Source organism: Proteus alimentorum (assembly GCF_002607735.1).
Classification (GTDB): Bacteria; Pseudomonadota; Gammaproteobacteria; order Enterobacterales; family Enterobacteriaceae; genus Proteus; species Proteus alimentorum.
Genome location: NZ_NBVR01000013.1, coordinates 1 through 57,671 on the forward strand (window position 1 = coordinate 1; position 57,671 = coordinate 57,671).

Here is a 57,671-nt window from a genome sequence, read left to right on the forward strand (position 1 = left end):
GCGTGGCTTGTTGTTTGCTCATCGCCGGTCAGTGGATGCGCATTATAGGGAGATCTCGGATTAGCGCAAGTGTTTATTTCATTTTTTTTTCTGTTCGCTTTTTTTTTCAACAAAATAAAGAAAAACGCTCTAATTTTATGCTGATAGCGTGAAATCCGAACAGCTTTCTCTAGCTGACTCACGTAAGATAGAAGATAAATTATGGTATAGGTAACCTTTATTATGCAATTTAGCGAACAACGTTCAGCTTCTCAAAAGAATCTTTCTTATATAGTTGCTGAAAAATTAGGTAAACAAATTCTTTCTGGTCACTATGAGCCTGAATCTTTGTTACCAGGAGAAATAGAATTAGCAGAATTACTCTCTGTCAGTAGAACTGTTATTCGAGAAGCAATAAAAATGCTTGCGGCTAAAGGAATGCTTTTACCTCGTCCAAGAATAGGTACTCGTGTTACTCCAATGCAAAATTGGAATCTATTAGATAATGATCTTCTTAATTGGTGGATAGACAGTGGTGAATTTAATAAGGTCAGCCATTATTTCCATCACGTTCGTTTAGCAATAGAACCTCAAGCCTGTTATTTAGCCGCATTTAATGCAACCGAAAGCCAAAAGCAGTCTCTTGCTTTATTTGGTAGAGAAATGCAGTTGCTTGATGAGAATTTTGATAGACAACATTGGCTAGATATCGATACTCAATTTCACTATCTCATTTATCAAGCAAGTGGCAATCCATTCTTTGCCTCTTTCGGCTCATTATTTCTTTCTGCTTATAAAAAGTATTTCGATCTTATTGTGGGTAATGAAACCGTTCAACCGGAAACACATAACCAAATTGTTCAGGCAATTATTAATAAAGATGGAAATAAGGCGCGTGATCTCTGTTTAATATTATTAACAAGTGATTGAATAGTTTTAATACAAATTTTGTAGGTTTTCTGTTTATAATGAAGCGATAATCAAAATATAGAACAAAGACGGTACATGCTTCATGTTGAAATCCGCCAAAAATATGTCTGGGTTGCCTTGGATTGCTGCAATGGCTTTTTTTATGCAGGCTCTCGATGCAACCATTCTTAATACGGCATTACCAGACATAGCAAAAAGCCTTAATCATTCTCCTCTCGCTATGCAATCGGCAGTTATCAGCTATACCTTAACTGTTGCATTATTAATTCCCGTTAGTGGATGGCTAGCTGATAGATTTGGAACGCGTAAAATTTTTATTATTGCGGTTTCTTTATTTTCAGGTGGCTCTTTATTATGTGCACTTTCTCCTAACCTTACTTTTCTTGTTATTTCACGAATTATACAAGGTATAGGTGGCGCAATGATGATGCCGGTTGCACGCCTTGCTTTACTAAGAGCTTATCCGCGCAGCGAATTACTGCCCATTCTCAATTTTGTCACAATGCCAGGATTAGTCGGTCCCATAGCAGGGCCTCTTTTAGGGGGAGTACTGGTTACTTATGCTTCTTGGCATTGGATATTTATTATAAATATTCCTATTGGCCTATTAGGTATTTTCTATGCCATAAAACATATGCCTAATTTCACTATGCCAAAACGTAAATTTGATTTACTTGGCTTTATTTTCTTTGGTTTTGGCTTAGTCATGCTTTCTGTCAGCCTTGATCTTTTTGGTGATAAAAATATCTCTCGATATATTCCTATTGCCATTATTTTAGGTGGATTTTCTTTACTGGGGTTATACATCAATCATGCAAAACACCACCAGCAACCACTAATTCCTCTCAATATATTTAAAACACGAACTTTCTCTGTCGGTATTGCGGGAAATATTGCAACAAGATTAGGAACTGGGTGTATTCCTTTCTTAATGCCACTTATGTTGCAAGTGGGTTTTGGCTACCCTGCAATTATTTCCGGTATGATGATGGCACCAATGGCTCTGGGTTCCATTTTAGCAAAATCATTTGTCACAAAGATCTTAGTGAAATTTAGCTATCGCCGAACACTCTTTGCTATCACTATTATTATTGGTTTGATGATCGCTCAGTTTTCACTTCAATCTCCTGATATGTCTATTTACTATCTTGTTATTCCACTCTTTTTATTAGGTGTGGTCATGTCTATACAATTTACATCAATGAATACAATTTCATTGGCTGACTTAACAGACAACAATGCTAGCTCAGGAAATAGTGTTTTGGCTGTCACCCAACAATTGGCAATTAGTTTTGGTATTGCAGTGAGTGCATCTATTTTAGGATATTTTGATACAGAGAATGTGGGCACTACGGTTGATAACTTCCATTATACTTTTATTACTGTTGGTATCATTACATTGCTTTCTTCCTTTGTATTTTTACTCCTTGATAAACATGATGGCGATAATCTAACTAATAAAAAGAAAAAAGCCTGATAACGTTATTCAAACTAGACAAAGAGAGCATAAGCTCTCTTTGTTTTTCTATATAATAGAAAAATACACTACAAAGACGACGCTAAAAAAGCATCTACCTCATGGCGCCATGGTACTGATGGTTGAGCGCCTGCTCGAGTAACAGCAATGGCAGCCGCAGCATGAGCAAACTTAATCGCTGGCATCATAGATTGCCCTTCTAATAAAGCAGTAATTAGCGCACCATTAAATGTATCGCCTGCTGCGATAGTATCAACAGCTTTCACTTTAAAGGCAGAAACAATGCAACCTTTACTATTTTTCTCACTCACCCAAACTCCACGGCTTCCTAATGTAATAAGAACCGTTTTAATACCTTTATGATGTAGAACATCTGCTGCTTGCTGAGCACTTTCATCATCTATTACTTTAATTCCGGTCAGATATTCAGTCTCTGTTTCGTTTGGAGTAATAATATCAACAAGTGATAATAATTCATCTGGTAATGCTTGAGCGGGTGCGGGGTTTAGTATTACTTGCACATTTTCTTGTTTAGCGATTTCAGCTGCTTTCAATACTGAATCAAGTGGTGATTCTAATTGCATTAACAGAGCATCAGCTGCTTTTATAATACTCCCATGACGCTGAACATAACTTGTATCTAATCGTCCGTTAGCACCAGCATGAATACCAATAACATTTTCACCCTGTTGATTAACGAAAATCAGTGCAACACCCGTTGCTACATCATCAATTAACTCAATGCTATTGGTATCAATGTTATCTGTCATTAATTGAGCTTTGGCTTTTTTACCTATATCGTCATTCCCTAAACAAGCAAGAAACGAAATATTAGCACCACAACGCCCAGCAGCAACCGCCTGATTAGCACCTTTACCGCCAAATACCATTTGAAATTGGTTGCCTGAAATGGTTTCACCAGGAAGCGGAAAATGGGCAACATTAAGAATATGATCAGCATTAACACTACCTAAAATCACAAGTTTCTTCGCTTCCATGATTTTTCCTTACTCTCAATAATAAATTCTAGATGCATTGCATAAATGACATTCAATATTTTAAACCGATCATCTCAGCAACATTAATGAAAAAACGTGATCACCATCGAAACGTTTCGCTAGTAAAACAAAAAAGAACCAAAAATAAGCAGTAGGAAGCTGAATCGATTTTTGTTATAAACAATTTGTGTGCTAATAGAATGTTTGACTATATGTCAGCAATCCTTTTCTGATATTTTCAGAGTGAAGACGAAAATAAGTACCCATTATTAGGAGTGTTTATGCAACTTGCAGAGCGGATTTCACAACTTAGCCAATATCTTGAAACTGGGCTTTATGAGCGACAGTCAACTATCCGTCTTTGTCTACTTGCAGCACTGAGTGGTGAGAGTGTTTTCTTACTTGGCCCTCCAGGTATTGCAAAAAGCTTAATAGCCAGAAGAATGAAAGAAGCCTTTAAAGAGGCCAAAGCTTTTGAATACCTAATGACACGTTTTTCAACACCCGAAGAAATTTTTGGTCCTTTATCTATTCAAGCCTTAAAAGATGAAGGTAAATATCAGCGTTTGGTTGAGGGATATTTACCTGATGCCGAAGTCGTCTTTCTTGATGAAATATGGAAAGCAGGACCCGCTATTCTTAATACATTATTAACAGCAATTAATGAACGTAAATTTAGAAATGGAGAAGCTGAAGTCGCTATTCCAATGCGTTTATTAGTCTCCGCCTCTAATGAACTACCAGATTCAGACAGTAGCCTTGAAGCACTATATGACCGAATGCTTATTCGTATTTGGTTAACAAAAGTTCAGGATAAGAAAAACTTTCGCGCATTACTTATAAATAAAGAAGTAGGTTCTTTTCATATTCCAGAACATATCCAGATTACCGCAGAAGAGTTCTCACGCTGGCAGTCAGAATTAGAAAAAGTCACTTTGGATGACCACTTATTTGATTTAATTTATCAACTTCGTGAGTCTTTAGATAAAAGTGATGCTGCACCTTACGTTTCAGATAGGCGTTGGAAAAAAGCGGTACGCCTTTTACAAGCCAGTGCCTTTTTTAATGGTCGTAGTGCTATTTCACCATTAGATCTTATTTTATTAAAAGATTGCCTGTGGCATGACCAAGCATCATTTGCATTATTAGATAAGTTATTACAAAGCCTTTTAACAGAACAAGCCTACCACCAGCTAGAATTGATTAGAAAAACAGAAAGTTTATGGGCTGAGTGGATGCAATCGACAAGAAGTAAGCAAGATCAACAGGCTTTTCGTTTTGAAAAACAAAGTGGAATGTTTGGACGAAATGCACATTTTAGCCTATCGGATAAAATGCATGCTGATAAATTCACCCTGTTTTTACACATCCCTCTGCATATTCATAGTATTCAAGTTAACTTTATTACTATCGAGCAAAAGGCATTAGAAAACTTTTTGGCTAAAGGGGATGAGTTATTAGCACGTTTAAATGGTATTGGTTTTCCACAATCAATTAACGCACAAATACGCCAAGATGGCATATTAGAAATTTTGGATGTGAGCCGTCGAACAACATCTCTTTATCAACAAAAAGAGACAGCGCCTACTGTTCCTATTGAAGATAACAAAGAGTGGCAAGATAAGCTAAAAGATCTGACTGAAGAAATTTATGGTGAGCAGGAAAAATTTAATCATCATCAACCCAATTTATTTATTGATAATGATTGGCTTATTTCCATCGAACAAAGTTTTGTTCAGATTAATGAGAAATTATCGCAATTAAAAAGCCAAATAAAGTAATGATATTATGCTGACACTTTCAACATTAGATATGCTTTTAGCCATAAATGAAGGGCAACTTATTGAGGAAGTTATTATTTCTATACTTGCATCACCTCAATTAGCCGTATTTTTTGAAAAGCATCCAAGACTCAAAAAAGCCTTACTTAAAGATATCCACCAATGGAAAAAGAGCTTACAACAAAGAGTTAAAGAAACATTAGTACCAACAATGATTGCTGATGAATTTGCCCTTTATCAACAAACACAGTCATTAGGTAACGCCATATTTAATCAGCAAGTAAAGCAAATACTGGCTGAATTAAATAAGCTAGATTCCTCTTTTATTGAAGAAGCATCACAACTAATTAAAACCAATAAGCCTTTTTCACCCGCTCAACAAGCTTTGTTTATCCAACATTGGCGGATAAGTTTAATTTTCCAAGTCACTGCATTACACAAAGCCTTATTTGACCAAGAACAAGAGCAACTTCTTGCTGAGCTTCAGGAACGTTTAGCGCTAAGTGGAAGCTTAAGTAATACATTTTCAGAAAATGAGCGTGCAGCAGGACGTTTATGGGATATGAGTAAAGGTGTTTTAACAAAAACCCCTTTCGATGAGAAAATTATTCAACGTTATAGCGACTTTCTCGATCAACAACCTGAATTACATAAACTCGCAAGTTTGCTAGGTCGTAGCAAAACAGCTAAATCACTTCCTGAAGAGAGTGTTATTTTTGAACCGGTCACTATTGTTGAAAAAGCACCAGATACAACACCAGAGCAAGTCAATGGAATAGGGCTCAGTGATGATATCTTACGCTTACTTCCCACAGAGCTCGCCTTATTAGGTATTAATGAAATCGAATATGAATTTTATCGAAAGCTGGTGGAAAAACAGCTCAATACTTATCGATTACAAGGGGATAATTGGCAAGAGCGTACTGTATTACGTCCAGTAACTCATCATCATGATGAAGAAAGACCAAGAGGGCCTTTTATTGTATGTATTGATACATCAGGTTCAATGGGAGGATTTAACGAACAGTGTGCTAAAGCTTTTGGGTTAGCATTGATGAAAATAGCGCTAGCCGACAATCGTTCATGCCATGTAATGTTATTTTCTACTGAAACTGTACATTATCAATTATCATCATCTAATGGTCTGCAAGATCTTATCAAGTTTTTAAATCAGTCATTTAGAGGGGGAACAGACTTAAGTGCTTGTTTAGATAATGTCGCAGAAAAACTAAATACCCCAGCATGGAAAGATGCTGATGCTGTTGTTATTTCTGACTTTGTCGCCCAAAGGTTACCCGAAAACCTAATCAACAAAATCAAAAAAAGCCAACAGCAACAGCACAATCGCTTCCATGCGGTTACCCTATCCAATTACGGTAAACCCAGTATCATGAAAATCTTTGACCATATATGGCGTTTTGATACTGGATTAAAAAGTCGTTTACTTCGACGCTGGCGCCAATAACTACAGCATATCGGCGAACGCTAAACGGGTATCTTTTTCCCATACACCGCATTGTACTTGTCCAATGTGCTCTTTTTGTAGCAGTAACATCACTAAACGAGATTGGCCAATACCGCCACCGATAGTTTGTGGCATATCACCCTGCATTAATGCTTTGTGCCAATCCAGTTCAAGACGCTTAGTATCATCTGTTAATGTTAACTGACGCATTAATGTTTCAGGATCGACACGGATACCCATTGATGACAATTCAAACGCATCTTGTAGAACAGGGTTCCAGACAAGAATGTCACCGTTTAAACCTTCAAATCCATCTTCGTTTGGTGTCGTCCAGTCATCATAATCAGGTGCTCTCACATCATGAGACTCACCACTAGAAAGCTTGCCACCAATCCCAATTAAGAAAACGGCGCCATATTCTTTTGCAATCGCTTTTTCACGGCCTTTAGCATCAAGGTCAGGATAACGTTGCAGTAACTCTTCAGTGTGGATAAATTGAATTTGATCTGGTAGGAACGGTACCAGACCAAATTCTTCGCTGACGGCTTTTTCAGTTTCTTTTATTGCCTGATAAATTTTACCCACTGTCTGCTTAAGATAAGGAACTGTACGCTCTTTATCTTCCATCACTTTTTCCCAATCCCACTGATCAACATAAACAGAGTGGATCTGGGTTAAGCGATCTTCGTCTGGTCGCAAAGCTTTCATATGAGTATAAAGACCTTGACCAGAACTAAATCCAAAACGACCTAATGTTTTACGTTTCCATTTAGCTAATGAATGGACAACCTCAAAAGTAGAATCTGGTAAAGATTTGACTTTAACTTGTACTGCCTTCTCATGACCAGATAAGTTATCTTGAGTTCCATCACCAAGGCGACTTAAGATCGGTCCTTGAACTTCAATCAGTCCTAATTCTTTTTCCAACAGTCGTGAAAAATAAGATTTAACAAAGCTAATTTGCTGTTGAGTCTGGATGAATGATTTTTCCATTTTTGTATCCCTAGTGGTGATGTCGTGTTTCGCTGATATAGATTAAGCAACAAAATGGGTACTAAATTCAATATACCTCATTAAAAATAGCCTTGTGTGTTTTAAATCGTTAAAAATAACGCTATAAAAATGTATTATCGTTAAAAACAGAGGGAAATTATGGACAATATTTATCAGATCGATAATCTCGATCGTGACATACTTCACGCATTAATGGCGAATGCGAGAACACCTTATGCTGAATTAGCCAAAAAATTCGAAGTAAGTCCGGGCACAATTCATGTTCGAGTAGAGAAAATGAAGCAAGCTGGAATAATTACAGGAACTCGAGTTGATATTAGTGAAAAGCAACTTGGTTTTGATGTCTGCTGCTTTATTGGCATTATTCTTAAGAGTGCAAAAGACTATCACACCGCATTAGATAAATTAGATAAGTTGGATGAAGTTGTAGAAGTGTACTATACAACAGGGCAATACAGTATTTTTACGAAAGTTATGTGTAAAAGTATAGAAGCCTTGCAAGACGTACTTATCAACAAAATCCAGACAATCGATGAAATTCAGTCAACAGAAACACTGATCTCACTGCAAAACCCGATAGTAAGGACGATCAAGCCATAAGGGTTAATTCTTATTTTTTTTTATAACCACATTATCCACAGGTAGATCCCAAGTGATTCACAGCGTACAATAGCGCGTCTTAAACATAAGGAGATCATTAATGAAAAAAGTCACTCTTATTAGTGGCAGTACCATGGGTAGTGCTGAGTATGTCGCAGAACACCTTGCAGAGATCTTATCTGATGAAGGATTTGAGACAGATCTGCACCATGGTCCTTCTCTTAATGATCTTCCAAATGAAGGGATCTGGCTGGTGGTCACATCAACGCATGGTGCAGGTGATCTTCCTGACAACCTACAGCCTTTTGCTGATGAAATATCTGCTGACTCTGTTGATCTGAGTAATGTCACCTTTGGTGCGATCGGTATTGGAAGTAGTGAATATGACACTTTCTGCGGTGCGATCAGAACATTGGATCAAAAATTGGTAGAAAAAGGGGCGACTCGCCTTGGCGATCGTCTCGAAATTGATATTCAAAAGTATGACATTCCAGAAGATCCAGCAGAAGAATGGATGGCTTCTTGGAAAAATTTACTTTAAATTGCACAAAAAAACAGCAAACGAATGTGGATAACTCTGCTTAAAAGCAGGGGTTAACCCGTAGTTATCCATTGTATAAGGCTATATCAAGAAATGACCTGTGCATAAGTCGTCATTTTGATCCCAGCTTATCAGCAGATAGATCACGGATCATTCACAGTATATGATCCTTTACACTTTTATGATCTTTAAATAGAAAATCCACTTATCCACAGAGGATCGCTTCCTTAATAAAAGATCTAATAAAGAGATCTTTAAATAAAAAGATCTTTAAATAATTACCTGCGGATCTGCTCGCTTGTATCTGTCAAAAAGTTGAGTAGAATTCGTTTTCCCAATGCAACACATTCAGCATTCGTAACATTTAAGGTTCACACATGTTTTATCCAGAACACTTTGACGTCATTGTCATCGGTGGTGGTCACGCCGGTACAGAAGCCGCTATGGCTGCAGCTCGTATGGGGCGTCAAACCCTATTACTGACCCACAATATTGATACGTTGGGCCAAATGTCTTGTAACCCAGCTATTGGTGGGATTGGTAAAGGGCATCTGGTAAAAGAGATCGATGCCATGGGTGGATTAATGGCAACGGCTATTGACCATGCAGGGATCCAATTCAGAACCCTTAACGCAAGTAAGGGTCCAGCTGTAAGAGCAACAAGAGCACAAGCTGACCGTGTTCTTTATCGCCAAGCTGTTCGTACTACTCTTGAAAATCAACCTAATTTAATGATCTTCCAACAACCTGTTGAAGATCTCATTGTTGAAAATGACCAAGTAACAGGGGCTGTTACTCGCATGGGCTTAAAATTCCGTGCTAAGTCTGTTGTTCTAACAGTAGGTACTTTCCTTGATGGAAAAATCCATATTGGTTTAGAAAATTACAGTGGTGGTCGTGCAGGTGATCCACCATCAGTTTCGTTATCACACAGACTACGCGAATTGCCTTTACGTGTAGGTCGTTTAAAAACGGGTACACCACCTCGTATTGATGCAAGAACGATTGATTTTAGCCAATTAGCTGTTCAGTTGGGTGATACTCCAATGCCTGTTTTCTCGTTTTTAGGTAATGTGGATCAGCATCCAGAGCAAATGCCTTGCCATATCACATACACAAACGAAAAAACGCACGATGTTATTCGTAATAACCTCGATCGTAGCCCAATGTATGCAGGTGTCATCGAAGGAATAGGCCCTCGTTATTGCCCATCTATTGAAGATAAGGTGATGAGATTTGCTGATCGTAATTCACACCAGATCTTTTTAGAGCCAGAAGGTTTAACAAGTAACGAAATTTACCCTAATGGTATTTCAACAAGCTTACCTTTTGATGTTCAAATGCAAATCGTAAATTCCATGAAAGGTATGGAAAATGCGAAGATCATTAGACCGGGTTACGCAATTGAATATGACTTCTTCGATCCTAGAGATCTAAAACAAACCCTAGAAAGCAAATTTATCAATGGATTATTCTTTGCTGGACAAATTAACGGTACAACCGGTTATGAAGAAGCTGCGGCTCAAGGCATGCTTGCTGGGCTTAATGCGGCACGTTATGCTTTCGATCAAGAAGGTTGGTTCCCACGTCGTGATCAAGCATACATTGGTGTATTAGTTGATGATCTTTGCACACTAGGTACAAAAGAACCGTACCGTATGTTTACCTCTCGTGCTGAATATCGCTTGATGTTACGTGAAGATAATGCCGATTTACGTCTGACTGAAATTGGACGTGAATTAGGCATGGTTGATGATAACCGTTGGGCACAATTTAGCGAAAAAGTTGAGTTAGTTGAAAAAGAGCGCCAACGTTTAAGAGATATCTGGGTTCATCCTAAAGCAGATAATATTTCTGAAATTAACGAGTTACTTAATACACCACTATCTAAAGAAGCTAATGGTGAAGATTTATTACGTCGCCCTGAAATGACGTATGACATTTTGAAAAAAATCCCTCGTTTTGCTCCAGGTATTGATAATTCAAAACCACAAGCTGCTGAACAAGTTGAAATCCAAGTTAAGTACGAAGGTTATATCAGTCGCCAGCAAGAAGAGATCGAAAAACAACTGCGTAATGAAAATGCAGCGTTACCGATAGATCTGGACTATAAGCAAGTTAGCGGATTATCTAACGAAGTGATTGCGAAACTTAACGATCACAAACCAACATCGATCGGTCAAGCATCACGGATCTCAGGTGTTACACCTGCGGCTATTTCCATTTTATTAGTTTGGTTGAAAAAACAAGGCCTATTACGCAGGAGCGCATCATGAGTGACTTACTTAATCGGCTAAAAAAGCTGGCTAAGCAAGCCAATATTGAGCTTACAGATATTCAAGCTGAAAAACTCACGGGTTATGTGGCTATGCTTGATAAATGGAATAAAGCATACAACCTCACATCAGTGAGAGATCCACAGCAAATGCTAATCCGTCATATTTTGGATAGCATTGTTGTGAGTCAGTATCTTGAAGGTGAAAGATTTATTGATGTGGGTACAGGCCCCGGATTACCCGGTATTCCATTGGCGATAATGCGTCCCGATCACCATTTTGTCTTATTGGATAGCTTAGGTAAACGCGTTCGCTTTATGAAGCAAGTTCAGCACGAGCTAGGACTTAATAATATCGAGCCAGTTCAATACCGAGTTGAAGAATACCAAACAGAGAAGCCTTTTGATGGTGTTATCAGTCGAGCATTTGCCTCTATGAACGATATGCTCTCTTGGTGTTCTCATTTAGTGACTGAAGAACACGGTCATTTTTATGCATTGAAAGGACAAATTCATCAAGAAGAGTTAGATGAACTTGCTGATAATGGATTAAAAATGCCTGAAAAAGTGATTAGCTTATCGATACCTGAATTGAATGAACAAAGACATTTGGTGATTATTTAATCAAATATATTGTGTCTTACTGATCCTTTTTTCATTTTTTGTGCTCTGGCGATAATATTTACAATGTTATCGCCATTTGTTTTATGGGGATTTATGAGAAGCATTAAAATTCACTAAGATAAAACAATAAATTAACAAGTTATTATCTTTTTCTTTAATCCTCTTTGTAACCTTAATTTTTCTCTTTTTATTTCCAAAATAAATTAATAATTCTGTGCATTATAAAATATTGAATTTATTTAATTGAAATTCGCTTAATTATTTTTCAATTGCCACTAAATTGTTCATAAAAGGGAGTTTATTTGTTAACCCCGTTATACAATTTATGAAATAAACTTTATTTATACTTCTATATTTGTGATGTGTATCACGCTATTTATTTTATTCAGCACTATTATTTTGACTCTTTTTGTTCTTAATCATTTTTCATAAATGGAACCTTGGTAAGAAATTTAAATTAATCTTCACTTTTTCGCTACTTATTGATTGAATTCATTGCCACGCCCCGTATAATTTGCTCGTTTTTGTCACTTGACACTTTATAGCAAAGACAGTTTGATACATCATTCAGTAATACCTTTTACGATAGCTAGTCTGGAGAATACAAACGTCATGTCTGTCTCCCTCTACAACGGGAAAGTTGCACTGAAACTGTTATTTTTGCAGTTTATGACTTTTGTTATTCTCAGTGCGGGTTTCTACTTAAAGAGTACAGACTGGAGTTTTTCGGCTTTTTTAGGCGGATTTGCGTGTTGGTTACCCAATATTGCTTTTCTTTTGTTAATGCGCTTACAAAAAGTCAATGAAGAAGAAGCTCCAGTTCGCATAAACTGGCTTTTTGCTTTCAGTGAAGGGTTGAAGGTTATATCATCAATAGCCTTGCTGATTGTTGCTTTAGGAGTGTTTAAAGCGGCATTTGCACCACTGGTCATGACCTACTTAGCGGTGCTTGTTATGCAGGTCGTTGCACCAGCCGTCATTAACGGTTAGCGTTTTTAACAACAAAAGGGTAATTGGCATCATGTCTGCATCAGGAGAAGCATTAACCACTAGAGACTACATAGGTCACCACCTGAATAACCTTCAGTTGGACCTGCGTACTTTCGAGTTGGTCAATCCCCATGCTGAAAATGCGCCATCATTCTGGGTGTTAAATATTGACTCACTTTTCTTTTCAGTACTGATGGGAGCACTATTCCTATGGCTGTTTAGAAAAGTAGCAGTAAGAGCAACCAGTGGCGTACCGGGAAAATTCCAGACTGCAGTAGAAATGATCATCGGTTTCGTTGATAGCAGCGTCCGTGATATGTATCACGGAAAGAGCAAGGTCATTGCACCTTTGGCATTGACTGTGTTCGTTTGGGTGCTGTTAATGAATGCCCTGGATTTATTACCAATCGACTTCATCCCTTATATCGGTGAACACATCTTAGGGTTACCAGCGTTACGCATCGTTCCGACTGCGGACGTGAGTATTACTCTATCGATGGCAATTGGTGTATTTATCCTGATCCTTTTCTATAGCATTAAGATGAAAGGCATAAAAGGGTTTACAAAAGAGCTGACTTTACAGCCTTTTAATCACCCAATTTTTATTCCTGTCAACTTAATCTTGGAAGGGGTAAGCCTGCTATCAAAACCTGTTTCCCTCGGTCTTCGACTGTTTGGTAACATGTATGCAGGTGAACTGATCTTTATTCTTATTGCTGGTCTGTTACCGTGGTGGTCACAGTGGTTATTAAGCCTTCCTTGGGCAATATTCCACATACTGATTATTACGTTACAAGCATTTATTTTCATGGTTCTAACGATTGTCTATCTGTCGATGGCATCTGAAGAACATTAATTATTAACTCTTTGAAGAAATAACTGAAACAAACTGGAGACTGTCATGGAAAACCTGAGTATGGATCTGCTGTACATGGCTGCCGCTATTATGATGGGTTTAGCTGCAATCGGTGCTGCAATCGGTATCGGAATCCTCGGAGGCAAATTTTTAGAAGGTGCTGCTCGTCAGCCTGATCTGATCCCTCTTCTGCGTACACAGTTCTTTATCGTTATGGGTCTGGTTGACGCCATCCCAATGATTGCTGTGGGTCTGGGCCTTTACGTGATGTTTGCTGTTGCCTAATGATGGCAATGAGCAGTAAAAGCATCAAGTTAGTTAATAACCAAGAAAGAGGTATTGTGCTGTGAATTTAAATGCAACAATCCTCGGCCAGGCCGTCGCATTTGTCCTGTTTGTTTTGTTCTGTATGAAATTCGTATGGCCACCAATTATGGCGGCCATTGAAAAACGTCAAAAAGAAATTGCTGACGGTTTATCATCTGCAGAACGTGCTAAAAAGGACTTAGATTTAGCGAAAGCCGATGCAGGCGATCAGCTAGCGAAAGCAAAAGCAGAAGCGCAAGCAATCATTGAATCAGCGAATAAACAACGCACTCAAATGATTGAAGATGCTAAAGCAGAAGCAGAGCAAGAACGTAGTAAGATCGTTGCACAAGCTCAATCCGAATTGGATGCAGAGCGTAAACGTGCTCGTGAAGAACTTCGTAAACAAGTCGCAATGCTGGCTATCGCAGGTGCCGAGAAAATTATTGAACGTTCCGTGGATGAAGCTGCTAATAGCGACATCGTTGATAAACTGGTCGCTGAACTGTAAGGAGGGAGGGGCATGTCTGAAATAGCAACGGTAGCTCGCCCCTACGCCAAAGCAGCTTTTGACTTTGCTGTGGAAAACCAGGCTGTCGATAAATGGCAGGTTATGCTGGCGTTCACCGCTGAAGTAGCACGCAATGAGCAGGTAACCGAATTACTTTCTGGTTCTTTAGCATCAGAAAAACTGGCTGACATCTTTGTAGACCTTTGTGGCGAACAATTAGATGGTCATGCTCAGAATTTAATTCGAGTTATGGCTGATAATGGCCGTTTATCAACGTTGCCTGAAGTATTGAGCCAATTTATTCAATTGCGCGCAGTGCTAGAGTCAACGGTTGACGTTGAAGTAACTTCTGCCATTGAGCTAACTAAACAGCAGCTAGCTAACATTTCTGCAGCGATGGAAAAACGTCTATCACGCAAAGTGAAGCTGAATTGCAAAATTGATAAGTCTGTTATCGCAGGCATGATTATACGCGCCGGTGACCTCGTCATCGATGGCAGTATTCGTGGCCGTTTAGAGCGATTAACGGACGTCTTGCAGTCTTAAGGGGACTGGAGCATATGCAACTGAATTCCACTGAAATCAGCGAACTGATCAAGCAGCGCATTGCTCAGTTCAATGTAGTGAGTGAAGCTCACAATGAAGGTACGATTGTATCCGTTAGTGACGGTATCATTCGTATCCACGGTTTAGCCGAAGTTATGCAGGGTGAGATGATCGCACTGCCGGGTAACCGTTTCGCTATCGCACTGAACTTAGAGCGCGACTCTGTTGGTGCGGTTGTGATGGGTCCTTATGCTGACTTAGCAGAAGGCATGAAAGTTAAATGTACAGGTCGTATTCTGGAAGTACCTGTTGGGCGTGGTCTGCTTGGCCGTGTGGTAAACACACTGGGTGAGCCGATTGATGGTAAAGGTGCAGTAGAGCATGATGGATTCTCACCTGTTGAGATGATTGCTCCTGGTGTTATCGACCGTCAATCAGTTGATCAGCCTGTACAAACAGGTTACAAATCCGTCGATGCCATGATCCCAATTGGTCGTGGTCAGCGTGAATTGATCATCGGTGACCGTCAAACAGGTAAAACTGCTCTGGCTGTCGATGCGATCATCAATCAACGCGACTCTGGCATTAAATGTATCTATGTCGCTATCGGTCAGAAAGCCTCTACTATTTCGAACGTTGTTCGTAAATTAGAAGAACATGGCGCGTTAGAAAACACCATTGTTGTTGTTGCTTCTGCATCAGAATCAGCAGCGCTGCAATACCTAGCACCTTATTCTGGTTGCGCAATGGGTGAATACTTCCGTGACCGTGGTGAAGATGCCCTGATTATTTATGATGACCTGTCTAAACAGGCTGTCGCATACCGTCAAATTTCACTGTTACTTCGTCGTCCACCTGGACGTGAAGCATACCCTGGTGACGTTTTCTATCTGCACTCCCGTTTACTGGAGCGTGCTGCTCGCGTTAATGCTGAGTACGTAGAAGCTTTCACTAATGGTGAAGTTAAAGGTAAAACCGGCTCTCTGACTGCGTTACCTATTATCGAAACGCAAGCAGGGGACGTTTCTGCATTCGTTCCTACGAACGTAATCTCTATTACCGATGGTCAGATCTTCTTAGAATCTAACCTGTTTAACGCAGGTATCCGTCCAGCTGTTAACCCAGGGATCTCCGTATCTCGTGTTGGTGGTGCAGCTCAGACTAAGATCATGAAGAAACTTTCTGGTGGTATCCGTACTGCACTTGCGCAGTATCGTGAGCTGGCAGCATTCTCACAGTTCGCTTCCGATCTGGACGATGCTACCCGTAAACAATTGAACCACGGTCAGAAAGTGACTGAATTGCTGAAACAGAAACAGTACGAACCAATGTCTGTCGCACAACAGTCTTTATCACTGTTTGCAGCAGAACGTGGTTATCTGGAAGATGTTGAAATTTCAAAAGTTGTGCCATTTGAAGCGGCTTTATTAGCTTATGCCTCTCGTGAACATGCTGATTTATTGAAAGAAATCAACCAGACTGGTACTTATAACGAAGAAATCGAAGCGAAGCTGAAAGGTGTGCTAGAAAACTTCAAAGCGACTCAGTCCTGGTAATAACTATTCGGCCTAATAGTTAAATATTAGGCCGTCTGGTTCATGAGGAGAAGCAGAAATGGCCGGCGCAAAAGAGATACGTTCGAAGATCGCCAGTGTGCAAAACACACAGAAGATCACTAAAGCGATGGAGATGGTCGCCGCGTCGAAAATGCGTAAAACGCAGGAACGCATGGCAGCCAGCCGTCCTTATGCAGAAACCATGCGCAGTGTGATTGGTCACCTTGCGTTAGGGAATCTGGAATACAAACATCCATACCTCGAAGAGCGTGAAGTTAAACGTGTCGGGTACCTGGTTGTTTCGACCGACCGTGGTTTGTGTGGTGGTTTGAACATTAACTTGTTCAAAAAACTGCTGGCAGACATGAAAGAGTGGTCTGAAAAAGGTGTACAGGTAGATTTAGCACTAATCGGTTCTAAAGCCGCTTCATTCTTTGGCTCAGTAGGCGGGAATGTGGTTGGTCAAGTAACGGGTATGGGTGATGATCCAAAACTGTCAGACCTTATCGGTCCAGTCAATATCATGTTGCAGGCTTATGACGAAGGTCGTTTAGATAAACTGTATGTGGTGGCAAATAAGTTCATCAATACCATGGCTCAAGAGCCTAAAATTCTTCAGGTTTTACCATTACCACCAGGTGATGATGAAGAGCTGAAAGAAAAATCTTGGGATTATCTGTACGAACCTGATCCTAAGGCGTTACTGGATACTTTACTGCGTCGTTATATCGAATCGCAAGTTTACCAGAGCGTCGTAGAGAACTTAGCGAGTGAGCAGGCCGCCCGAATGGTCGCGATGAAAGCCGCTACAGATAACGGTGGTAACCTGATTAAAGAACTGCAATTGGTGTACAACAAAGCACGCCAAGCAAGTATTACTCAGGAACTTACAGAAATTGTGTCTGGTGCAGCCGCGGTATAACAGCTAGGTTTACGAATTACGTAGAGGATTCAAGATGGCTACTGGAAAGATTGTCCAGGTAATCGGCGCCGTAGTGGACGCCGAATTCCCTCAGGATAGCGTCCCTAAAGTATACGACGCTCTTGAGGTTATGAATGGTAAAGAAAAACTGGTGCTGGAAGTTCAGCAACAGTTAGGCGGTGGTATCGTTCGTTGTATCGCAATGGGTACATCAGACGGTTTAAGCCGTGGCTTAAAAGTTGAAAACTTAGGCCACCCAATTGAAGTACCAGTAGGTAAAGCAACACTGGGACGTATCATGAACGTTCTGGGTACACCTATCGATATGAAAGGTGATATTGCAACCGAAGAACGTTGGTCTATCCACCGTGAAGCGCCAACCTACGAAGAGTTGTCAAACTCACAAGAACTGCTTGAAACCGGTATCAAAGTAATGGACTTAATCTGTCCATTTGCTAAAGGTGGTAAAGTCGGTCTGTTCGGTGGTGCGGGTGTTGGTAAAACAGTTAACATGATGGAATTGATCCGTAACATCGCGATCGAGCACTCAGGTTACTCTGTATTTGCCGGTGTTGGTGAACGTACTCGTGAGGGTAACGACTTCTATCATGAAATGACAGATTCTAACGTTCTTGACAAAGTATCGTTAGTTTATGGTCAGATGAATGAGCCACCAGGAAACCGTCTGCGCGTAGCACTGACGGGTCTGACTATGGCTGAAAAATTCCGTGATGAAGGCCGTGACGTACTGTTATTCGTTGATAACATCTATCGTTACACCTTAGCAGGTACTGAAGTATCAGCTCTGTTAGGTCGTATGCCATCAGCGGTAGGTTACCAGCCAACATTGGCTGAAGAGATGGGTGTTCTGCAAGAACGTATCACTTCAACCAAAACAGGTTCAATCACCTCTGTACAGGCTGTATACGTACCTGCGGATGACTTAACTGACCCATCACCAGCAACAACGTTTGCTCACTTAGATGCGACAGTTGTACTGAGCCGTCAAATTGCTTCATTAGGTATCTACCCTGCGGTTGACCCACTGGATTCAACCAGTCGTCAGTTAGACCCACTGGTAGTTGGCCAAGAGCACTATGATGTCGCTCGTGGTGTTCAGTCTATCCTGCAACGTTATCAGGAACTGAAAGACATCATCGCTATCTTAGGTATGGATGAACTGTCAGAAGAAGATAAACTGGTTGTTGCGCGTGCGCGTAAGATCCAGCGCTTCCTATCTCAGCCATTCTTCGTTGCTGAAGTATTTACCGGTTCACCAGGTAAGTTCGTTTCCCTGAAAGACACTATCCGTGGCTTTAAAGGTATTCTGAACGGTGATTATGACCACCTGCCAGAGCAGGCGTTCTACATGGTTGGTACTATCGAAGAAGCAGTAGAAAAAGCTAAGAAGCTTTAATACGGCTGACGGGAGGTTGATATGGCCGATACATCGTTCCACCTGAAAGTTGTCAGCGCTGAAAAGCAGTTATATGACGGCGAAGTCAAACGAATTCAGGTAACTGGTAGCGAAGGTGAGCTCGGTATTTATCCGCAGCATACCCCGTTATTAACTGCCATAAAACCGGGCATGGTACGTGTCGTAAAAACATCGGGCGAAGAAGAGGTTATCTACCTTTCTGGTGGTATTCTCGAAGTTCAGCCGACGGGCGTCATTGTACTAGCAGATACAGCTATCCGTGGTCGTGATTTGGATGAAGCGAAAGCGTTGGAATCTAAGCGTAAAGCTGAAGAACACATTCAATCCTCTCATGGTGATGTTGATTATGCTCAAGCATCAGCAGAATTAGCCAAAGCGATTGCAAAACTACGTGTAATCGAATTGACTCGACGTTGATGTAAATAGGCAGTCTATGAATAAAAAAGCCAGTTGGTTCTTCGCTAACTGGCTTTTTTGCGTCATGAAATATTTTGTGTGACGAAATATGTAGTATTATTTGGCATAAACAGGTTTACTTGCCATTCTTTACGGGAGTTATCGGGTTAATTATGTCTAATTCAGCTAAAAGCGTTGTTATTCTTGCTGCGGGAAAAGGCACCCGCATGTATTCACAGTTACCTAAAGTTCTTCATAAACTTGCGGGTAAATCCATGGTTCAACATGTGATTGATACTGCCAAGTCATTAGGTGCTCAACAAACACACCTTGTCTATGGGCATGGTGGTGATCTAATGAAAGAAAAATTAGGTTCACAACCTGTTAATTGGGTACTACAAGCAGAGCAACTAGGAACAGGTCATGCAATGCAACAAGCTGCGCCTTTCTTTGCTGATGATGAAGATATCCTGATGCTTTATGGTGATGTTCCACTTATCACCAAAGAAACGTTAGAGCGTTTAATTGAAGTCAAACCAGAAGGCGGTATTGGTTTATTAACAGTTATTTTAGATAACCCAACTGGCTATGGTCGTATTGTTCGTGAAAATGGCGAAGTGACTGGCATTATCGAACAAAAAGATGCTTCTGAAGAACAACTCAAAATTACTGAAATCAACACCGGTATTTTAGTGGCAAACGGTGGTGATTTAAAACGTTGGTTAGGTAAGCTCAATAATAACAATGCACAAAAAGAGTATTACATTACTGACATTATCGCGTTAGCGTATAAAGAAGGTCGTAAAATTGAAACGGCTCATCCTCGCCATCATAGTGAAATGGAAGGCGTGAATAACCGTTTACAACTGGCTGCATTAGAACGTATTTACCAAACAGAACAGGCTGAACGCTTATTATTAGAAGGCGTTATGTTGCTTGATCCTGCACGTTTTGATTTACGTGGTACATTAACTCACGGTAAAGATGTTGTAATTGATACTAACGTTATTATTGAAGGCGATGTAACTTTAGGAAATAACGTTGAAATTGGTACGGGATGTGTCCTGAAAAACTGTGTGATTGGTGATAATTCTATTATTAGCCCATATACGGTGATCGAGGATGCAAACTTAGCTCAAGCGTGTACTGTTGGGCCATTTGCACGTCTTCGTCCAGGTAGTGAATTAGCAGATAAAGCTCACGTTGGTAACTTTGTTGAGATGAAAAAAGCAAGCTTAGGTGTTGGCTCTAAAGCAGGTCATCTGACTTACTTAGGCGATACTGAAGTCGGTGCTAACGTTAATATCGGCGCTGGTACTATTACTTGTAACTACGATGGTGCGAATAAATTCAAAACAGTTATTGGTGATGATGTCTTTATTGGCTCAGATACCCAGTTAGTGGCGCCAGTTACTGTTGCTAATGGTGCAACAATTGGTGCAGGAACAACACTTACTAAAAACGTGAATGAAAACGAATTAGTGATCAGTCGAGTGAAGCAAACTCATATCAGTGGATGGAAACGTCCAGTGAAGAAAAAACAATAATTTTAAGAAAAGGGCGTATATTTCATTAGCGCCCTTTTCTTGTACGCTATTATTCTAAAAACAAAAAATATCCCCGCTTTCTACAATGGCTTGGGGAACAAACCAATCAGGTATAAGACATCCAAGTGCGAATAAACGCACAGTTTTAGGAATAACACAATGTGTGGAATAGTAGGTGCAGTTGCACAACGCGATATCGCTGAAATCTTAATTGAAGGTTTACGTCGTTTAGAATACCGCGGTTATGATTCTGCGGGTTTAGCGGTTGTGGATAATGACTGTAAAATGACTCGCCTGCGTGAAGCTGGCAAAGTACAAATGCTGGCAGAAGAAGCAGAAAAAACACAAGTGATTGGTGGTACAGGTATTGCTCATACACGTTGGGCAACACATGGTGAACCTTGTGAAGATAATGCGCATCCTCATGTATCAGGTACGATTGCGGTTGTACATAATGGCATTATCGAAAACTACCAAGAACTGAAAGCTGAATTAATTAAAAAAGGGTATCAGTTTGCTTCTCAAACTGATACTGAAGTCATTGCTCACCTTGTTAACTGGGAACAGCGTCAGGGTGGGACATTACGTGAAGTTGTACAACGCGTTATTCCTCAATTACGCGGTGCTTACGGTACCGTTATTATGGATAGCCGAACACCCGAGTTATTAGTCGCTGCTCGTTCTGGTAGCCCGCTGGTGGTAGGTCTTGGCGTGGGTGAAAACTTCCTTGCTTCTGACCAATTAGCGCTATTACCTGTTACTCGCCGCTTTATCTACCTTGAAGAAGGGGATATTGTTGAAATTACTCGTCGTCATGTTCATGTTTTTGATGTGAATGGCAATGAAGTTAATCGTGATACGATTGAATCAAATGTTCAATACGATGCGGGTGATAAAGGTATTTACCGTCACTACATGCAAAAAGAGATCTACGAACAGCCTCTAGCGATTAAAAACACGCTTGAAGGTCGTTTAAAATCAGAAACGATTGATCTCTGTGAGCTAGGGCCTAAAGCTGAAGAGATCTTATCTAAAGTTGAACATATTCAAATTGTCGCTTGCGGGACTTCTTATAATGCCGGTATGGTTTCGCGTTATTGGTTTGAATCATTAGCGGGTATTCCTTGTGATGTTGAAATTGCATCAGAATATCGTTATCGCAAACCCGCGACTCGCCGTAACAGCTTATTGATTACATTATCTCAATCAGGTGAAACAGCAGATACATTAGCTGCATTGCGTTTATCTAAAGAGCTCGGTTATTTATCTTCTTTAGCGATTTGTAACGTTGCTGGTTCTTCTTTGGTTCGTGAGTCTGAATTTGTTTTAATGACGAAAGCAGGTGCTGAAATTGGTGTTGCATCAACCAAAGCATTTACAACACAGTTAGCCGTTCTATTAATGCTGGTGGCATATATGGGACGTATTAAAGGTGTCGCAACATTAGAGCACGAAGTTTCAACGGCATTACACGCATTACCAAGCCGCATTGAAAGCATGTTATCGAAAGATAAAGTGATTGAAGCGTTAGCTGAAGATTTCTCAGAAAAAAGCCATGCTTTATTCTTAGGTCGTGGCGACCAATACCCGATTGCGGTAGAAGGTGCATTAAAGCTAAAAGAGATCTCTTATATTCATGCTGAAGCTTATGCCGCTGGTGAATTAAAACATGGCCCATTAGCATTAATTGACGCAGATATGCCAGTTATCATTATTGCGCCAAACAATGAATTATTAGAAAAACTAAAATCTAATATTGAAGAAGTCCGTGCGCGAGGTGGATTGCTGTATGTGTTTGCAGATCAAGATGCAGGCTTTGAAGAAAACGAAACCATGAAGCTGATTTCTTTACCTCATGTTGAAGAGCTTATCGCGCCTATTTTCTATACTGTACCATTACAGTTGTTGTCTTATCATGTGGCGTTAATTAAAGGCACAGATGTAGACCAACCGCGTAACTTGGCAAAATCGGTTACGGTTGAATAAATAAAGCCAAAGTGAGCTTTATCCTAAAAAAAACCAGTCACGCTGTAAAAAGCAGACTGGTTTTTTTTATACCCGAAAATAAAACGCTACCCGCAAATCGATAACAGGCAGAGGAAAATAGCACTCTCGGAGAGAGATATCGCTATTAAAACAACACAACGGTAAGAACAAAACTAGTTGTAAGACTTAAATAGGGATTGGTTACCTGACTTATCAAAGGCGATAACTTGGTAAGGCTCTTTGTAATCACCGGCATACATACCTAAACTACCCGCAGGCATTCCTGCAACCGCAATGCCTGATTTAGATTTATCCACTAATTCGATATTTTTTAAGCTATCAACAGGGATGTGTCCGACTAAATCTTTACCTTGATAAGTTGCAAAGTGGCAACTTAATAAATTATTGGGTACACCGGCTTGTTGATATTTTTCCATTAATTGTGTTTCTGAAACAAAATTCACTTTGACATTAAAGCCTGCTTCTTTCATACCGTCTGCCCATAACGCACAGCACCCACAACTCTCTGTTTTATAAACCTCAACAATATTATTAGAAGCATAAGCTGTACTTGTGAAAGCAGAGATTGCAATGATAGAAAGCAGTAATAATTTTTTCATTGTTCATTCCTTTCATTAAATTGATAGACGAAACAATAATCTTTCCCCCTACTGGAAGGTCAATTTAATTAAGGTATAAACGCGTAGAGTTTTGTAAAAAAATATTTATATAAAACAAAGATATAAAAATAAAAGCTAATATGTTTCAATATATTAGCTTTTATGATAATCAGATGGTGTTTAATTTAAAGGCAAATTATTTGATGGTAATTATTTGATAATGGTAATTTGTTTTACATCGATCTCAGTACTTGTCCATTCTTTATCAACTTTACCTTCAATTCTGACCGTATTGTCGGGTGTCACTGTTTGTCCACGCCATCTTTTATTGTCGATATCTACATTGATACCACCTGTGCTATCTTCAAAAACGTACAGCTCATCACCAATTTTTTTCGTAATTTTGCCCGTTAAGATAACCCAAGTGTCATCAGAAAGATCTTTTGCTTTAGCAACCGTGGTTTCACTAATAGAAGGGCCTTTAAATCCCCCTTGATCCGCACTTGATTGGATAGTGCCTTGAGGAGAAACAAAACCACCATTATTATGAGATGTTGTATTGGCTTGAGATGCAAAAGCCAACGTACTACCAATTAATAATACCAGTATTTTTTTCATATCAAGCTCGCTTATAGATTAATAATTCAACTAATTAATATGTTAGATTTTATTTCATTTCTATGTATAAAACCGCACGTTAAGGTAAATTTGCGTATTAATATATCAACTGATTGATATTGTCTTTTCAATTATAGACCTTTATTTTGCTTTGTTCTTTTTGTTGATATAAGCATCTATCACTAAAGACCTCTTTTCTTTAAGTTAAATCCTCTAGTTATTTCCCCTTGGGATCAGTGTAGACCGTTATTCAAAAATATACCCTGTCGGATCATTGTTTTTAGATGTATTACCTCTTATCATCCAGCGCTTTCAAATTTTTTTTAATTTTCCCCTATTATTTTTAGAGGTTTTAGGTTTTATGACTAACGAACGCATTGCCAATCCGGGTCCATTAGGTTTAATGGGTTTTGGTATGACAACGATTTTGTTGAACATACATAATGCCGGTTTTTTCCCAGTAGTCTCAGTCATTATGAGTATGGGAATTTTTTATGGTGGGATCGCTCAAGTTATTGCTGGAATTTTTGAGTTCAAAAAAGGCAATACTTTTGGGGCCACTGCATTTACCTCTTACGGCTTCTTTTGGGTGACATTGGTTGGAATTTGGTTATTACCCGTGATGGGGTTAAGCGAGCCAACAACACCTCTCTTTTTGGGTGTATTTTTAGCGTTATGGGGAATTTTTACCTTTTTCATGTTTATTGGCACGTTAAAAGCCAATAGAGCACTCCAGTTTATCTTTTTAAGTCTGATCATTTTATTTGCTTTGCTGGCGATAGGAAATATCACTGGTAATGCACTGATTTTAAAAATTGCAGGTTTTGAAGGTATTATTTGTGGTGCCAGCGCTTTTTATCTTGCAATGGCTGAAGTATTAAATGAGATGTATGGCAGAACAATACTGCCGATTGGTCATAAATAACCGCTTTATAAAGAAGTGGCTATTTAGCCACTTCTATTACTTGGCTTTTACGGCGTATTAATTTTCTTGCACACCATGTATAAAGTAATCCTGCAACGACACCTGAAATATGTGATTCTGTTGATACACCTAATTGTCCCGGAATTAATCCGTAGGCCATTGATCCATAATAAAATAGAACAAAGAGTGCAATTACAATATCGATAATTTTACGTCGAGTAAAAGCGTGAGCAATAAGTAAAGACCATAATCCAAAAATCCACCCACTTGCACCAACGTGAATGGCACTTCGTCCAAAAATCCAAACTAATAAACCGCTTACGATAATAATAAATATACTGGATAACACATATTCTCGTAGAGATTGTGTCATGGATAAAAAGCTAAGAATAAGAAGCGGGAGTAGATTACTAAATAGATGAGACCAAGATCCATGAATGAAAGGCGCGATAAAAATACCCATTAAACCTTCACCCGTTCTTGGAATAATCCCCCATTGAAAAAGAGATATGGGAAATAGTGAGTCAATAAGTTGAAGTAAGACTAATATGACAGTTAATCCACCAAGAAAGGTGAGTCTTTTTTTAAACCAAACTTTATCCATAACAGTAGCCTTAATAATGTGATGACGTTGATAAAACACTATAAATAGAAGAGCCTTTAATAAAAGAAGAAAGGCTCTTTTTTATTTATCAGTCTAATAAATTAAGGCAAGCAGCTCCACGAGCGCCACCTGCATCACCATGACGTGCTTTTTCTATTAATGGTATTTGTGCATTTCCGTAAACACAGTGTGAGAGATATTCAGGTAATAGCTCATACAGTGCGTTAAATTGTGATAATCCACCACCAATAACAATTAAATGAGGGTCAAGTACAGTAAGAATATTGCTAAGGTAAATCGCAAGTACTTTCATATAGCGATCAACGTGCTCCAAAGTCTTTTCATCGCCTGCATAATATTGCTCAACAATATCAACGGCTCTTTGCGGTGCATCATTGAAGGCTTTATACATACGTTCAAAACCACGGCCTGATAAATAGGTTTCAAAGCATGCTTTTTTACCACAACCACAAATAATTTTTGGCATTGTTTCGCCGATCACGTTATCTGCATCCACATTCAGATTCATATGACCGATTTCACCGGCAATTCCATTCTTGCCAGACAAGACTTTGCCATCAATAACAAAACCGCCACCCACGCCTGTTCCTAATATAAGACCTAGAACAGAAGGGTGATGACGAAATTCAGGATCCCAAGCTTCCGATAAGGCAAAGCAATTAGCATCATTTTCAACTTTAACGGGTCTATTGAGTATATGTGCGAGATCGTGAACCATCGGCTTGTATTTAGCTGCTGGAACATTAGTGGTAAATACGGTTCCTTCTTTAGCATTTACAATACCAGGAACACCAACACCAACTTTTCCTTTATAACCTAGTTCATTGTCAGCTTCTAACGTCAGTTCCTTAAAAACATTCAATAATGCTTGATAGTCATTTTTAGGTGTAGGAACACGTTTTTGCCATACTTGAGTTAGATCTTTATCAAAAACGGCAAGCTCAATTTTAGTGCCGCCCATATCAAAACCATAATACATATCAGTCTCTTAATTATTCTGTAAATATTATTTATAGCAACGACAAGGTTGTCGTTACGTGGCCATTTCTATTTCAGTCAATACTTAAGCTATCTCTACTGCTTATATACACTAGGTTAAAGAAGAACAGTGATTGGTGACAGTTGAGTTTTCTTTATCTATTGATTACTACCTTCAATTAAAACACTACGTACTTTCATTAGAGCAAAGCCTAATAAATTTAATCCATTCCAGAGAAGAGGGTTGTTAATCTCGTTATCTTGCTCACTTAAACCGACCCCCCATATTTTATCAACGGGGCTTGCCTCAACAAGCACACGATTGCCTGTTGAAATCAGAAATTTACCAAGTTCTTCATTTTGGGAAAACTTAGCGATATTGGCACGAATAACAATATCCATACGGTGTTGTTCCCAAATGGCTTGGTCAAATCCTTTTACTTCTCTACCTAATGCTTTAGCTGAGCCAGGATTAGAGGCAGTAATAATGCGCCTTCTGACTTCTATATCATTAAATAGCTTCGCTTTTTCAGCCATCATATAGTGCTCAGCGCTGGCATATCGTACATCATCTAATATAAAAGGTGCTGGATACCATTGGCTAAAGCAACTTTTTGCGATGTCATTACCTTTACTTTTGTGTCCCCAAAAGTAGATGTACTTTATTTTCTTCCCAGCACGAAATTCTTTTTTTAATTGTTCTAAATCCATCTTTTTTCCATTATGTTGAATACTCCTAATTCACTTAATAAAGATAGCATAGAAGTAAAGAAGGATAGAGTGCCTTTTTGCTATTCTGTGAGTAGGTGAAGCGATTCCGCTATTTTGAATTATTCTTATTAAATTAATCTTAATTTGATTTGTTTTTACTAAATGATAAAGAAAATAGAACTTAGATTACTAGGATTGCTCTTAAAAAAATAGCGCTGAAAAGCTTCTTTATTTATATAATGACATAAAAAGATAATCTTAAAACGATAACTCTCACTTAGTATAAAAGTATAGGTAATTAAGTATTTTTAATATAAAAGGGTGAAATTATTGGTATTTATACGAAGTGTTAGTGTTTATAACTAAAACAATGCTTATTATATAATTAATTTAATAACTTAGGTTAAATAACATGCTTATTTTTATTGTTACATTTATTATTTGAAATAGGTCACGCTTTTTTGTTTGTTAAGATAAATTAACAATATTATTTTATAGATAAAATATTACTTAAGTTAATTATTCTGGAATACAGGTTATTCTTAGTGGTATTTACTATAAGTAAATAATAAAACCAGTCATAGATTGATGATCTATTTTTGTCTTTTATTTTAATGTTTTTTTCTAAAACTTAACCAACTCTGATGTATTTTATTTTTTTTTCATAAAATGAAACGGTCGTAATATGATAAAAAGCAATAAACTCACCTTTTAGGTGTAAAAAAGGGGGCTATTTTGATGATGATCAAGATGAATAAATAATCCTTTCTATTTTTAATTATTATTTTTTTATCTTTTGGGGAATAAAAAAATAGAGTTTATTAAAATTGATCTCGATGGGTTCTTTGATTTTTAGAAGAAACAATATCAACAAATGATTATTTTGGAATTTTATTTTTATAAAATTTATACAAATTGTTATTAGTTAACTATAGTTATTATCTGGTTTTTAAATCTATTTTTTTAGGTAAAAAAGACGCTATTTTTGATGGTGATAATAAATATAAAATTAAGTAAAAGTACCCATTTTTATAAAGTGAAAATGAGAGTTGTTTTATTTTTTACACTTTTTTTGATGTTGTCTTTTTCATTAAAATAATTATACAATTTAATTTAAATAATCATTACTCCTAATCGGATGATGCTTATTTGTAATTAAATAGATCAGTGTTTATAAGATTATTTTACCCTACATAGTTGATGTTCATTAATTGATGATTTAATGAGAGTTTAAATATGAATTTATAAAGATATATTCTTAAATTATTGTGAAAATTATCTATAAGGTTCTCTCTTCCTTATTTGGGATGAGCATCAAATTATTGAACAAGGTTTAGAGTACTGTTATTAAAGGGGCCACACTATGTATGATGATATTAGTAACCTAAAAGATAAGTTTCAGGAAGATGCCTTTGCTTTTCAAGAGTTTTCTTCCTCTACAATACAAGATGTTGATAATAAAATAGAACCAGTAGTGATAAATAAAGAAGATAATAATAATATTAGTAATCTAAGTAATGATACGTTTTCTGAAACTTCACTTGTAGTGAAAAACGAACCAAAACAGCCTGTTACTTCATCGTCTATCCCTTCTTATCACCAGGATGCTTTAGTTGTTAAAGCAAAGAAAGACAATTTAATTAAGAGTAAGCAAAATTTGTTAGCAGATAATAAAATATTTGATAGCAAAGAAACGGATAGAGTTCATGCTCATGAGAATATATCATTAAAAGATATATTGTCATTTATTGCTTCTGTCTAATCTAAATAAGCAAAACTCTTTGTGTAAATAAATAATATTGACTGGTGTCAATCTTTAGCCATTGTTATTTTATTTTTTAAGATAAGTTTATTTCTTTTCGATATTTATTAATGTCGATGGGGTGCCTTTGTCTTAAGAAAAGATCTATGGCGATGACAAAGGTATGGGTTTATGAATAAAATAGTTAAAACATTAATTACGGCTTTTCTATTGATAACAATGTTTTCACTCATTGTTATGCCAATGAGCGCCGAGCAACAATATATATTCGGTATTATCAATATATTGCTGTTATTTGTTATCGGTTTTAAAAAATCAAAAAAACGATTATTAACAATGGTTTTTATTTCATTGTTGATGTCAACGCGTTATCTCTACTGGCGTGCCACAAATACCTTAAATTTTAATACAACTATTGAGGCTGTTTTAGGTAGTGGTTTATTCATGGCTGAGATTTATTCTTGGATAATATTAGTTCTAGGATACTTCCAAACGTCATGGCCATTAAATAGAAAGATCGCGCCTTTACCTAAAGATGTTTCTCAATGGCCTACTGTTGATATTTATATTCCAACATATAACGAAAGCTTGAATGTTGTACGTGATACCGTCCTAGCTGCACAAGCTATCGATTATCCGCAAGATAAAATGAAAGTTTATATATTGGATGATGGTAGCCGTGAAGAATTTAAACAATTCGCTGGTGATGTTGGTGTAACTTACATTGAACGTGAAGTTCATGATCACGCTAAAGCGGGTAATTTAAATCATGCTATGGGATTAACAGACGGTGAGTTAATCTGTGTTTTTGACTGTGACCACATCTCAACACGTATTTTCTTGCAAGCAACAGTCGGGAGCTTCCTTGAAGATCCAAAATTAGCGCTGATCCAAACTCCACACTATTTCTACTCAGCAGACCCATTTGAACGTAACTTAAGTGCGGCGAAAGACGCACCGCATGAAGGTGCTCTTTTCTATGGCCCTGTTCAACGTGGCAATGATAACTGGAATGCGACATTCTTCTGTGGTTCATGTGCTGTTATGCGTCGTAGTGCGCTTGAAGAAATCGGTGGTATTGCCGTTGAAACGGTAACCGAAGATGCGCACACTGCGCTTAAATTACAACGCTTAGGTTGGAACTCTGCATTTATTGATATTCCTTTAGCCGCAGGTCTTGCAACAGAACGTTTAGCATTACATGTTAACCAACGTATTCGTTGGGCTAGAGGAATGACTCAGATATTCCGCGTTGATAATCCAATGCTGGGTCGTGGTTTAACATTCCCTCAGCGTTTATGCTATCTCAATGCCATGCTCCACTTTCAGTACGGTTTGCCTCGTATCATTTTCTTGACTGCGCCGTTACTGTTTATGTTATTTAACCTTAATATTATCGCTTCCTCCGCAAGCATGATATTTGCCTATGCATTGCCACACTTAATCATGTCGGTTTATGTGAACTCGAAAAATATCGGTAAATACCGTTACTCTTTTTGGGGAGAAATTTATGAAACCGTTATGGCATTTAGTTTGGTACTACCTACCTTACTGAGCTTAGTTTCACCAAAATTAGGTAAATTTAACGTAACAGATAAAGGTGACTTGCTTGATAAAAGCTATATGGATTACCTCACTGTACGTCCATTAATTATTACTGCACTTCTTCTTATTACTGGGATTTCATGGGTTGTTATCCGCTACCTATTAAATGACTTCCAAGGCATTGATCCATTGGTTATTGTTTTAAACCTTGTTTGGGCGACTTACAGTTTATTTATCATTCTTGCCTCTATCTCAGTAGGAAAAGAGACACGACAAATTCGTAAGAATACTCGAATCAATGCATCTCTACCGATTACGTTACATTTTGATGATGGCGCTGAGTTAACAACGACCACTGAAGATATTTCAATGGGGGGGGTTCGCATTGCCGTGAATAAGATGTCTGAACTTCGTCAACGTAATGTCACTTCAATCACCCTGAATGTACAACGAGATGAAGTGACTGTTCCTGTTGATATGGTGAGTTTAGAAAGCAATCAACTGCGTCTTGAATTCTTACCTATTGATTTAAATCTTCGCCGTAAATTGGTGCGCATTGTCTTTGGTCGTGCTGATGCATGGATCCATCAAGCAGATTATAAAGACAAGCCATTTAAAGAATTGGCAGGCATTACACGTTGTATTTTTGAACTGTTCTTTGGTCGTCGCCAAAAAGTGAAAGCACCAGCAACAAGAACAAAAGCAAAAGCTTCACTCTCTGTGCAATCTATTAACGGGGATGACTAAGCATGAAAAAGAAACTGACATTAATGCTAAGCCTGACGGCGATAGCGATCGCAAGTATTCATCTTTCTCAAGCAGGTACTGGAATGTTAGAGCTAGGCGGGGAGGTTTTACCTGACCCGACTTCTTATACTCATTCGCCTGTGCAACAAAATGCGAATAACGCGATCCAACTTGAAGATGGCGTATTGTCTGAAGCGCGTAATATTGAAGAGCAATTAACATTGGCACAGATGGGAAGTCCATCACCTATCGTGCTATCAGGAAGAAAATTACTTTCTGGTGTGACTTTTAATATGGCGAACGATTTATTTATTGATAACGCCACATTAACGATGAAAGTGAAAGCGTCTCAAGGATTAATTCAATCTGATCAAACACTTCACTTAATGTTAAATGGTCAACCTATGGGATTTCTGCCTTTAGAAGAGGGGGGGCAAGAGCATGAATATGTTTTAGAAATTCCTGAAATGATGTTGACGAATGTGAATAACCTCAGCTTTCGTTTAGCTAATCGTGATGCATTGGATGAAAACCAATGTATTCCTCCGCTGGCTGAAGGATTAAGTTTGGTTATTTCACCAGATTCATCATTAGATTATCGAGGTCGCTGGATTAATGGCGGGTATAGTCTGGAACGATTGCCCCTACCGTTCTTTGATCCTGACAGAATGACAGCGACCTCGTTACCTATCATATTGTCAGATAAACCTGACCATGCAGAGGTAACAACAGCAGCCATTGCTGCATCATGGTTTGGCAGTTTTAGCCATGATATTAAGCAAGTTGATTTACCTGTTTTAATGAATCAGTTACCTGAAAGTGATGGCATTTTAGTCGGCTATTCAGGACAGACTATTGCCGGTATTACCTTACCTTCAGGAAATAGTGGGCAATTAACCATTGTTGATAACCCCGTCGATCCTGTTTTCAAATTATTACTGATCAGCGGTGATAATGAGAAATCTCTTCGCCAAGCAGTATGGGCGTTAAGCAACGGTAAATTGCCACAAAACGATCATTTAGTGGTGCCTTCTCAAACGCTTGCCATGAGTAAGGATTACGATGCACCTCGTTGGTTAAATACCAATAAACCGGTTTTGTTAAGTCAAATTGCCAATAATAGTGATGATTTCTCACGCCAAGGTATTAACCATGCACCAAATCAGTTTTCGTTTCGTGTCTCTCCCGATCTCTTTTGGTGGGATGGTGATGCACTGCCTTTAGATTTGAAATATGTTTTTCCCCATTCGGATAAACTAAATAGTCGTCGTTCTTCATTAATTGTCTCTTTGAATAACCAATTCTTAGGTGCATTGTATCCAGCGCGTTCAGAGCCTTTAGGTATGTTAAGACAATGGCTAGGAATGGAGAGCGAACAGCAAAATAGCACGCTCTATTTAAATCCTCGTCAAATTTATAGTCAGAACCAATTACAGTTTTATTTTGATTTACGTGAACCTGATGATTCACCGTGTATTTTAACGGATGGCAGTAGCTTAATTAGCCAAATAGATCCGCAATCTACGTTGCAATTTAAAAATACTTGGCACTATTCAAGAATGCCGAACTTGGCTTATTTTTCAGGAGCGTCATTCCCATTTAGTCGCCGTGCAGATTTTTCACAAACCACACTGCTATTACCTGAAAATCCAACAATAGAAGAGCTTTATACCTTAGTGAACTTAATGGCGAGATCAGGTTATTCCACAGGTACACCGGTTTCTCATGCTTCGGTTTTCTTAGGGGCTAAAGAGCTTGAGAAAAATAACCTCTCTCAACACGATGTGCTAGCGATTGGCTCATTAAATAGTGAGGGATTTTTACCCGCTCGTTTTTCACAACAAACATTCTCATTTTTAAATAAAAACGTCGAAATCAAACCACAATCATTGATTGATAAAGCAAAAGGTTGGATTGCTGGCGATTATTTATCTCAAAGTGGTGATGCTGCAAGTTACTTATCTTCAGTGAAAGATTGGCGTGGCATGATGAGTTTTATCTCACCTTGGGCAAGCGATAGAGTTGTCGTATTGGTTACAGCTAAAGGTAATGATTCGATAAAAACCATTATTAATGACTTAAATTTAGCCCAAATAAATGCGGCCATTAAAGGCGATATCACTCTTATTAGTGGTAAAGACACCGTAAAAAGTTTCCATTTAGGTGAACACTTTTCGCAAGGTGACTTACCTTTCTTACAACAATTCCTTTGGTATAGCTCTAGACACGTCTATTTGCTGGGTCTTTTAGCTGTTGGTTTTTGTGCGCTGACGGGCTTCGTGACTTATTACTGGTTACAGCGTCGTTCAACTCGTCGTTTACATCAGATATCACAGTATCGTTCAGACAAATAAGGGGGGATATAAGATGAAAAATCACGCACTTAATATCATCGTTAAAGTTATTTATGCAGGTTGCATTCTAGGAGCTTCAAGCCAAGTACAGGCAACCGCAGTTGAAGCCAATACAACAGCAACGGATCCAAATATTGTCAGTTCTCTTATTGAACAAGCTAATTATTGGCATGGTAGAGCGCACGATGAACGTGCAGTAGAAGCACTGCAAAAAGTCCTGATTATGGAAAGCAATAATCAGGATGCGCTGTATTTAATGGCATTCTTTACAGCGCAACAAGGTAATGAAAAACAAGCAACATATTGGCGAGAAAAACTTGCGCAAATTGCACCGCAAGATCCGCGAATTGAAGGATTAAAAAACATCCGATCATCACAATTTAGTGAACAACAATTAGGATATGCCAGAGAGTTAGCCAAAAAAGGGCAACATGAAGAAGCAATAAAAGCGTATCAACGTTTATTTGTTAGCAGTGAGCCACCTGAAACACTGGCGTTAGAATATTATCAAACCATGGCTGGTGTGCCCGCTATGTTGCCTCAAGCTATTACGGGATTAAAGCAACGTGCTGCATTAATGCCTGATAATAAAGAAACGCAAAAAGCATTAGGATTAACGCTAACGTATAACGAAGAGACGCGTCGTGAAGGTATTACTATTTTAGGTAATATCTCAGGTGATGAGTCAGCCAAAAAAGGTATGCGTCAAGCTCTGTTATGGCTGAATGTTCGTCCTGATGATGAAGTGTTATATAAAACCTATTTGCAAGCGAACCCGAACGATAAAGCCGTTGCAGAGCATTTCCAAGGCGCTATTCAAGGTAATGCACGCCAAGCAGGTTATACCGCATTAAATAAAGGTAAATTAAAAGAAGCCGAAGGTTATTTCAAACAAGCTTTAGCAACAGATAACAATGATGCACAAGCCTTAGCGGGTTTAGGTTATATCGCATTACGTTCTGGTGATTTAACCACAGGTCAGCGTTTATTAAACCAAGCTGCGCAATCAGGTGGCGAACAAGGCAGTAAATGGAAGCAGCAAGCGGAAGATGCGGGTTTTTATGCGCAATTACACAGTGCACAACAACGCGCTAAACAAGGGAATATTCAACAAGCTCTTGATCAATTAGCACCATTAACGGGGGCTTCCGGTGAAAAAGGATTGTCTGCCAACTTATTACAAGCTGATTTATTCCGTAAGCAAGGTAATTTACCTGCTGCTCACCAATTGCTGTCAGGGCTTTATCAGCAAAATAGCCGTAATGAAAAAGTGATTTCTGCTTATTACTATTTATTAGTTCAAGAAGGACAGAATACAAAAGCAGAACAATTACTGGCTCAACAATCTGCCTCTTTGCGTCAAAAACTGACTGCGAATACAGATCCTTCAGAGAAATTACGCCGTGAAGCACAAAAAGCGTTAGAAAATGGTAATCGAGTTCAAGCAAGACAATTGCTTTTACAAGCTCAACGTAAAAACCCGCAAAATAACTGGGTTTACCTTGATTTAGCACGCCTAATGGTCGCTGATGGTGACAATGTTGGCGCAAAAAATGTTATTTCACAGCTACAAAACCGTAGAACACGAGATTCTGATTATGTGGTTTCTCTGTTTTATGTTGAGCAAAAAGAGTGGGATAAAGTTTTTAACTTATTAAGTAGCCATAATCAACAAACTGAAGCTGAAAAAGCGTTATTACAGCGTGCGCGTTTTCATCGCCAACTTGCGCAAGCTGACCATTATCGTCAAGCAGGAAACCTTGTGGCAATGCGTAATATTTTACGTCCATTAATGAATCAAGTCGCTGATTATCCAAATGATGTGGGTGAATTAGCAGAGAAATTGGTTAACAGTGGATTAAACGATGAAGCGTTGCAATTAGTTGAAAGTGATATTGCAAAAGGCACTAAAGGCTCAGTAGGTAACTACGCTGGCCATATCAATGTTCTCAATGAATTAGGTCATTATACACAGGCATCTAGCTTGATTAATGATCCTGCTTTACAACAAGAAACACCGATTGTTGAGAAAAAACGTTTAGAAGTTGCCACTAAAGTTGTGCAAGCAGATAGCCTACGCGAAAAAGGTGAAATGAAAGCGGCTTATGACACGCTAGTGGTTGCTTTAAAAGCGTCACCGAATGATCCCGATTTATTAATGGCATTAAGTCGTGTTTATTTAGCGCAATCCATGCCTGAACAATCAAACAAAATTCTTTCTTACTTAGAAAAAGAGCAAGGAAAAGATAGCAAATTAATCCAAGCTCAAATCGAAGTGGCATTAGCACAAAAAGATGGAAGAAAAGCACAACAGTTATTGCAGCAAATTCCTTCATCTTCACAACCTACTTATTTATTACAAGCCGCGCAAATTGCACAATTAAATGGTGAGAATCGCAAAGCATTGACATTACTGCGTAGTGCACAATGGCAAAACAGTGATAGCACATTAAAAACCTCTGCAGGTCAATTAAGGGCATTAGGAGGGAGTGATAATCCTACTATTGCAGGTTCTATCTATGAACATAAAGAGATGGCATCGGTTCAACGTTCTATTCGAGAACTAGAAGAGAAAGTCTCACCTTGGGTACAAGGTGGTGTGGCTATACGTCATCGTAATGGTGATAAAGGATTATCTAACGTCACTGAAATTTCAGCGCCAATGAGTATCTCGAGTGTTCCTGGTGAAGAGTTCCGTTGGGAATTTAGTGTTAACCCCGTTTCAATGACAAGTGGCTCGGTTTCCGGAGAAAGAGCTAACCGCTTTGGCTCTGGTCAGCTTCAACATGCTGAACGCTTTGCTAAAAATAGCGACAACCATGATGAGAAAAACAAAATTAATGCCGATGAAGCAGGTAGCCAACGTGCTTCTGGTGTTGAATTAGGATTGCGTTTATCAGACAAGGATCTCCGCTTTGATGTGGGTTCAACGCCATTAGGTAAAGATACGGCAACGGTTGTCGGTGGCCTCACATATTCGCCTCAAATTAGCCAAAATGGGCAATTAACACTGACTGCGGAGCGCAGAGCCATAAAAGATAGTCTACTTTCTTATATGGGGCGTACTGATCCCATGACAGGTGAAAGTTGGGGGCGCGTAACACGTAACGGCGCTAAAGTTCAATATGCTTGGGATGATGGAAAAATTGGCGCCTATGCTGGTGGTGGTTTCTATAACTACGAAGGTAAAAGTGTTGCGAGTAATGATGAAGTAAAAGCGTGGATTGGTTCTTATGCTAAGTTCTATCAAGATGATCAACAAGAAGTAAAAGCAGGTGTGCATGTTGATTATATGAACTTTAGAAATAACCAAAACTACTTCTCATTAGGGCACGGCGGTTACTTTAGTCCACAAGATTATGTGTCTGTTTCATTGCCTGTTGCTTATACCCGCCGTTTTGAAAAAGGTGAAGTCTCATTAAATGGTGCAATAGGGATACAAAGTTACAAACAAAAAGGCAGTGATTATTTTCCAACGCATGGTTATATGCAAAACGCATTAAATAAAAAGAATGCGAGCGATCCTCGTATTAAATCTCAGTACGAAGAAGAAGACGAAACAAATTTCACTTACAGATTAGGTTTAGACGCGAAATATTATTTAAACAAAGAAACAGAGTTAGGTGTCAGCTTATCGCATGATACATCGGGTGATTATGCTGAAGATAATATGTGGTTACACTTAAAATATACCCCAGACTTCCTGTCTAAATAATTAAGGAGACAAATAATGAATAAGCATGACAGTGATATCTTACAATTACCGTTTGAAAGTGGCTGGCAAGATCTAACTCAATTATTATTTTTTCAAATTTTAAATGACAATGATATTTCTACTGCTGGAAATAAATTAAGGAATATAGGTAAAGATATTGCCTTACGTTATCCATTACCCGAAAGCGAAAATATTCAATTACTTGAATCACATATTAATCGTGTATTAACGCTATTTAAATGGGGTTTTGTCACGATATCTCCTGCAATGAGTGAGCTGTTACTGGTTCATTGTGCATGGCCTCACTTTACACAAAGCCAAGATGATGCTCAGTGGCGTGTTGCAAGTACGGGTGTTTTAGAGGGGTTATATGAAGGCTGGCTAACGAATCAAGGTGGTAATGTCAAAATGCAAGTACATCGCCAACCGACAGATGCAAAAGATGTCTTTATTTTTCGCTATGCACATAACTCATCAGCCGAATAATAATATATATGCTTTATTGATGAGCATAGGAGGTCAAAAATGAATGAAATGATATTTAATGATGATAATTCTAAATGCTTATTAATAAAGCAATTTACTAATAATGTTTTCATGATGTTAGTAACAGATATTAATGGCATCATTATTTATGCAAATGAAAAATATTGTGAATTTAATAATGTTCATTTTGAAAATATAAAAGGTAAAAAATACAGCTTATTTAACTTAATTGATGAGAATCAAATTAATTATTGTGTAAATGGTAATAATGATAATAATGGCGTCTATCGATTAGAAGCCAAAAGAAATATCGATGCACAAAAAGATATATGGGAAGATGTTAGTATTATTCCTGTATTTGATGAAAGTAATTTAATTTCTCATTATGTATTTATTAGCTTAGATATTACTGATAAGGTAGAGCTAAGAAATGAGTTATTTAATAAAAGCTATATTGATTCATTAACTGGAATATCTAACCGATTAAGTATCGTTGAAAAAATTGAAAATGAACGATTAAATATTTCACAGCCTTCTTCATTTTGCCTTGGTATTATAGATTGCGATAAATTCAAATCTATTAATGATCAATTTGGGCATCATGCAGGCGATAAAGTATTGTGTGAAATATCAAAACGGTTGTCACAATTAGAAAATAACGAAGTCTATTGTGGACGACTTGGTGGCGATGAGTTTGCTGTGCTTTTCCCTAAAGGATTACGTTCTTGTTCTGTGATTTTGTTAGAAATAATAGAATCACTTTGGAAATCAATGGAAAAACCCATCAATATTAATTCGGATTTTATGTTAACTCCTTCAATTAGTTTAGGTATTGCTGAATATCCTAAAGACGGAAAAACATTATCTGAATTATTAAAATCTGCAGATGAAACACTTTATTCCATAAAAGAAATGGGTGGTAATAAATATGGGTTTTATTCCGGGTTTTAAATAGAAAGTTATTTTTAATAAAGATATATGAAAATAAAGTTATCTCTTTTTAACGAAGAGGGAGGTGACTATTTTTAAAATATATCTAGCATTCCTGATGAAATATAAGAGTAAATTTAAAATAATACTAAATATTAGTTTTAGATAAATATCTATTAGAGGATTTTATTATGATGAAAGCGGTTATCCCTGTTGCTGGATTAGGTACTCGTATGTTACCTGCAACGAAATCAATTCCTAAAGAAATGCTGCCTATCGTTGATCGCCCTTTAATTCAATATATTGTTGAAGAGTGTGCTCAGGCTGGTGTTGAGGAAATTATTTTAGTTACTCACTCTTCTAAAAATTCAATTGCGGATCATTTTGATACCAGCTTTGAATTAGAAAATATGCTGGAACAGCGTATTAAAAATAAATTATTAGAAGAAGTGCGTTCAATCTGTCCTGACAATGTCAAGATTGTCCAAATTCGCCAAGGCCATGCTTTAGGTTTAGGTCACGCAATTTGCTGTGCGCGCCCAGTTATTGGCAATAATCCATTTATTGTTTTACTGCCCGATGTTTTATTGAATGCACATTATTGCGATCCTCAACATGATAATTTATCAGCAATGATAAAACGTTTTGAAAAAACAGAACGTAGCCAAATCATGGTTGAACCAGTGCCAATGAGCCAAGTGCAACAATATGGTGTTGTAGATTGTGAAGGTGTTTTCTGTCCTCAAGGTAATTGGGCGCCTATTCGTCGTATCGTAGAAAAACCAAATCCTGAAGATGCGCCTTCTAATCTTTCTGTTGTTGGCCGTTATGTTTTTTCTGAAGCTATCTGGTAATTATTAGATGGTCTACCTGCTGGTGTAGGGGGTGAAATTCAATTAACAGATGCGATTGATTTATTATTGAAAAAAGAAGTCGCTGAAGCATATACCTTAGTGGGTAAATCACATGACTGTGGTAATAAGCTAGGCTATATGAAAGCTTTTGTTGAATATGGCCTACATAATTCTGCGTTAAAAGAAGAATTTACTTCTTGGATGCGGGACTTTTGTGAAAAAACATTGTTACCCAAAACAGAAGTTATAGAAGAAGATGAAGTAAGTGAAACACAAAAGATAGTTGCTATCTTTTGAGTTTATATTGAAATAATATGCAATGTGCCGACCGAAATAAGATTGCGGTCGGCAATAGCAGGAGAGAAAGGCAATGTCTTTTAGACACTTATCTCGTTGTCATTATCTATTTTCTACCTTTTTTATTTTAGGTTTGTTGCTTATGGTTTCTCCCTTAATACAGGCAGCAGATACTCAATTAGGATGGCAACAATTTAAAGAGCGCTATATTAAGGATGATGGGCGAGTTATAGACAGCGCTAACAAAAATATTTCACACTCTGAAGGTCAAGGCTATGGCATGTTAATGGCGGTGATGAGTGATGATCATGAAACATTTAATACGTTATGGCGCTGGACAGCCACCTCCCTTTATCGTGGCGATTTAGGGTTATTTAAATGGCGTTATGAGCCCGAAAAGAGTGAACATACCCCTGATCCTAATAATGCAACAGATGGTGATATCTTAATTGCGTGGGCATTATTAAAAGCGGGTGAGAAATGGAATGACGAAAGTTATCTTTCAGCTTCTGATTCTATTCAACACGCCATTCTGGAACATACTTTAGTTAAGACAAAAAATTATACTGTGCTTTTACCCGGTATTAATGGCTTTAAAACGCCAGAAGAAATTATTATTAACCCATCCTATTTTATTTTCCCTGCATGGAAAGATTTTTACCGCACGAGTAAAGACGTTCGTTGGAAAGCGTTAATTAATGATAGCCAGTCTTTACTTAGAAATATGCGATTTGGTGAATATCAATTACCCACAGACTGGGTAAGTTTGTTTCAGGATGGAAAGATAGAGCCTAGTGAAAAATGGCCTGCACGATTTAGCTTTGATGCAATACGTATTCCGCTTTATTTAGCTTGGGCACATGATGAATTAGCATTACAACCTTTTGTGCAGTATTGGCAGCAATTTGATCGCTATAAAACCCCTGCTTGGGTAAGTATTGATGCTCAAGAGCGCGCTGAATATAACCTTACTCCCGGTATGATGGCAGTGAGAGATTTAACGATGAAAACACCTATTGAAGATGTCGATTTAAGTAAAGATACAGATTATTACTCTTCGGCTTTACACTTATTAGCGTCATTTGCTCAAAATGGGCAATAAGTATATTTAGTTAATTTTAATGATAGATAGCTTAAATTCCTTTTAATACAGAGAGGCATTAAGTTATCTATTTTGTTTATATTGATAGTGCTAAAAACATAACGTTCTAAAATATTTATATTTATTCGATTTTAATAAGCTAATTATGATTCGTTAGCTATATTTGTTTATAACGTTATGTTTTTAAATAACAAATAAACTTTAAACCATGATCTAAGAATAATTTATTTAATGATATTTATGCTAAAGTTACTCCAATAACTTGATAGTGTTATTAATATAATTTCTCATCAACAATAGAGGTGGATAAATGAAAGTTTCAGCACGCAATCAGTTAGTCGGTAAAGTTGTTGATATTATTGAAGGTGCCGTTAATAGCGAAGTCATTTTATCTTTAGCGCATGGTGAAAAACTGGCCACAATTATTACTAAAGAGAGTTGTGACAGTTTAAAGATCAAAAAAGAGGGTGAAGCAATTGCGATTATTAAAGCACCATGGGTTGTATTAGCACTGCCTGATTGTGGCTTAAATTTCTCTGCACGTAACCAATTTGCAGGAAAAGTGACTCAAATCGTACAAGGTGCAGTGAACTCTACTGTTCATTTAGAAACAGCTAAAGGTTTAGAGCTGACTGCTGTGATTACAAATGAAAGTTTACAAGAAATGAAACTGGCAAAAGGCAGTGATGTTTTAGCGCTAGTGAAAGCATCAAGTGTGATTGTTGCAACACGCAAATAATGGTACGTTTGTTTTTTTGAAATAAAAAAGAGGCTAAATAGTTAGCCTCTTTCCTTTTGAAATTACTTATCTTTTGGGATTTATTATCCCGATCATCGTTTATCCAAGTAATAAAAATTAATTATTTGTACTACCTGCGACTTTCAGTTTGTCATAGATATAATTTTTATAGCTATTAACTAATTTCTCGTCTTCACAGTCATTTAATTTGCCTTCACATAAGTGGCGCATTTGAATGTTTGCTTTGTAGAAAGGAGATAATGGTAAACGAGCACGCTCTAAGATCATGCCCCCTAAGAAGCTAATATCAGTTAATTCACCCATGGTGATTGGCGCACCTTGCGATAGGTTATCTCTTAGGGTGAACTGAGTAATATATGCAGGATTATTAAAAGGTGACTGATAATTATTTAGCTCAATATTGGGTTGATGATCACCAAAATAGAGGAACATCGTCGGTTTTTCTCTTTGTGCAACAAAATTAGAGAAATCTTTAATTGCTGGATCACTGGTAATAATTTTTTCCATATAGTGGTTAAATTTACCCGGTGCATTATTGCTTTCTGTATGACCTGTAATTTGGTACATATCTCTATGTGATTCATCATAAGGACCATGCTCATACATGGTTAATGAGAATATAAATAATGGTTTGTCAGTCCGCTTTTTCAGTACTTCTTCAACGTAACCCAGCATATCTACCGTTGATATTTTCCAGAGATTTTCCTCTAATGTTCCTGGGTAGCCAAGCTCTTGAGGTTGAATAATTTCATCAATTCCCATTTTTTCATAAGCGTAACCAGCATGGTAAGCACTACGATTAAACGGAGTGAGTAAAACCGTATAATAACCTTCAGCTTTTAATTGGCGGAATAAACTTTCATTCAGATTATCAACAACAAAATAGAATACGGAGTTTTTACGCGCACCAAAATCATCCGTATTTAACCCTGTTAATACAGAAAATTCAGAAAGCCAAGTACCACCACCAAAGGTTTGTACTCGTAAAGGGCTTTGCGCACTGACCCCTTCATCTTTTTGGAACATAAATAAATCAGGCAGTGCAATATCTGTATCAAATTGATAAATATGAGGATTAACTGTCGATTCTTGTAATAAAACAACAATGTCAGGTTTTATGTCTGTCTGTGTTTCGGGTAATACGGTTTTTTTCGCTTGTTCAAGGAAGTAATCTGCACTTTCATTGAAATAAGGAGGGTGATAAGCCTTTTGATAGCCAGACATGATTAAATTAGTGACAGTACCTCGTCCTCCCGGAAGTGTACTTTCCCATTCAGCTTGCCATTTTTCTACGGTGAAATGGATTGTAGTAAATCCAATGATCACTAAAAGTAAGCTACTTATACGTAAGCCTAGGCGTGATTTCTTGGAAAAATGCCAAGCAATAGACATATTGATAAGAAGCCATATTAGCATCGCAATCAATGCAACACCGGCTTCCCAATAATGACCTAATGTTCCTAAATTAGAGCTATCAAACGCCAAATCAAAGTCAGAGAACATTAATGTTTCTTTGTAATAATGGACTTTGAGTTGATTAATAAACTTAGTTATCAGGAAGAGTGTACCGGTGGTAATAACCGAAAATAAGACACGAGCTGATAAAATAAAGCAAAGAGAAAAAAGAATAAGATAAGCACCGACTGAAAGAAGTGCAGTATAAATAAACGTTGATTTCTCAAAAATAATAAAGAGTGAGGCAATAAGAATAAGTGCAAGATAAGCACTTCCTAATATTTTTTTCATATCTCTTCCGAGTATAGTGATAAAGAATAAAGGGGATATTTTACAAATATTGTAGGCGATAACCTTAAATAGGCTAAATAACTTTATTTAGCCTAAGTTAATATCTGTATTTAGAATAACCCTTTGTCTCGTAAAATATGAAGATCTTTTTTGCGGCGAGTAAAACCAGTGCGGTCAAAATACTCTAAGATTTGTACGGCTAATTTACGCCCAACAGATAATTCATCACGGAAGTCGGCAGCAGTGACACTGCCATTACTCTCATTATATTTCACAATGATAGACGCAAATTTTTCTATTGATTGGTGTGTATAGTAGCGATCGGCAATAATCGGAATAATTAAACCTAATTGTGCCGCTTTGCGTAATAATGAGCGGATCACTTTCTCATCATTTTTCATTTCATTGGCTAGATCACGTACCCACCAAGGTTCGGATTGCTCAAAATAGACTTTAGCATTTTGCCATAGCGCATCTTGTTCTGGAGAAAAAGCAAGTCCATGGGTTGGAAGATGAAGCCAACCACGACTTTGGTTAATCGCACCTTCTTTACGTAATTGATCAATTAAGTAATAGACCAATTCATCATGATAAGTCGGTAGTGCCATTCGTTTTAAACGAGAACGACCGACACCCATTTGATCATTATGTTGTTGGTGATATTCCTCAAGGGTATCGAGTAATTTCTGTTTTGCGTTATCAGCATTCTCTTTAGAAAGAATAACGCCAGCAACGCTAACAAGATCAAAGGTTTTTAATAACTGCGTCAACGCACTTTCAGTTAATTGCTGAGCCCAAGAAAACTGATTTAGAGAGAGTTCACCTTTTGGTAAACATAACGCTAAATTAGCACTGACACTGTCTGCATTATCAAGTTGGTGTAACCAAGCTAAAAATTCGGCTTGTCGTTTGCCTCTACGTGGCGAGTGCAAAGATAAGACTTTCGCTGCGGCTAAGGTGCGTTGAGCACTGATATCGCGCAAGATAAGTCTGTCGTTATCCACCAGCCAAAGGGGGTCATCAAGAATAAGCTCCGCTAACTGTGGTGTTTCATTAACATCATTTAAAAGAGCAACACGGCCCGTAATATGACGTGTACCGTGGTGAATATGTACAGGCTGCCAATGTGTTAAAGGTTTATCCGCAATTAAACTGACTAATATTTTATGAGATTGATAGTTAGGTGCTTGAGAAAGCAACCAATCACCACGAGAGACGTTTTCTTTGCTGACATCACCTGTGATGTTAATTGCAATACGATGACCTGCACCAGCACTCTCTACGGGCTGATTTTGTGCATGTAAGGCTCTTATTCTTACGGGTTTATCTGCGCCTGTTAACCAAAAGGTATCACCAACAGAAATTTGTCCCGCAAGTGCGGTGCCTGTGACAACTAATCCTGCGCCTTTAATGCTAAAAACACGGTCTATTGCTAAACGAAAACGCTTATGCCATTGAGGGTGTTGTTGCTCTTGCTGATGCAGATTAACCAGATAGTGGCGAAGCGCTGAAATGCCCTCTCCAGAAGGGGCAGAGGTGACAAAAAAGTCAGGTTGTTGCCAGCCTAAATTGGCTAATACATCCATTGTTTGTGAACGCACTTCTTCAATTCGTTCTGGCGTAACGCGATCTGCTTTGGTGAGAATAACAGTAACTTGAGGACAGCCAGCAAGACGTAAAATAGAAATATGTTCGATGGTTTGTGCCATAACGCCATCGTCACAAGCCACAATTAATAGCGCATGAGAGATCCCGCCGACACCTGAGAGCATATTTGAAAGGAATTTCTCATGACCGGGAACATCCACAAAACCAATTGAAGTTCCATCGTCTTGACGCCAATAGGCATAACCTAAATCAATGGTCATGCCTCGTTTTTTCTCTTCAGGTAAATGGGTAGTATCTACCCCAGTAAGGGCCTGTATAAGTGTGGTTTTTCCGTGGTCTACGTGACCTGCTGTCGCAAAAATCATAGTAAAAGTGCCTGTATTAATGCATTTTCATCCTCAAGACAGCGCAGATCAAGCCACAGGCGACCATCAGTAATTCGACCAATAATCGGCTTTTCTAAATTACGCCAATGCGCAGCTAACGCATCTAATTGGCTACCTTTTCCATCTTTGGCTTCAAAGGTAAGTGCTGCACTCGGTAAACTTTCAATAGGTAACGAACCACTGCCTATTTGAGAAGCACATGAGGATATCGTGATATGGTAGTTATCCCCATAATATGCCTGAAAATGAGGCAATAACCGTTGCGCCATATCATTAATTTCTGTTTGTGTCCGAGTTAACAAACGTAATGTCGGAATTTCAACAGCCATTTTTTCAGGTTGCTGATAAAGGCGTAATGTGGCGCCTAAAGCCGCTAATGTCATTTTATCAACCCGTAATGCACGCTTTAAAGGATGGCGTTGAATCGCCTCAATCCACACTTTTTTACCTAAGATTATTCCCGCTTGAGGACCACCTAATAATTTATCACCAGAGAAGGTAACAAGATCGATACCTTGTTGCAGATAATCTTGAGGCATTGGCTCTGAAGGTAAACCTAAGGCGGCTAAATTCGTCATTGAGCCACTGCCTAAATCAATAGCGGTGGGTAAGTTTACCTCTTTACCTAGTGCGGCAAGCTCGTCGCCATGTACTTCTGCTGTAAAGCCTTGAATACAATAGTTGCTAGTATGAACTTTCATTAGCAGACCCGTATTTTCATTAATGGCGTTACGATAATCTTTAAGATGAGTACGGTTTGTTGTTCCCACTTCTTTGAGTGTACAGCCAGCTTGCGTCATCACATCAGGGATACGAAAAGCACCGCCAATCTCGACTAGTTCACCACGAGAAACCACAACCTCTTTATTGGGGGCAACCGTTGCGAGCATCAGTAAAACGGCTGCTGCGTTGTTATTAACGATACAGGCATCTTCTGCGCCTGTTAACTCACATAACAAATCAGCAATAGCGCGATCACGGTGTCCTCTTGAAGCACCATCAAGAGAATACTCTAAGGTCGCTGGTGAGCGCATAACTTGGCTAACGGCTTCAATGGCCGATTCTGCCATTAATGCACGCCCTAGATTAGTGTGTAAAACGGTACCTGTTAAATTGAAAACAGGTTTAATCGAGGATTTTCGTTGTAATGTAATGCGATTTTTTAATTCATCAGCCCAATGTTTATGCCATGGTGGTAACTGGTTTTCTTGACGAATAATGATACGCGCTTCTTCTTGTAACTTTCGTAAATGCTCTGCAATAAATGTCTGACCATAAGAAGCCGCTAGGGCTTGAATGTCTGCTTGGTGCAGTAACTTATCAATAGACGGTAATTGGCTATAAAGTGAGCGCGTATCATTTGTCATGCTAATACCTAATTATTATTCATTTGGGAACAGGAATGGATTAATGCTACTACGAGCAAAGCCTTCTTCTTCCATTTTTGCATCAAGAACAATAGACGCTAAATCGTCAGCGACAGCATCCACATTGGCATCTTTTTCTTGATATAAAATTTTCAGATAACTTCCACAATCACCACAGCTTTCTGCTTTCACTGGGGCATTTTCGCTGTCTAAAGACCAGTAATTTAATTTACCTGTTAATTCACAGTTGGTGCATTTAATGCGTACAACATGCCACTGTGTTTCACATAAATTACAGTGTAAATAGCGTAAACCTTGTGTTGTGCCGATTTGTACCATGCTTGCCACCGGCATACTGTTACAAACTGGGCAAAATTGACGATTTTCACCGTATTCTGTTTTAGCCTTACCCGGAATATTCGCCGCTAATTGTGCCCAGTAAAGAGACAATGCTGCCCAAATAAAGACAGATTTATCGGCTGAGACTTTTGAATATTCATCATTAAGTAGTGCCGTTGCCATCTCTTCTAATTCAGTTTCAGACGCTTTAGCGAGATTTTCTAAAGTGATAGTGGCACTTTCAGGCACAACTGGACGTAATTCAGCAATAATCGAGGCTAATAAAGCATGCCAATGTTTACTGCGTTTGAACGTTTTTCTATCTAAAGGCGCTACACCAACTTGCTGCGTAAGGAGTGGGGCAAGATCGACAACTAATGGGTTGTCATGAAGTGCTTTTTCTTGCGCTTTGACAATTTCTGCCGCAAATTCAAGGTAGTCCGCGAAAGGATTATCTTTTGCCAGCGTTTGAAAACGTTCAGCACGACGCTGATAAAGGTTTTTCAGATTAGGGAATAATACGGGTGGAATAAAACTAATTCCTTTTTCTGATTGCTCTTTACCTAATTGCTCTTTAGGAACGATGCGAATACTCATAACGTTCTATCTTCCTATTATCATAAATTTTAGAGTGAATACCCACAGGGTTTGGCTTCAGAATAAATCAAAAGCAAACATGAAGCCATGACAGTGGGTAATAATAGCGTGATTTTATTGTTTTTTTACGTCTTAAATGCGGGCGTAAATTGAATAAAAAACGGAGGCTGATCAAGCCTCCGTTTGTTCAGAAATACACTTTAGGGCATTATTTCTGTGACTGCTTTTCGGCTTCTTTTTTCTCTTCTTCGAGAATTTCACGATACCAACGAGGATGGTGCTTTTTAGCCCAACCACGAGTTACCCAGCCTTCAATCATGCTACGAATTGAACCTTTCACCCAGAATGCCGCATAAGCGTGAACCAATACGGTGATTATCAGTAAGATGGCTGATAATGAGTGAACTAATAAGGCAATTCTAATCACTGGGATTGAAAAATACTCTGCGAAATAAGGGCGCCAAATGATAACACCACTGACCGTCAGTAAGATCAGACTGAGACTTAATGTCCAGTAGATCCCTTTCTGACCAAGGTTGTAGTGACCAATATCACCCGCTTCTTCATTTTGCAGTACTTTATGAATATTTTTAGCCCAGACTAAGTCATCTTTATCGATAAAGTTGTGCTTCAGATATCTGAAGAACATAAAGATAAAGAGGAACGCCATCACGCTACCCACGAATGGGTGTAATAAGCGCGACAGTTCTGGTGTTCCTAAAATATTCATGAACCAGTTCAGAGATGGGAAGAAGAAACCCAAGCCGCTGATCGCTGTGAACAGAAAGACAATCACAACGACCCAGTGGTTTATACGCTCTGACGCGGTATGGCGAAGAATTTTATCACCTTTCTTCTTCATCATTTCTGCTCCTCCTTATTCACAGAGGTCTGTGTTTTAGAAGATGCTTCCATCTCTTTGAGTGCTTCTTCTTCATCTTCTTCAGTTGTACGGTTTGGACCGACACCTAAATAGTGGAAAATAGCACCCGCGAAGGTTGCGGCAAAACCAACAGCAGCCAATGGTTTCCAGATACCTTTCCAGAATTTAACGGTAGAGCTAATTTCAGGGTTTTCTGGTAAACCGTGGTACAGATTTGGTTTGTCAGCATGATGGAGAACATACATTACGTGTGTACCACCCACGCCTTGTGGATCATAAAGACCTGCATTGTCGTAACCACGAGTTTGCAGTTCAGAAACACGCTCACTAGCAAGATTGATCATGGCTTCTTTCGAACCAAAATGAATCGCACCTGTTGGGCAGGTTTTCACACATGCAGGCTCTTGACCGACTTCTACACGGTCAACACATAACGTACATTTGTAAGCACGGTTATCTTCTTCATTAATGCGAGGCACATCAAAAGGACAACCCGCGATACAATAACCACAACCAATACAGTGTTCTGATTGGAAATCAACAATACCGTTAGCGTATTGAATGATTGCACCTTCTGCTGGACAGGCTTTTAAACAGCCAGGATCAGCACAGTGCATACAACCATCTTTACGAATTAACCACTCTAGTTTGCCGTTCTCTTCCACTTCAGAGAAACGCATTACTGTCCATGATTTTGCTGTTAGGTCAGTTGGGTTATCGTAAACACCTACGTTAGTGCCAATTTTATCGCGAATATCGTTCCATTCAGAACAAGCAACCTGACAGGCTTTACAGCCGATACAGGTTGTTACGTCGATAAGTTTTGCCACTTCTTCCTTGTAATCCCGCACCTTAGGCGCGGGAGTGAGGGAATTGGTAGCAGAGCGACGAATAATGTCTTGGGATTGCAGTGACATAATTTATCTCCTTACACCTTTTCCACATTAACAAGGAACGCTTTAAACTCAGGCGTTTGTGTATTCGCATCACCAACGAATGGCGTTAACGTATTCGCAATAAAGCCTTTCACAGCAACACCTTCAAAGCCCCAGTGAATAGGAATACCAATGGTATCCACTTTGCGCCCATCAACATCAAGGGTTCTAATACGTTTAGTGACCACCGCTTTCGCTTTGATATAACCACGTTTTGAGCTGACTTTAACGGTATCGCCTTGAACAATGCCTTTTTCTGCGGCTAAACGCTCACCAATCTCAATAAATTGTTGTGGCTGAATAATCGCATTTAAGCGCGCGTGTTTAGTCCAGAAGTGGAAATGTTCTGTCAGACGATAAGTTGTACCGACATATGGGAAATCTTCTGCTTTACCCATCTCTTTCCAGTCATCTTTAAAGATACGCGCTGCTGGGTTTGAAACCACATTTGGATGCAGTGGGTTAGTCCCCAATGGTGTCTCAATTGGCTCATAGTGTTCAGGGAATGGACCTTCTGCCATCTTATCGATAGCAAATAGACGTCCCATACCTTCCGGCTGCATAATAAATGGACCAACATCAGAACCCGGTGCAGCGTTACTATAGTCAGGTACATCAATACCTGTCCATTTGCTGCCATCCCATTCGATTAATTTACGTTTAGGATCCCATGGTTGACCTTGTGGGTCTGCCGATGCGCGGTTATAAATAATGCGACGGTTAAGAGGCCATGCCCATGCCCAACCTAATGTATTACCCAATCCTGATGGATCGGAGTTATCACGGTTAGCCATTTGGTTGCCTTTCTCTGTCCAGCTACCTGCGAAGATCCAACAGCCACTTGCTGTTGTACCATCATCACGTAACTGAGCGAACGAGCTAAGCAGTTGACCTTTTTTCAGAATGATATTGCCATCAGCGTCTTTTAAATCGGCTAATGCTCTACCATTACTTTCTTGTGCAACTTCTGCAGATGTTGGATTATCAGGATCAAAGTAATCCCAAGTCATATTCAACACCTGTTCTGGCATCGCTCCGCCTTCTTCTTTATAGAGCTGGCGTAAACGATGGAAAATACCCGATAAAATCTCAGCATCAGGGATAGCAATACCTGGGGCATCAGCACCTTTCCAGTGCCATTGTAACCAGCGACCAGAGTTAACGATAGAGCCGTCTTCTTCTGCGAAACAGGTTGTCGGCAGACGGAAAACTTCTGTCTGAATATCGGCTGTTTTAACGTCGTTCTCTTCACCATGGTTCTGCCAGAAACACGAAGTTTCAGTGTTTAGTGGATCCATGGTGATAAGGAATTTCAGTTTTGATAATGAACGAATAACTTTGTTCTTATTCGGGAATGATGCCACTGGGTTAAAGCCTTGGCAGAGATAGCCGTTGACTTCACCTTTATCCATCATGTCGAAGTATTGTAGAACGTCGTAAGGTTTGTCCCACTTAGGTAACAGTGAGAAGCCCCAATCATTATCACGTTGAGCATTATCACCATAGAATGTCTTCATCATACTGACGAAGAATTTAGGATAATTGCCCCAGTAGTTAACTTGTCCCGGTACTGTCGCTTTTGGCGTATTCGCCGCTAAGTAGGTTTCTAATGAAGTCTGCTTTTCAGAAGGCAGCGTCATATAACCAGGTAAGCTTTGCGATAATAGACCGAGGTCAGTTAAGCCTTGAATATTGGAGTGACCACGTAGTGCGTTAACACCGCCACCAGCCATACCCATATTACCTAACAGTAATTGGATCATTGCCATGGTACGAATGTTTTGAGCACCAACAGTATGTTGAGTCCAGCCTAATGCATACAGGAAAGATGCTGTTTTATCTTTCGCTGCTGTTTCAGCAATATATTCACAGACTTTTAAGAAATCATCTTTTGGTGTACCACAAATCTGAGTCACCACATCTGGCGTGTAACGGCTAACGTGTTGTTTTAACAGATTCCAGACACAACGAGGATGTTGTAATGTGGTGTCGCGTTTTGCGAAACCATTTTCATCCATCTCGTAGTTCCAAGTGGTTTTATCGTATTTACGTTTTTCTGCATCATATCCGCTGAATAAACCATCATCAAAATGATAGTCTTCACGGACAATCAAGCTCGCATTGGTATAAGCCTCAACGTATTCTTTTTGATATTTCTTATTTTCGAGCAGATATAAGATAACGCCCGATAAGAACGTAATATCAGTACCAGAACGGATAGGCGTATAGAAATCCGCAACAGCCGCAGTACGGGTGAAGCGAGGATCAATAACAATGAGCTTGGCGTTATTATGGATTTTAGCTTCCATCGCCCAGCGGAATCCCACAGGGTGTGCTTCTGCCGCATTACCGCCCATAACGACGATAAGGTTGGCATTTTTCATATCAACCCAGTGGTTGGTCATCGCACCGCGACCAAATGTTGGAGCAAGACTTGCTACCGTTGGTCCGTGTCAGACACGCGCTTGGTTATCGACAGCCAGCATCCCAAGCGCTCTTGAGAATTTCTGAGTTAAAAACCCAGTTTCATTGCTTGCTGCAGAGGCGCAAAGCATACCCGTTGTTAACCAACGGTTGACTTCTACACCTTCTTTATTGAATTTCTGGAAGTTGGCATCGCGGTCTTTTTTGATTAAGCGCGCAATACGATCAAACGTTTCTTCCCATGAGAGTTTTACCCATTTATCCGAGCCGGGTGCACGGTATTCTGGGTGTTTTAAACGACCTTCACTGTGGATGAAATCCACAAGACCAGCACCTTTAGGGCATAATGCACCGCGGTTTACTGGATGGTCTGAGTCACCTTCAATATGGAATATCGTTTCTTTTGCGTTTTTTGCGCCATCGCCCAGACTATACATTAATAGTCCACAACCGACAGAACAGTACGTACAGGTATTGCGGGTTTCGCGGGCTCTCAGTAATTTATACTGACGTGAGCCAGCTAGCGCAACTGCTGGTGCAAAACCGAGCGCCGCCGCTGTTGTACCTGCCATACCGCCAGCACAGATCTTAAAGAACTGCCTTCTGCTGACCTGCATGGGTCTCTCCTCATCATACATTGCTTTTACTGACTCTGATTTTCTTCACGAAAATGGAGCTGATTGTTTTTTTATTCCTATTATCCTTAATAGGATCAGGTTCATTGCCTGTAGGTAGTGTAAAATCGTTTTACCCGTATTATTATTATGTATTAATAAATTTAGGAATTCATCTTATGGATGAAACAAAATCGACAAAATTGTTAACTAAACGTGTAATCATTGGCGTAGATCAAACAATTGTGCAACACAAAGGATCGCTAAACAGACAAGAAGACGATTATATTGCACTCGAAGTTCCTGTTGCATTAGTGTACAACGGAATTTCTCACGTTGTTATGATGGCAAGCCCTAAAAATTTAGAGTTGTTTGCTGTCGGATTTTCTTTATCCGAAGGCATTATAGAATCTTCCAATGAAATTCGCAGTATCGAAATTGTGGAAAGTTGTAACGGGGGGATTGAAGTTCAAGTTGAATTATCAAGCCGGCGCTTTATGGGATTAAAAGAGCGACGCCGCAATATGACTGGCCGTACGGGCTGTGGTATTTGTGGAACTGAACAATTAGAAGAAATTTTCCGACCAATTACGCCGTTACCTTTTACACAAACATTTTCACTTTCAAATCTTGATAAAGCCTTAGAGCAGATGACAACGGTTCAAGAAATCGGTGAGCTAACGGGTTGTACACATGCTGCTGTTTGGTTATCGCCAGAAGGTGAAATGCAAGGAGGATGTGAAGACGTCGGTCGTCATGTGGCGCTTGATAAGCTTTTAGGTATGAAAGCACAAGAAAAGTGGAATAAAGGTGCAGTCTTAGTTTCAAGCCGAGCAAGCTATGAAATGGTGCAAAAAGCGGCTATGTGTGGCGCTGAAATTTTATTTGCTGTTTCTGCTGCAACCTCTTTAGCGGTTGAAGTTGCTAATAAATACAATGTTACGCTGGTGGGTTTTTGTCGTCGTGGAAGAGCGACGGTGTTTACTCATCCACAACGACTGACAGATTGACATCATAAAATGAAATTTTTAAAAATAGGTGTAATCGTTTTATGTAACGATTTACACCTATTTAGTTTTCTCTTTTATGACCACAATGCCCCTAATTTGTAATCCCACTCTTTAGGTTTGATGGGGATGCGCCCTGCATTTGGAGTAAAGGTCATTTCGCTAAAGATAAGCCTATTTTCAGACATTAAAAAATCAACTCGACAATAATTAAAGTCATTTGCCATTTTAGCGGCTAATTGCAACATATTTTCAAATTGAGTTGGTTTTTCAACCCGTTCTGGTGTGTTGGGATTTTCTAATGTGATGGGTTGTAACTGCCAATTTGTATCATACACATTTATATACTCATTCCCTTTGGTATCAGAAATATCAATTTCAGCATAATGAGGCTGGCCATTAAAGCAGTGAAGACGACAAGTCGTTGGTATCATTGGATTTGGTGTATCAAATAAATCAATATATTCTTCACAGATAATTTGAGCTTTGATGTTTTTATAATGCCATTCACGAGTGATGGGATAGAGATTACGTTTTAAATGAAATTGAAGCTTTTTCTTTGCTGTTTCAAAATCAAACGTTGCTTTATCAAGGCAGATGATTGTACTACCACTGTCATGATTACATTTGAGCACAAAACGTGAAGGTAGTTGAGTGAAATCGATTTCATCAGGATGAGAATAGGTGTTAATGATAGGAACTAGATAGTGCGGGCCAATCTTTTCTATCACATAATCTCTGACTTTGATTTTATCTGCTAAGCGCGTATAAATTGGATTTCTATCGAATAGCATACGTGCATTGATTTTTTCATTAAGTGATGTTGGTATTTTAAAGTTAGGTTGATAACCTAAGTTACGAATAAATTTATTCTTTAAATACACACGATCAGGTAATGCGATAGTTCGAAATTGTTTGAAATAATATTCTATGATTTTCATAAGCTAATGATTATTTTAAATAGATAAGTGAAATAAAAACTAACTTTTCTTTGAATTAAACTTCTATATAAAGAAATAATTAAATAGAAATTAAGAGAATAATGTCAGTTATTGATATTCTTATATTTTTTTATATGAATTTAGAAAGTATTAACGTAGGTTAATATTCCAAGTCCTTATTTTAATAAAAGAAAGAATGACGACATTAAGAGAGCGTTAACAAAAAGGAATATTGATTAAGAGTATATTAATTTGATGCCCACTTAGTTATATGAATGGGTTTATCCCAATTATTAAAGCGTAATCCTTTGCCTGTTCTATTTCCGTGAGCATCTAATATCTCATAGTACTCTTCAACGATTTGGCTACGGCCACGCTGCCATTCATTGGTTGTTGCAAAAGGATCAATTAAGTAGATATCACCAACAACGGTATATAACTCACCTAAATAGCGAACTTTTTTCGTACTACTATTTGAATAGTGAGAAAACATGATTTGGTAAGTTTTATAATGTTCAGGCTGACCATAAGGGCCATACTTCATTGCAATATAACGAATACCTTGGGGTTCAGAAGGGCTTGTACCACCCGGAACAGGCATATCTGGCGTGATATTAAAAAGAGTATATCGAGATGTGGCGGTCGGTTGTCTTAATGCTTGTCGATAACTTTGTGTATTTAATCCTGAAGCTGTCCATGTTCTATCCACTAAGCCATCTCCTGCCAAACAGGAAACGGATAATCCTAATAATGAAAGAATTATAAATAGGGACTTAGCAGACATAAATACTCCTTTATTGCCATTATGATGCCAGAAAATAAGGTGCTTATTCCGTGAAATAGAGCGATATAACCTTGTTATTTCTTGCTGTTATCTTATTTTTTCCAAAAGCGTATTGAAAAAACAAATGGGAGGGTTGTTTTTTAACCAATATTTCAGCGGTTTTATTTACAAAGAATAATCTCAATTTAATCTATTTGTTTTGATTATTAATACATTGGTGTTGGTTATTAATTTTATTTATTTATTCTATGTTAGAATAATAAAAGGAAAGATAAGATGGGATTAATAATTAATCATGGATACCCGTTTATTGAATGCTTTTGCTATTTTAGCTGAAACAGAACATTTTGGTGAAGCTGCATCAAGGCTTTGTATTAGTCAGCCAGCACTCACTAAACAGATAAAAACACTGGAATCTCAGTTAGGTGTCACTCTTTTTCAGCGTGGGCGTCATGGTGCAAGATTAACACCTGAAGGACAATATTTACTGAGTCAATCTCAATCCGTTTTAAGAGAAGTTCGCGTGCTAGAAAAGCAAGCTCGTCAATTAAGTGAACCCCAAAAAGCGGCGCTTTATGCAGGATTTGGTTTGTCTGCATTAAATTTTATTACCCCATTATTGGCAAAATTTAATCTCGCTCATCCTGATATTACCGTTCATATTGATGATATGCCTTCCAACATAATGGAAGATAAATTACTTTTAGGTGAGCTTGATCTCGCGTTTTCACGTTTACCTGTTACAGAGCCACTCAAAGGTATTGCATTAGTACAAGAGCGGTTGATGTTAGCAATTCCCACGCAAACGATTATAGTGTTAGAAGCTGATGATGATCCATTACACTATTTTAATACGCTTGGGCTTATTCTGTTGGTGCCTGAAAAAGGAAAAAAACTGCATCAACAAGTCTATGATTTTTTGCAACATCATCAAATCAACCCTCGTGTATTACAGCAATCGCAAGATATTCAAACACAGTTAGCATTAGTTGCTGCTGGATTAGGAATGGCATTGGTGCCTAAAAATGCAGAATTTATTTGTGACAAACAAAAAGTCACTTTATTGCCACTGTCTGGTTTGTATACACAATGGGAAATAGGTGTTATTTGGAATAATAATATTCAGAATAAAGATCGTGATATTTTTATAAAAATAATTTCTGAGGAAATAAATAAAATATAACGAATGAAAAAAAGCTTTTAATTCTAGTAATGATTATATTGCCAATATATAACTTATAATAAAGCTAAAATACCTAATAAATATCAATTAGTTTTAAAAGTAATAAAGATAAATAATTGCGAGTTTGTTCACAAAAACAAACATGAAATCTTCATTGGTTTTTTATGTTTTTAAATAAAAAGTTAAGTTAAATCATTTAATTAATTTAATTCTTTTAATATAAATAGGGTTAATTAAAATCTCTGTAATTAAAATAGGTTATTTACAATGAAAGCGATTTATTTAATATTACCTACGCCCGACACGGCAAGCTTTATATTCGTAAGTGAAGCTGTAAAGATAAAAAATTAATATCTCTGTAAGTGGCTACTTGTTATTTATAATAAGTAGCCACACCCTCAAACTAATAATAAGGAAGTTATTATGAAAAAACGTAATGAATTAGTCTGCGCATTATTTATATTAATGGGGACTCAAGCTGTACAAGCTGAAATTCATTCTAATCAAAGCGGTCCTTTAACCACCATGAAAGTGGGAGCAAGTGACTCTATCCAACGTGGTCATAGCGAAATACCTGGTGGAGAGCCTGGTGTAGGCATTAGTACCGTAGGAGGTGGGAAAAAAATTGGATTTGCTTCGTTAACCTCACCAAGAATGAGTGGTGGAGCGGACAGTCATGGTATTTATACTATCCAACCTAATGCTAATTCCCCTGCAAGCCATAGTGATATGGGCGTTTTTCACTTTGCCAAAATCACAGATGCCAATGTCTATTTTGGTGACTGGGCAAAAACAACATCAGCAACAGATGCAACACATCAGACCTATTATGTGGGTAAAGATGTGACAACCACCTTACCGACAGATAGCGCCACTTATACGGTAATGGGTATTAGCCAATACAGTGGTAGCAATCTGCTTTCTGGTACGTTCGATGTTGATTTCTCACAAAAGAAAATTGAAGGCTCATTGGCGAATAGCCAACGCACGGTTGAGTTAGAAGGTGGAAATCTTTATACCGCAAATAACCAAGTAACGTTTTCTGCTGATGCGAAAGAAGGCACAACATCAGGGGTTGTTGAAGGTGCTT

The 57,671-nt window shown here is 38.5% G+C and carries 47 protein-coding genes and 1 pseudogene (1 of these 48 running past the window's edge); 32 read left to right on the forward strand and 16 right to left on the reverse strand.

The window, feature by feature from the left end:
- Positions 1 to 222 precede the first annotated feature (222 nt).
- Together B6258_RS01860 and mdtD are read left to right on the forward strand one after the other, a co-directional pair.
- Positions 223 to 909 (forward strand): FadR/GntR family transcriptional regulator, encoded by a 687-nt coding sequence (locus B6258_RS01860; protein WP_099073849.1) that lies wholly within the window; start codon positions 223 to 225, stop codon positions 907 to 909.
- Between the two features lie 82 nt (positions 910 to 991).
- The gene (gene mdtD, locus B6258_RS01865; RefSeq protein ID WP_099073850.1) at positions 992 to 2,386 is read left to right on the forward strand and encodes a multidrug transporter subunit MdtD; all 1,395 of its coding nucleotides are present in this window, start codon (positions 992 to 994) and stop codon (positions 2,384 to 2,386) included.
- A 68-nt stretch (positions 2,387 to 2,454) separates the two neighbouring features.
- Here mdtD and rbsK read toward each other — a convergent pair whose 3' ends face one another.
- Complete coding sequence (gene rbsK, locus B6258_RS01870) at positions 2,455 to 3,384, reverse strand: ribokinase (protein ID WP_099073851.1); 930 nt, start codon at positions 3,382 to 3,384, stop codon at positions 2,455 to 2,457.
- A 281-nt stretch (positions 3,385 to 3,665) separates the two neighbouring features.
- On the opposite strand from rbsK, the gene ravA reads away from it, so the two are divergent.
- Together ravA and viaA are read left to right on the forward strand one after the other, a co-directional pair.
- On the forward strand, positions 3,666 to 5,165 hold the full coding sequence (ravA, locus tag B6258_RS01875; protein ID WP_099073852.1) for an ATPase RavA: 1,500 nt from the start codon (positions 3,666 to 3,668) through the stop codon (positions 5,163 to 5,165).
- A 7-nt stretch (positions 5,166 to 5,172) separates the two neighbouring features.
- Positions 5,173 to 6,630 carry an ATPase RavA stimulator ViaA gene (gene viaA, locus B6258_RS01880; RefSeq protein ID WP_099073853.1) on the forward strand — a complete coding sequence of 486 codons (1,458 nt, stop codon included), beginning with the start codon at positions 5,173 to 5,175 and terminating at the stop codon, positions 6,628 to 6,630.
- Here viaA and asnA read toward each other — a convergent pair whose 3' ends face one another.
- Positions 6,631 to 7,623 carry an aspartate--ammonia ligase gene (gene asnA / locus B6258_RS01885; RefSeq protein ID WP_099073854.1) on the reverse strand — a complete coding sequence of 331 codons (993 nt, stop codon included), beginning with the start codon at positions 7,621 to 7,623 and terminating at the stop codon, positions 6,631 to 6,633.
- Positions 7,624 to 7,782: 159 nt separating this feature from the next.
- Here asnA and asnC point away from each other — a divergent pair, with 159 nt between their 5' ends.
- From asnC to glmS, 15 genes are all read left to right on the forward strand, one after another.
- A complete protein-coding gene (asnC, locus tag B6258_RS01890; RefSeq protein ID WP_099073855.1) occupies positions 7,783 to 8,244 on the forward strand; it encodes a transcriptional regulator AsnC in 462 nt (153 codons plus the stop codon).
- Positions 8,245 to 8,344: 100 nt separating this feature from the next.
- Complete coding sequence (gene mioC, locus B6258_RS01895) at positions 8,345 to 8,785, forward strand: FMN-binding protein MioC (RefSeq protein WP_099073856.1); 441 nt, start codon at positions 8,345 to 8,347, stop codon at positions 8,783 to 8,785.
- Positions 8,786 to 9,162: 377 nt separating this feature from the next.
- The gene (gene mnmG / locus B6258_RS01900; RefSeq protein ID WP_099073857.1) at positions 9,163 to 11,061 is read left to right on the forward strand and encodes a tRNA uridine-5-carboxymethylaminomethyl(34) synthesis enzyme MnmG; all 1,899 of its coding nucleotides are present in this window, start codon (positions 9,163 to 9,165) and stop codon (positions 11,059 to 11,061) included.
- Positions 11,058 to 11,684 (forward strand): 16S rRNA (guanine(527)-N(7))-methyltransferase RsmG, encoded by a 627-nt coding sequence (rsmG, locus tag B6258_RS01905; protein ID WP_099073858.1) that lies wholly within the window; start codon positions 11,058 to 11,060, stop codon positions 11,682 to 11,684. The genes mnmG and rsmG overlap by 4 nt, the downstream gene beginning before the upstream one ends.
- Positions 11,685 to 12,296: 612 nt before the next feature.
- Positions 12,297 to 12,674: a F0F1 ATP synthase subunit I gene (gene atpI, locus B6258_RS01910; RefSeq protein ID WP_099073859.1), complete on the forward strand. Its 378-nt coding sequence runs from the start codon at positions 12,297 to 12,299 to the stop codon at positions 12,672 to 12,674.
- A 31-nt stretch (positions 12,675 to 12,705) separates the two neighbouring features.
- Complete coding sequence (gene atpB / locus B6258_RS01915; protein WP_072071088.1) at positions 12,706 to 13,530, forward strand: F0F1 ATP synthase subunit A; 825 nt, start codon at positions 12,706 to 12,708, stop codon at positions 13,528 to 13,530.
- Positions 13,531 to 13,575: 45 nt separating this feature from the next.
- On the forward strand, positions 13,576 to 13,815 hold the full coding sequence (atpE, locus tag B6258_RS01920; RefSeq protein ID WP_004246596.1) for a F0F1 ATP synthase subunit C: 240 nt from the start codon (positions 13,576 to 13,578) through the stop codon (positions 13,813 to 13,815).
- Positions 13,816 to 13,876: 61 nt separating this feature from the next.
- Positions 13,877 to 14,347: a F0F1 ATP synthase subunit B gene (atpF, locus tag B6258_RS01925; protein WP_036914499.1), complete on the forward strand. Its 471-nt coding sequence runs from the start codon at positions 13,877 to 13,879 to the stop codon at positions 14,345 to 14,347.
- A gap of 12 nt (positions 14,348 to 14,359) precedes the next feature.
- Positions 14,360 to 14,893, forward strand: a complete 534-nt coding sequence (gene atpH, locus B6258_RS01930) for a F0F1 ATP synthase subunit delta (RefSeq protein ID WP_006534344.1) — start codon at positions 14,360 to 14,362, stop codon at positions 14,891 to 14,893.
- Between the two features lie 14 nt (positions 14,894 to 14,907).
- A complete protein-coding gene (atpA, locus tag B6258_RS01935) occupies positions 14,908 to 16,449 on the forward strand; it encodes a F0F1 ATP synthase subunit alpha (protein WP_006534343.1) in 1,542 nt (513 codons plus the stop codon).
- 58 nt (positions 16,450 to 16,507) lie between these two features.
- Positions 16,508 to 17,371: a F0F1 ATP synthase subunit gamma gene (gene atpG / locus B6258_RS01940; protein WP_006534342.1), complete on the forward strand. Its 864-nt coding sequence runs from the start codon at positions 16,508 to 16,510 to the stop codon at positions 17,369 to 17,371.
- A 34-nt stretch (positions 17,372 to 17,405) separates the two neighbouring features.
- Complete coding sequence (gene atpD, locus B6258_RS01945; protein WP_023583323.1) at positions 17,406 to 18,788, forward strand: F0F1 ATP synthase subunit beta; 1,383 nt, start codon at positions 17,406 to 17,408, stop codon at positions 18,786 to 18,788.
- A 21-nt stretch (positions 18,789 to 18,809) separates the two neighbouring features.
- On the forward strand, positions 18,810 to 19,226 hold the full coding sequence (locus tag B6258_RS01950; RefSeq protein WP_006534340.1) for a F0F1 ATP synthase subunit epsilon: 417 nt from the start codon (positions 18,810 to 18,812) through the stop codon (positions 19,224 to 19,226).
- A gap of 152 nt (positions 19,227 to 19,378) precedes the next feature.
- Positions 19,379 to 20,752, forward strand: a complete 1,374-nt coding sequence (gene glmU / locus B6258_RS01955) for a bifunctional UDP-N-acetylglucosamine diphosphorylase/glucosamine-1-phosphate N-acetyltransferase GlmU (protein ID WP_099073860.1) — start codon at positions 19,379 to 19,381, stop codon at positions 20,750 to 20,752.
- A 159-nt stretch (positions 20,753 to 20,911) separates the two neighbouring features.
- Positions 20,912 to 22,738: a glutamine--fructose-6-phosphate transaminase (isomerizing) gene (glmS, locus tag B6258_RS01960; protein ID WP_099073861.1), complete on the forward strand. Its 1,827-nt coding sequence runs from the start codon at positions 20,912 to 20,914 to the stop codon at positions 22,736 to 22,738.
- A gap of 173 nt (positions 22,739 to 22,911) precedes the next feature.
- Here the strand turns inward: glmS and B6258_RS01965 are convergent, their stop codons facing one another.
- Complete coding sequence (locus B6258_RS01965) at positions 22,912 to 23,358, reverse strand: DUF411 domain-containing protein (protein ID WP_099073862.1); 447 nt, start codon at positions 23,356 to 23,358, stop codon at positions 22,912 to 22,914.
- Positions 23,359 to 23,568: 210 nt separating this feature from the next.
- Positions 23,569 to 23,976 (reverse strand): YgiW/YdeI family stress tolerance OB fold protein, encoded by a 408-nt coding sequence (locus tag B6258_RS01970; protein ID WP_099073863.1) that lies wholly within the window; start codon positions 23,974 to 23,976, stop codon positions 23,569 to 23,571.
- Between the two features lie 361 nt (positions 23,977 to 24,337).
- Between B6258_RS01970 and satP the strand changes: the two genes are divergently transcribed.
- Positions 24,338 to 24,901: an acetate uptake transporter gene (gene satP, locus B6258_RS01975; RefSeq protein ID WP_099073864.1), complete on the forward strand. Its 564-nt coding sequence runs from the start codon at positions 24,338 to 24,340 to the stop codon at positions 24,899 to 24,901.
- Positions 24,902 to 24,920: 19 nt separating this feature from the next.
- Here the strand turns inward: satP and B6258_RS01980 are convergent, their stop codons facing one another.
- The 3 genes from B6258_RS01980 to B6258_RS01990 all read right to left on the reverse strand — a co-directional run bounded on the left by B6258_RS01980 (position 24,921) and on the right by B6258_RS01990 (position 27,215).
- Positions 24,921 to 25,505 (reverse strand): rhomboid family intramembrane serine protease, encoded by a 585-nt coding sequence (locus tag B6258_RS01980; RefSeq protein WP_099073865.1) that lies wholly within the window; start codon positions 25,503 to 25,505, stop codon positions 24,921 to 24,923.
- An 88-nt stretch (positions 25,506 to 25,593) separates the two neighbouring features.
- Complete coding sequence (gene nagK, locus B6258_RS01985) at positions 25,594 to 26,505, reverse strand: N-acetylglucosamine kinase (protein ID WP_099073866.1); 912 nt, start codon at positions 26,503 to 26,505, stop codon at positions 25,594 to 25,596.
- Between the two features lie 158 nt (positions 26,506 to 26,663).
- Positions 26,664 to 27,215: an NADAR family protein gene (locus B6258_RS01990; RefSeq protein ID WP_099073867.1), complete on the reverse strand. Its 552-nt coding sequence runs from the start codon at positions 27,213 to 27,215 to the stop codon at positions 26,664 to 26,666.
- A 1,363-nt stretch (positions 27,216 to 28,578) separates the two neighbouring features.
- Here B6258_RS01990 and B6258_RS01995 point away from each other — a divergent pair.
- From B6258_RS01995 to B6258_RS02035, 9 genes and pseudogenes are all read left to right on the forward strand, one after another.
- Positions 28,579 to 28,977 carry a hypothetical protein gene (locus B6258_RS01995; RefSeq protein ID WP_099073868.1) on the forward strand — a complete coding sequence of 133 codons (399 nt, stop codon included), beginning with the start codon at positions 28,579 to 28,581 and terminating at the stop codon, positions 28,975 to 28,977.
- A 171-nt stretch (positions 28,978 to 29,148) separates the two neighbouring features.
- Positions 29,149 to 31,269 carry a UDP-forming cellulose synthase catalytic subunit gene (bcsA, locus tag B6258_RS02000; protein ID WP_099073869.1) on the forward strand — a complete coding sequence of 707 codons (2,121 nt, stop codon included), beginning with the start codon at positions 29,149 to 29,151 and terminating at the stop codon, positions 31,267 to 31,269.
- A gap of 2 nt (positions 31,270 to 31,271) precedes the next feature.
- On the forward strand, positions 31,272 to 33,623 hold the full coding sequence (bcsB, locus tag B6258_RS02005; RefSeq protein ID WP_099073870.1) for a cellulose biosynthesis cyclic di-GMP-binding regulatory protein BcsB: 2,352 nt from the start codon (positions 31,272 to 31,274) through the stop codon (positions 33,621 to 33,623).
- A 13-nt stretch (positions 33,624 to 33,636) separates the two neighbouring features.
- Positions 33,637 to 37,338 (forward strand): cellulose biosynthesis protein BcsC, encoded by a 3,702-nt coding sequence (locus B6258_RS02010; protein WP_099073871.1) that lies wholly within the window; start codon positions 33,637 to 33,639, stop codon positions 37,336 to 37,338.
- A 15-nt stretch (positions 37,339 to 37,353) separates the two neighbouring features.
- The gene (gene bcsD, locus B6258_RS02015) at positions 37,354 to 37,824 is read left to right on the forward strand and encodes a cellulose biosynthesis protein BcsD (protein ID WP_099073872.1); all 471 of its coding nucleotides are present in this window, start codon (positions 37,354 to 37,356) and stop codon (positions 37,822 to 37,824) included.
- Positions 37,825 to 37,863: 39 nt separating this feature from the next.
- Positions 37,864 to 38,775 carry a sensor domain-containing diguanylate cyclase gene (locus B6258_RS02020; RefSeq protein WP_099073873.1) on the forward strand — a complete coding sequence of 304 codons (912 nt, stop codon included), beginning with the start codon at positions 37,864 to 37,866 and terminating at the stop codon, positions 38,773 to 38,775.
- A gap of 170 nt (positions 38,776 to 38,945) precedes the next feature.
- A pseudogene (gene galU, locus B6258_RS02025) lies at positions 38,946 to 39,905 on the forward strand (UTP--glucose-1-phosphate uridylyltransferase GalU).
- A gap of 73 nt (positions 39,906 to 39,978) precedes the next feature.
- Positions 39,979 to 41,007: a family 8 glycosyl hydrolase gene (locus B6258_RS02030; protein WP_099073874.1), complete on the forward strand. Its 1,029-nt coding sequence runs from the start codon at positions 39,979 to 39,981 to the stop codon at positions 41,005 to 41,007.
- Between the two features lie 310 nt (positions 41,008 to 41,317).
- Positions 41,318 to 41,746 (forward strand): TOBE domain-containing protein, encoded by a 429-nt coding sequence (locus tag B6258_RS02035; protein WP_099073875.1) that lies wholly within the window; start codon positions 41,318 to 41,320, stop codon positions 41,744 to 41,746.
- Positions 41,747 to 41,863: 117 nt separating this feature from the next.
- On the opposite strand, the gene B6258_RS02040 is transcribed toward B6258_RS02035, so the two are convergent.
- The 7 genes from B6258_RS02040 to fdnG all read right to left on the reverse strand — a co-directional run bounded on the left by B6258_RS02040 (position 41,864) and on the right by fdnG (position 52,669).
- Positions 41,864 to 43,513 carry a sulfatase-like hydrolase/transferase gene (locus B6258_RS02040; RefSeq protein ID WP_099073876.1) on the reverse strand — a complete coding sequence of 550 codons (1,650 nt, stop codon included), beginning with the start codon at positions 43,511 to 43,513 and terminating at the stop codon, positions 41,864 to 41,866.
- 110 nt (positions 43,514 to 43,623) lie between these two features.
- Positions 43,624 to 45,486: a selenocysteine-specific translation elongation factor gene (gene selB, locus B6258_RS02045; protein WP_099073877.1), complete on the reverse strand. Its 1,863-nt coding sequence runs from the start codon at positions 45,484 to 45,486 to the stop codon at positions 43,624 to 43,626.
- Positions 45,483 to 46,874: an L-seryl-tRNA(Sec) selenium transferase gene (selA, locus tag B6258_RS02050; RefSeq protein WP_099073878.1), complete on the reverse strand. Its 1,392-nt coding sequence runs from the start codon at positions 46,872 to 46,874 to the stop codon at positions 45,483 to 45,485. The genes selB and selA overlap by 4 nt, the downstream gene beginning before the upstream one ends.
- A 15-nt stretch (positions 46,875 to 46,889) precedes the next feature.
- Entirely contained in the window at positions 46,890 to 47,810 is a 921-nt protein-coding gene (gene fdhE / locus B6258_RS02055; RefSeq protein ID WP_099073879.1) for a formate dehydrogenase accessory protein FdhE, read from the reverse strand.
- A 208-nt stretch (positions 47,811 to 48,018) separates the two neighbouring features.
- Entirely contained in the window at positions 48,019 to 48,675 is a 657-nt protein-coding gene (gene fdoI / locus B6258_RS02060; protein ID WP_099073880.1) for a formate dehydrogenase cytochrome b556 subunit, read from the reverse strand.
- Entirely contained in the window at positions 48,672 to 49,610 is a 939-nt protein-coding gene (fdxH, locus tag B6258_RS02065; RefSeq protein WP_099073881.1) for a formate dehydrogenase subunit beta, read from the reverse strand. The genes fdoI and fdxH overlap by 4 nt, the downstream gene beginning before the upstream one ends.
- A gap of 11 nt (positions 49,611 to 49,621) precedes the next feature.
- On the reverse strand, positions 49,622 to 52,669 hold the full coding sequence (gene fdnG / locus B6258_RS02070; protein ID WP_099073882.1) for a formate dehydrogenase-N subunit alpha: 3,048 nt from the start codon (positions 52,667 to 52,669) through the stop codon (positions 49,622 to 49,624).
- Positions 52,670 to 52,845: 176 nt separating this feature from the next.
- Here fdnG and fdhD point away from each other — a divergent pair, with 176 nt between their 5' ends.
- Positions 52,846 to 53,676 (forward strand): formate dehydrogenase accessory sulfurtransferase FdhD, encoded by an 831-nt coding sequence (fdhD, locus tag B6258_RS02075; protein ID WP_099073883.1) that lies wholly within the window; start codon positions 52,846 to 52,848, stop codon positions 53,674 to 53,676.
- A 74-nt stretch (positions 53,677 to 53,750) separates the two neighbouring features.
- Here fdhD and B6258_RS02080 read toward each other — a convergent pair whose 3' ends face one another.
- Positions 53,751 to 54,614, reverse strand: a complete 864-nt coding sequence (locus B6258_RS02080) for an ATP-grasp fold amidoligase family protein (RefSeq protein WP_099073884.1) — start codon at positions 54,612 to 54,614, stop codon at positions 53,751 to 53,753.
- A gap of 247 nt (positions 54,615 to 54,861) precedes the next feature.
- The gene (gene umoA, locus B6258_RS02085; protein WP_099073885.1) at positions 54,862 to 55,398 is read right to left on the reverse strand and encodes a UmoA family flagellar biogenesis regulator; all 537 of its coding nucleotides are present in this window, start codon (positions 55,396 to 55,398) and stop codon (positions 54,862 to 54,864) included.
- Between the two features lie 295 nt (positions 55,399 to 55,693).
- On the opposite strand from umoA, the gene B6258_RS02090 reads away from it, so the two are divergent.
- Both B6258_RS02090 and B6258_RS02095 read left to right on the forward strand, forming a co-directional pair.
- Complete coding sequence (locus B6258_RS02090; protein ID WP_099073886.1) at positions 55,694 to 56,581, forward strand: LysR family transcriptional regulator; 888 nt, start codon at positions 55,694 to 55,696, stop codon at positions 56,579 to 56,581.
- A 423-nt stretch (positions 56,582 to 57,004) separates the two neighbouring features.
- On the forward strand, positions 57,005 to 57,671 hold the 5' portion of the coding sequence (locus tag B6258_RS02095) for a Slam-dependent surface lipoprotein (protein WP_099073887.1). The gene runs 134 nt beyond the window's last position; the window shows 667 of its 801 coding nt (coding positions 1–667); it begins with the start codon at positions 57,005 to 57,007; its stop codon lies off the right edge, out of view.

What these genes read in the sequence shown, in the direction of transcription:
- B6258_RS01860 (WP_099073849.1), top strand. Translation starts at nt 223, where the DNA reads ATGCAATTTAGCGAACAACGTTCAGCTTCTCAAAAGAATCTTTCTTAT.
- mdtD (WP_099073850.1), top strand. Translation starts at nt 992, where the DNA reads ATGTTGAAATCCGCCAAAAATATGTCTGGGTTGCCTTGGATTGCTGCA.
- rbsK (WP_099073851.1), bottom strand. Translation starts at nt 3,384, where the DNA reads ATGGAAGCGAAGAAACTTGTGATTTTAGGTAGTGTTAATGCTGATCAT.
- ravA (WP_099073852.1), top strand. Translation starts at nt 3,666, where the DNA reads ATGCAACTTGCAGAGCGGATTTCACAACTTAGCCAATATCTTGAAACT.
- viaA (WP_099073853.1), top strand. Translation starts at nt 5,173, where the DNA reads ATGCTGACACTTTCAACATTAGATATGCTTTTAGCCATAAATGAAGGG.
- asnA (WP_099073854.1), bottom strand. Translation starts at nt 7,623, where the DNA reads ATGGAAAAATCATTCATCCAGACTCAACAGCAAATTAGCTTTGTTAAA.
- asnC (WP_099073855.1), top strand. Translation starts at nt 7,783, where the DNA reads ATGGACAATATTTATCAGATCGATAATCTCGATCGTGACATACTTCAC.
- mioC (WP_099073856.1), top strand. Translation starts at nt 8,345, where the DNA reads ATGAAAAAAGTCACTCTTATTAGTGGCAGTACCATGGGTAGTGCTGAG.
- mnmG (WP_099073857.1), top strand. Translation starts at nt 9,163, where the DNA reads ATGTTTTATCCAGAACACTTTGACGTCATTGTCATCGGTGGTGGTCAC.
- rsmG (WP_099073858.1), top strand. Translation starts at nt 11,058, where the DNA reads ATGAGTGACTTACTTAATCGGCTAAAAAAGCTGGCTAAGCAAGCCAAT.
- atpI (WP_099073859.1), top strand. Translation starts at nt 12,297, where the DNA reads ATGTCTGTCTCCCTCTACAACGGGAAAGTTGCACTGAAACTGTTATTT.
- atpB (WP_072071088.1), top strand. Translation starts at nt 12,706, where the DNA reads ATGTCTGCATCAGGAGAAGCATTAACCACTAGAGACTACATAGGTCAC.
- atpE (WP_004246596.1), top strand. Translation starts at nt 13,576, where the DNA reads ATGGAAAACCTGAGTATGGATCTGCTGTACATGGCTGCCGCTATTATG.
- atpH (WP_006534344.1), top strand. Translation starts at nt 14,360, where the DNA reads ATGTCTGAAATAGCAACGGTAGCTCGCCCCTACGCCAAAGCAGCTTTT.
- atpA (WP_006534343.1), top strand. Translation starts at nt 14,908, where the DNA reads ATGCAACTGAATTCCACTGAAATCAGCGAACTGATCAAGCAGCGCATT.
- atpG (WP_006534342.1), top strand. Translation starts at nt 16,508, where the DNA reads ATGGCCGGCGCAAAAGAGATACGTTCGAAGATCGCCAGTGTGCAAAAC.
- atpD (WP_023583323.1), top strand. Translation starts at nt 17,406, where the DNA reads ATGGCTACTGGAAAGATTGTCCAGGTAATCGGCGCCGTAGTGGACGCC.
- B6258_RS01950 (WP_006534340.1), top strand. Translation starts at nt 18,810, where the DNA reads ATGGCCGATACATCGTTCCACCTGAAAGTTGTCAGCGCTGAAAAGCAG.
- glmU (WP_099073860.1), top strand. Translation starts at nt 19,379, where the DNA reads ATGTCTAATTCAGCTAAAAGCGTTGTTATTCTTGCTGCGGGAAAAGGC.
- glmS (WP_099073861.1), top strand. Translation starts at nt 20,912, where the DNA reads ATGTGTGGAATAGTAGGTGCAGTTGCACAACGCGATATCGCTGAAATC.
- B6258_RS01965 (WP_099073862.1), bottom strand. Translation starts at nt 23,358, where the DNA reads ATGAAAAAATTATTACTGCTTTCTATCATTGCAATCTCTGCTTTCACA.
- B6258_RS01970 (WP_099073863.1), bottom strand. Translation starts at nt 23,976, where the DNA reads ATGAAAAAAATACTGGTATTATTAATTGGTAGTACGTTGGCTTTTGCA.
- satP (WP_099073864.1), top strand. Translation starts at nt 24,338, where the DNA reads ATGACTAACGAACGCATTGCCAATCCGGGTCCATTAGGTTTAATGGGT.
- B6258_RS01980 (WP_099073865.1), bottom strand. Translation starts at nt 25,505, where the DNA reads ATGGATAAAGTTTGGTTTAAAAAAAGACTCACCTTTCTTGGTGGATTA.
- nagK (WP_099073866.1), bottom strand. Translation starts at nt 26,505, where the DNA reads ATGTATTATGGTTTTGATATGGGCGGCACTAAAATTGAGCTTGCCGTT.
- B6258_RS01990 (WP_099073867.1), bottom strand. Translation starts at nt 27,215, where the DNA reads ATGGATTTAGAACAATTAAAAAAAGAATTTCGTGCTGGGAAGAAAATA.
- B6258_RS01995 (WP_099073868.1), top strand. Translation starts at nt 28,579, where the DNA reads ATGTATGATGATATTAGTAACCTAAAAGATAAGTTTCAGGAAGATGCC.
- bcsA (WP_099073869.1), top strand. Translation starts at nt 29,149, where the DNA reads ATGAATAAAATAGTTAAAACATTAATTACGGCTTTTCTATTGATAACA.
- bcsB (WP_099073870.1), top strand. Translation starts at nt 31,272, where the DNA reads ATGAAAAAGAAACTGACATTAATGCTAAGCCTGACGGCGATAGCGATC.
- B6258_RS02010 (WP_099073871.1), top strand. Translation starts at nt 33,637, where the DNA reads ATGAAAAATCACGCACTTAATATCATCGTTAAAGTTATTTATGCAGGT.
- bcsD (WP_099073872.1), top strand. Translation starts at nt 37,354, where the DNA reads ATGAATAAGCATGACAGTGATATCTTACAATTACCGTTTGAAAGTGGC.
- B6258_RS02020 (WP_099073873.1), top strand. Translation starts at nt 37,864, where the DNA reads ATGAATGAAATGATATTTAATGATGATAATTCTAAATGCTTATTAATA.
- B6258_RS02030 (WP_099073874.1), top strand. Translation starts at nt 39,979, where the DNA reads ATGTCTTTTAGACACTTATCTCGTTGTCATTATCTATTTTCTACCTTT.
- B6258_RS02035 (WP_099073875.1), top strand. Translation starts at nt 41,318, where the DNA reads ATGAAAGTTTCAGCACGCAATCAGTTAGTCGGTAAAGTTGTTGATATT.
- B6258_RS02040 (WP_099073876.1), bottom strand. Translation starts at nt 43,513, where the DNA reads ATGAAAAAAATATTAGGAAGTGCTTATCTTGCACTTATTCTTATTGCC.
- selB (WP_099073877.1), bottom strand. Translation starts at nt 45,486, where the DNA reads ATGATTTTTGCGACAGCAGGTCACGTAGACCACGGAAAAACCACACTT.
- selA (WP_099073878.1), bottom strand. Translation starts at nt 46,874, where the DNA reads ATGACAAATGATACGCGCTCACTTTATAGCCAATTACCGTCTATTGAT.
- fdhE (WP_099073879.1), bottom strand. Translation starts at nt 47,810, where the DNA reads ATGAGTATTCGCATCGTTCCTAAAGAGCAATTAGGTAAAGAGCAATCA.
- fdoI (WP_099073880.1), bottom strand. Translation starts at nt 48,675, where the DNA reads ATGATGAAGAAGAAAGGTGATAAAATTCTTCGCCATACCGCGTCAGAG.
- fdxH (WP_099073881.1), bottom strand. Translation starts at nt 49,610, where the DNA reads ATGTCACTGCAATCCCAAGACATTATTCGTCGCTCTGCTACCAATTCC.
- fdhD (WP_099073883.1), top strand. Translation starts at nt 52,846, where the DNA reads ATGGATGAAACAAAATCGACAAAATTGTTAACTAAACGTGTAATCATT.
- B6258_RS02080 (WP_099073884.1), bottom strand. Translation starts at nt 54,614, where the DNA reads ATGAAAATCATAGAATATTATTTCAAACAATTTCGAACTATCGCATTA.
- umoA (WP_099073885.1), bottom strand. Translation starts at nt 55,398, where the DNA reads ATGTCTGCTAAGTCCCTATTTATAATTCTTTCATTATTAGGATTATCC.
- B6258_RS02090 (WP_099073886.1), top strand. Translation starts at nt 55,694, where the DNA reads ATGGATACCCGTTTATTGAATGCTTTTGCTATTTTAGCTGAAACAGAA.